Here is a 57,671-nt window from a genome sequence, read left to right on the forward strand (position 1 = left end):
CCTCGCGCTGTTGCTTGCACAGCTGCGCTGGGCTATGGCCGTAAAAATGGGTTTAGTGCTGCTGCTGTTTGTCTGGTCAGCAGGAAGTGGTATTACGCTGCTGGAAAACATTCAGCAATTAACACGTCGGCCTCTGCAGGCAGAGGTAATCATCGAGAATGTGTTGCCAGATGGCGAGCGCATTAAAATCAGAGTCTGGCGCTATCAGCAACACATGCTCTTTCCCCCGCTGTACGCCGTGGTCAAAGTCAGCCCGCAGCCTATCGCTTTTTGCGCGGGGCAGCGCTGGCAGATGCAGCTGGCGCTGAGATCGGTGCATGCGCTGTTGAACGAAGGCAGTTTTGACCGGCAGCGCTTTGCGGTTGCCAACGCGACACCGATGACCGGCAGGGTGATGGCGGCACAGGTCACTGATAAAACCTGCAGCTGGCGCGCCAGGGTAATCCGTGCCGCGCAACAGAACTATGGCGGCCTGCCCTGGCAGGCGCTGATTTCTGCATTGGCGTTTGGCGAAAGAGCAGAAGTGGATCGCGCGACGAATCAACTGCTGCGGGAGACTGGGACGGCCCACCTGATGGCGATATCGGGAATGCATATTGCTCTCGCCGCCACGTTCGGCTGGCTGCTGGCCCGTGGCGTTCAATACCTGTTGCCTGCCGGGGCTATTGGTTACCGTTTTCCGCTGCTCTGCAGTTTGCTGATTGGGCTGCTCTACTGCTGGCTTTCCGGCGGAAATCCCCCGGCGATGCGTGCGATGCTGGCACTGATAAGCTGGAACCTGCTGCGCCTGCGGGCGATCAGCTGCCATGGCTGGCAGGTATGGAGTGTGTGCATTGCCGTAATCCTGTTCGTTGATCCGCTCAGCGTGCTTTCGGACAGCCTGTGGCTGTCGGCGCTGGCCGTGGGCGGGCTCCTGCTGTGGTATCACTTTTTTCCGCTGCCGCCGAAGTTTGCACGAAAAAAACGCTGGTTTCTTCTACGGCTGCTGCATCTGCAGGTGGGCATGCTATTGCTGATGATGCCGCTGCAGGCTGTGCTGTTTCACGGGGTCAGCCTGAGTGCGCTGCTGGCGAATCTCTGGGCCGTTCCACTGATCTCGCTGGTGACCGTGCCACTGATGTTGATCGCGTTGATGGCTAATCCGTTGCCCGGTATCAATCTCTGGCTTTGGCAGGGGGTTGATCGTTCGCTGGCACTGGTATTTCTGCCGCTCGGGCGCCTCCCGCACGGCTGGCTCACTTTAGATGAGACACTGACCGCTGCCAGCCTGCTGTGCTGGCTGCTGTTTCTTAGCATAAGGTTTAGCTGGTGGCGTTCCTCTCCGCTTACGCTGTTGAGCGCCGCGTTGTTGCTGAGCAGCTGGCGCTATTTTAGTGAGAAGCCTGACTGGCGGGTGGATACGCTGGATGTCGGTCACGGGCTGGCCGTGGTGATTTCCCGCCACGGAGAGGCCACGCTGTACGATAGCGGCAACCGCTGGCCAACGGGCAATATGGCGCAGAGTCAGATCCTGCCGTGGCTAGCCTGGCAGGGGCTTACCGTGACAAATATTATTATCAGCCATGCCCATCTTGACCATATTGGCGGGCTGGAGAGCGTGCAGGCGGCCTTTCCGACAGCCCGCGTGCGCAGCGCGCTGGGGCGTCCCGGTCACTTAACCTGCCGCACGGGCGAGCGCTGGCAGTGGCAGGGGCTGCAGTTTAGTGCTCTGTGGCCGCCAGCCGGGGAAAAGGGCGAGGGCAATAATCAGTCCTGCGTCATTGCCATCACCGATGGCAAATGGCGAGTACTGCTAACGGGTGATATTGAAGCTCCTGCTGAGCTCAAACTGACGGCGACACAGCGGCAACATCTGGCTGCCGATCTCCTGCTGGTGCCGCATCACGGCAGCAGGACATCGTCGTCGCCGCCTTTTCTGCGCGCGGTCAATCCCCGCGTGGCGGTGGCGTCCGCTGCCCGATATAGCGCCTGGCGTTTACCTGCGGTACAAATTATTCAGCGCTATGGCAAAAATTACATCGAATGGCGCGATACCGCCCTTTCCGGACAGTTGAGCGCGCGTTTTTACGGTGATTACTGGCAAGTATTAGGATTAAGAGAGCAAATAATGAACCGTTGGTACCATCAGTGGTTTGGCGTACTCCGCGATTCCGGCTAGAATAAGCGGCTATTTCATCTAAAGCTGGTTAAATAATGCATCTGGATAAAGATCTCTCCACCTGGCAGACATTCCGTCGTCTCTGGCCAATGATTGTGCCATACAAAACCGGGTTGATTGTGGCAGCGATCGCGCTGGTCCTCAACGCGGCAGGCGATACGCTGATGCTGTCACTGCTGAAACCTTTACTCGATGATGGTTTTGGCAAAGCTGACAGTTCCGTACTGCTATGGATGCCGCTGGCTGTGATTGGACTGATGCTGATCCGTGGCATTACCAGCTATGCTTCCAGCTACTGTATCTCCTGGGTATCCGGTAACGTGGTTATGGGCATGCGCCGTCGCCTGTTCAGTCACATGATGGGCATGCCGGTCGCCTTTTTCGACCAGCAGTCTACCGGGACTCTGCTGTCACGCATCACCTATGATTCTGAGCAGGTTGCTTCATCCTCCTCCAGCGCGCTGGTTACCGTGGTGCGCGAAGGGGCTTCGATTATCGGCCTGTTTATCATGATGTTTTACTACAGCTGGCAGCTGTCGCTGATCCTGATTGTTCTGGCTCCGATCGTTTCGTTTGCGATTCGCATGGTCTCCAAGCGCTTCCGCAACATCAGTAAAAATATGCAGAACACCATGGGGCAGGTCACCACCAGCGCTGAGCAGATGCTGAAAGGGCATAAAGAAGTGCTGATCTTTGGCGGCCAGGAAATTGAAAGCCAGCGCTTTGATACCGTCAGCAATCGCATGCGTCAGCAGGGTATGAAGCTGGTTTCCGCTTCATCAATCTCTGACCCGATTATTCAGCTGATTGCCTCGCTGGCTCTGGCCTTTGTACTGTATGCCGCCAGCTTCCCAAGCGTAATGGAAACGCTGACCGCCGGTACCATTACCGTGGTGTTCTCCTCCATGATCGCTCTGATGCGCCCGTTGAAATCGCTGACAAACGTCAACGCACAGTTCCAGCGCGGCATGGCTGCCTGCCAGACCCTGTTCTCAATCCTCGACAGCGAGCAGGAAGTCGATACCGGTAAGCGCACCATCGAGCGTGCTAAAGGCGATATTGAATTCCGCAATGTGACCTTTAGCTATCCGGGGCGCGATATTCCCGCACTGCGCGACATTAATCTGAGCATTCCCGCAGGTAAAACTGTGGCGCTGGTTGGCCGCTCAGGCTCCGGTAAATCCACCATGGCCAGCCTGCTGACGCGTTTCTATGATATTCAGCAGGGTGAAATCCTGATGGACGGTCACGACCTGCGCGAATACACCCTGGCATCACTGCGTAACCAGGTGGCGCTGGTATCACAAAACGTCCACCTGTTTAATGACACCATTGCCAATAACATCGCCTATGCGCGTCACGAGCAGTACAGCCGTGCCGATATCGAAAAAGCGGCCACCATGGCGCACGCCATGGACTTTATCGGCAAGATGGATAAGGGACTGGATACGGTGATTGGTGAGAATGGCGTGCTGCTCTCCGGCGGCCAGCGTCAGCGTATTGCCATTGCCCGTGCGCTGCTGCGCGACTGCCCAATCCTGATCCTGGATGAAGCCACCTCCGCGCTGGATACCGAGTCCGAGCGTGCTATTCAGGCCGCACTGGATGAACTGCAGAAAAACCGTACTTCGCTGGTGATTGCTCACCGCCTGTCCACAATTGAGAAAGCCGATGAGATCGTGGTGGTCGAAGATGGCCTGATTGTCGAGCGCGGTAGCCACGAAGTGCTGCTGGCGGAACGCGGCGTGTATGCCCAGCTTCATAAGATGCAATTTGGTCAATGATCGAACGCATCTGGAGCGGACGCTCCGCGCTTTACCTGCTGCTGTTGCCTTTCAGCCTGTTATACGGGCTGATTAGCAATCTGCTGCGCCTCAGCTATCGCTGGGGATGGCGTAAGGCGTGGCGCGCCCCGGTCCCGGTGGTGGTGGTTGGCAATTTGACCGCCGGGGGGAATGGCAAGACGCCGGTGGTGATCTGGCTGGTGCAGGCGCTGCAACAGCGCGGGTTGCGCGTCGGCGTAGTGTCGCGCGGCTACGGCGGCAAAGCTGACAACTATCCGCTGGTGCTGGGGCCGCAGACGGCTACCGCCGAAGCGGGTGATGAACCGGTGCTGATTTACCAGCGCACCGGCGCGCAGGTTGCGGTGGCTCCGGTGCGTCGTCAGGCGGTTGAAGCGCTGGTGAGCGGCGGACAGGTGGATATTATCGTTACCGACGATGGCCTGCAGCACTACGCGCTGGCACGGGATATCGAAATTGTGGTGATCGACGGCCAGCGGCGTTTTGGCAATGGCTGGTGGTTGCCTGCCGGGCCAATGCGCGAGCGCAGCAGCCGCCTCAACAGCGTCAGTGCAATTATCACCAATGGCGGCACAGCGCAGCCTGGTGAGCTGGCGATGCAGCTGGTGCCGGGCATGGCGGTCAATCTGCAATCCGGTGAGCAGCGCCCGGTAGCTGAACTGAAGAACGTGGTGGCAATGGCCGGCATTGGGCATCCACCGCGCTTCTTCAACACCCTGCGCCAGCAGGGGGTAACGCTGGAGAAAGAAGTGGCTTTTGCCGACCATCAAAACTACAGCCCCGACGCGCTGAATGCGCTGATCGGCCCCGGGCAAACGCTCCTGATGACCGAGAAAGACGCGGTGAAAGCGCGCGCCTTCGCCGCCGCTGACTGGTGGTATTTGCCGGTGGATGCACGGTTACCACAGTCTGAGTCCGCGGCGTTACTGAACAAAATCAGTGCATTAATTCCTCGCTAAATTCTCCGTCATTACCGACTAAACGCTACACTGAAGCCATCTGAATTTTATGGATGGCATTATGACGGCAGTCACTCTCTCACTGGTTCAGGCTCGCCAGCTGCACCTTGCGGCACAGGGTTTACTGCGACCACCTTCTCATAAAGCGCGTTTTGACGATCTGCTGGCCGCGATAAGGCGCATGTCGCTGCTGCAAATTGACACCATCCACGTCGTGGCGCGCAGCCCTTATCTGGTGCTGTTCAGCCGCCTGGGAGACTACCCGGTTAGCTGGTTAGAACAGGCGCTGGCCCGCGGTGAACTGTTTGAATACTGGGCGCATGAAGCCTGCTTTATCCCGATTGAAGATTACCCACTGCTGCGCCACCGTATGCTCAATCCGGTGGCTTTAGGCTGGAAGTACAATCAGGCATGGATGGATCAGCATCAGCAGGAGATCGCCGATCTGCTGGCGCATATTGGTGAGAATGGCGCGGTGCGATCGGCAGATTTTGCTGCTCCGGCAGGGCAGAAACCGGGCTGGTGGGCGTGGAAGCCGCACAAGCGTCATCTGGAAAACCTGTTTAGCGCAGGCGAGCTAATGGTCAGTGAGCGCCGCAACTTCCAGCGCGTCTACGATCTGCGGCAGCGGGTACTGCCTGAATGGGATGATGCCCTGCATGCATTGACGGAAAAGGATGCCACTGAGCGCATGCTGGAGAACAGCGCGGCCAGCCTGGGTATTTTTCGTCCCTCCTGGCTGGCGGACTATTACCGCCTGAAGCGGGCGCCCGTCACTCAGGCAATCACCCGCTGGCTGGAGCAGGGCAGGGTGCGCGCAGTACAGGTCGAAAGCCTTGGAACGCTGTACGTGCACCAGACGCTGTTCGCCCAGCTTGACGCTCCACAGGCCGCCACGCACACCGCCATCCTCTCACCGTTCGATCCGCTGGTATGGGACCGTAAGCGGGCGCTGGAGCTATTCAACTTTGACTACCGCCTGGAGTGCTACACGCCGGAGGCGAAGCGGCAATACGGCTATTTTGTTCTGCCGATCCTGCATCGTGGCGCGCTGAAAGGCCGCCTGGATGCGCGCATGCTGCGCAAGGAAAAAATATTGCAGGTCAAAACGCTGTGGCTTGAGCCAGAGGTGCGCGTCACGCAGCAACTGCTGGGCGATCTGCAGCGCGCGCTGACAAAGTTTGCCCGCTGGCAGGGCGCTGAAATGATCGAGGTCAATAAACTTCCGGCATCGATGGCAACGGCCTGGCCCGCGCGCTGGAAAATAGCGTGCGGGAGCGGTTTTTTCGTGGCCGGCGGGTAACTGCTGTGGTGCAGCTATGGTATTCTTGAGGCTTGCAAAACTGGGTTCATTGCGGAGGAACCATGGATCATCGTTTACTTGAAATTGTTGCCTGCCCGGTATGTCATGGCAAACTGTATTACAACAAAGATCTGCAGGAGCTGGTGTGCAAACCAGACGGGCTGGCCTATCCGGTGCGTGATGGAATTCCTGTACTGCTGGAAGTTGAAGCCCGTACGCTGACCCTGGAAGAGAGCCATCCATGAGTTTTGTGGCGATTATTCCGGCGCGTTTTGCCTCTACCCGCCTGCCGGGTAAACCGCTGGTGGATATTCACGGCAAACCGATGGTCGTCCACGTCATGGAGCGCGCACTGGAGTCCGGTGCTGAACGTGTGATCGTTGCTACCGATAACCAGGATGTGGCGCGTGCCGTCACGGCAGCCGGGGGTGAGGTCTGCATGACCCGCCCCGATCACCAGTCAGGCACCGAGCGCCTGGCGGAAGTGATTGAGCACTATCAGTTCGCCGATGACACGGTGATTGTCAACGTGCAGGGCGATGAGCCAATGATACCCCCGGTGATTATCCGTCAGGTGGCAGATAATCTGGCTAAAAGCAGTGCCGGTATGGCGACGCTGGCGGTGCCGATCGACTCTGCGGAAGAGGCTTTCAACCCGAATGCGGTAAAAGTGGTGCGCGATGCGAACGGCTATGCGCTCTACTTCTCGCGCGCCACAATCCCCTGGGATCGCGAGCGTTTTTCAGCCTCACGCGACACCATTGGCGACCACTTTCTGCGTCATATCGGGATTTACGGCTACCGTGCCGGTTTTATCCGCCGCTATGTAGGTTGGGAAGCGAGCCCGCTGGAGCAGATAGAGCTGCTGGAGCAGCTGCGCGTGCTGTGGTACGGCGAGAAGATCCACGTTGACGTGGCGAAAGCCATTCCCAGCGTGGGGGTTGATACTCCGGAAGATCTGCTGCGCGTCCGTGCGGCCATGCGTTGAGTTTAATCGGGGGTGCATTCGCAGCCCCGATCTACTGCCTGCAAATTTGATCCCATGCTGAGCAAATCACCACTTTCAGCGCCATGATAAGCGTGCCTGCCTGAAAGGAGGGCGGATGGAACAACTGCGATCTGAACTCGAACTGGTACTTGGTGAAACTGTCAGCCGGGTTGAATGCATCAGCCAGCAACCGTATGCCAGCCTCTACACCCTCTATGATGACAGCGGCTATTCACTGCCGCTGGTCGCGAAATACTTCTCAATGAAGGGTATTGCCGCTCAGGAAGCCCACAAGCTGTCGATGCTGGCGCGTGAGGGGAAAGTGCGCGTGCCCGCCGTTTACGGGCTGGTGATCAGCCAGCAGCCCCCGCAGCACGAAGTGCTGCTGATCGAGCGGATCGGCGGCGTCTCGGTTGAAGCGCCGACCCGCACTCCCGATCGCTGGCAGCAGCTGCAGGAGCAAATCGTCGAGGGCATGCTCTCCTGGCATCGTATTGACAGCCATGGCCTGGTCGGCACGGTGGACAGCACTCAGCAAAATCGCTGGCCTGCATGGTATACGCAGCGCATTGAGGTGCTGTGGGCGACGCTAAATTATCTGCAGCCGTCAGCGCTGGATATCGACGACCGCCAGATACTGTTTCGCAGCCGTGCCTGCCTCAGTGCCCTGTTTGCCGGTTTTGACGACCCGTGTGTGCTGGTTCATGGCAACCTCGCGCTGAGCAGCATTGTGAAAGAAGCCTGGGGCGACCGGCTGCAGGCGATAATCAATCCCGGTACGGTGCTGTGGGCACCGCGTGAGTTTGACCTTTACCCGCTGTGCGAGTCAGTAGCCGGTGAGGCGATTCTTAGCGCATATCTGCAGCGCGCTCCGGTGGCGGAGGGCTTTGTTGCCCGCCGCTGGCTCTATATCCTGTGGGAGGAGGTGGCGCGACTGATCCACACCACACAATTTGACCCGCCGCGTTTCAAGCTCGCCGCACGCTCCCTGCTGCCGTGGCTCAGCTAGCGCTTTGCGGCTTCAGCCATTGCCACAAGCGGCCCAGGCTCTCATACCATGCCCGCTCGCTGTGTCCCAGCCAGAATGAGTTCGGCAGCGCCCTTTCCCACAGATTGAGTGGAGAAGTGACCGCCAGCTGATTCGCAGGCGCCGGCCAGGGGTGTAACCCCTGGCGCTGGAAAAAGATCATCGCTCTGGGCAGATGGTTAGCTGACGTCACCAGTGCAAACGGCTGCTCGCCGACAATTTTCGCCACTTCACTGGCTTCCTGCTCGGTATCATGCGGCTTATCCAGGGTGATAATCGCTTCGGCAGGCACGCCCAGCGACTGCGCCACGCGTGACGTCACCTCAGCAGAGCTCAGCGGATTATTCTGCGCTCTACCACCGGTAAAAATCAGCCTGGCTCCCGGGTTGGCACGCCAGATGCGGATGCCTTCCGTCAGGCGCGGCAGGCTGTTGTTGAGCATGTTAGAGCTGGGTGCCCACGCGTCATTCCAGGTATAACCCCCACCAAGCACCACGATATAAGCGAGCGGCTGCTGATTGTGCCAGGTGGGATAACGATCTTCGATCGGCGCCAGCAGACGATCGGCGACCGGCTGCAGGCTGAGCAGCAGCAGCAAGATCCAGCTGGCGGAGATCAAAATTTTGCCGCTCTTTTGCCAGCGACTGAACCAGATCAAGAAAATACCCAGCGCCATGATTAACAGCAGCATGGGCAGGGGCAGCAGCAGGCCGCCGAACACTTTTTTCAGCGCGAAAAGCATGAAAAAGGACTCCTTTTGTCCGAAAAAACGCCACCCGGAAACGAAGCGATGACTGAGAGGTTCATTTATTGCCAGTGTATGCCAAAATACCCGACTGAATCACGCCTGAACGCTGGAGCTGCCTGTATGCAGGATCGCAACTTTGATGATATCGCAGAAAAGTTTTCACAAAATATATACGGTACCACCAAAGGCCGCATTCGCCAGGCGATCCTCTGGCAGGATCTCGACGCGCTGCTGAGTACCTTTCCTGCCCGGCCGCTTGCGGTGCTTGATGCGGGCGGCGGGGAAGGGCAGACCGGCTGCGGCATGGCAGAGCGTGGTCATCAGGTGCTGCTGTGCGACGTATCGGAGGAGATGATCGGCCGCGCCAGCCGCTTAGCGCTGGAAAAAGGTGTGAGCGGCAACATGCAATTTAAACAAATTAGCGCTCAGCAGGTCGTGCAACATTTGGATAAGCCGGTTGATCTGGTATTGTTTCACGCTGTACTGGAATGGGTAGCCGAACCGCAACAGGTGCTGGCCGCTTTGTATGATGCGCTGAAGCCCGGAGGCGTGCTGTCGCTGATGTTTTATAACGTCAACGGCCTGCTGATGCAGACCATGGTGCTGGGCAATTTCGGCTATCTGCAGGCAGGCTTAAGCAAACGCAAAAAGAAAACCCTGTCCCCGGACTACCCGCGCGATCCGCAGCAGGTTTATGCCTGGCTTGAGGCGTGCGGCTTTACTATTGAAACGAAAACCGGCATCCGGGTTTTCCACGACTATCTGCGGGATAAAACCAAGCAGAGTGAGCGGTTTGATGAAGTTCTGGCGCTGGAAAAGCAGTATTGCCGCCAGGAGCCGTTTTTGAGTTTAGGGCGTTACATCCACGTCACAGCGCGGAAACCCATTCAGAAGGACGAACTATGAGTGATTTTTCCCAGACTGTACCGGAACTGGTGGCCTGGGCGCGAAAAAATGATTTTTCCGTCACGTTGCCGACCGAACGTCTGGCTTTTTTGCTGGCGATTGCCACCCTCAACGGGGAGCGCATGGATGGCGAAATGAGTGAAGGCGAGCTGATTGACGCCTTCCGCCACGTCAGCGATGGCTTTGAGCAGACCAGCGAAACGGTGCTGGTTCGCGCCAACAATGCCATCAACGATATGGTACGCCAGCGCCTGATCAACCGCTTTACCAGCGAACACTCCGAAGGTAATGCTATCTATCGCCTGACGCCGTTGGGGATCGGCATTACCGATTACTACATCCGCCAGCGCGAGTTCTCCACGCTGCGCCTGTCGATGCAGCTGTCGATCGTCGCCGGTGAGCTGAAGCGCGCCGCCGACGCCGCCGATGAAGATGGCGATGAGTTCCACTGGCACCGCAACGTATTCGCGCCGCTGAAATACTCCGTGGCGGAAATTTTCGACAGTATCGATATTACGCAGCGCATCATGGATGAGCAGCAGCAGGCGGTAAAAGACGATATCGCGCAGCTGCTGAACAAAGACTGGCGCGCGGCGATCTCCAGCTGTGAGCTGCTGCTGAACGAAACTTCCGGCACGCTGCGCGAATTGCAGGATACGCTCGAGGCCGCGGGCGATAAGCTGCAGGCCAATCTGCTGCGCATCCAGGATGCGACGATGAACAGCCCGGATCTGGGGTTTGTCGACAAGCTGGTTTTTGACCTGCAAAACAAGCTCGACCGTATTATCAGCTGGGGCCAGCAGGCTATCGATCTGTGGATTGGCTACGATCGCCACGTCCATAAATTTATCCGTACCGCCATCGATATGGATAAAAACCGCGTCTTCGCCCAGCGGCTGCGCGTCTCGGTGCAGAACTATTTTGAGATGCCGTGGGCGCTCACCTATGCCAATGCCGAGCGCCTGTACGATATGCGCGATGAAGAGCTGGCACTGCGTAATGAAGAAGTCACCGGTGAACTGCCGTCAGAGCTGGAGTACGAAGAGTTTAATGAGATCCGCGAACAGCTGGCGGCAATGATTGAAGAGGCGCTGGCGATCTACAAAGCGCAGCAGAAGCCGCTGGATCTCGGCGCCGTGATGCGCGAATACCTGACACAATACCCGCGCGTGCGTCACTTCGACGTGGCGAGAATTGTCGTCGATCAGGCCGTGCGCTTAGGCGTGGCCGAAGCAGATTTCTCCGGTTTGTCCGCTGAGTGGCAGACCATTAATGATTACGGAGCCAAGGTGCAGGCACATGTCATCGACAAATATTGAACAAGTGATGCCGGTTAAGCTGGCCCAGGCCCTGGCTAACCCGATTTTTCCGGCGCTGGACAGCCAGTTACGTGCAGGCCGTCATATCGGCATCGATGAGTTAGATCAGCACGCCTTCCTGATGGATTATCAGGAATTTCTCGAAGAGTTTTACGCGCGCTACAACGTGGAGCTAATCCGCGCCCCGGAAGGTTTCTTCTACCTGCGCCCGCGCTCCACCACCCTTATCCCGCGTTCGGTGCTGTCCGAGCTGGATATGATGGTCGGTAAAATTCTCTGCTATCTCTACCTCAGCCCGGAACGTCTGGCCAATGAAGGGATCTTCAGCCAGCAGGAGCTGCATGATGAGCTGATGTCGCTGGCCGATGAAGGCAGGCTGCTGAAGCTGGTTAACCAGCGCTCGACCGGCTCTGACCTTGACCGCCAGAAGCTGCAGGAAAAAATGCGCGCCTCATTAAACCGCCTGCGCCGCCTCGGTATGGTGTGGTTTATGGGCAACGACAGCAGCAAATTCCGCATCACTGAATCCGTGTTTCGCTTCGGTGCCGACGTGCGCAGCGGTGATGATGCCCGTGAAGCGCAGCTGCGCCTGATCCGTGACGGTGAAGCGATGCAGCTTGACGGCGGGCTGGCGCTGGCAGATGAAACCGACGACGGCGAAAGTACGGCAGAACGTAACCAGCCGGACGGCGGAGAGGAAGAATAAATGATTGAACGTGGAAAGTTTCGCTCACTGACGCTGATTAACTGGAACGGTTTCTTTGCCCGTACCTTTGACCTCGACGAGCTGGTGACTACGCTGTCGGGTGGTAACGGAGCCGGGAAGTCGACCACCATGGCGGCCTTTATCACCGCGCTGATCCCCGACCTGACGCTGCTGCACTTCCGTAACACCACCGAAGCGGGCGCCACATCGGGTTCTCGTGATAAAGGCCTGCACGGTAAGCTGCGCCCCGGCGTGTGCTACGCCGCGCTGGACGTGATGAACTCACGTCACGAGCGCGTGATTGTCGGCGTGCGCCTGCAGCAGGTTGCCGGCCGCGACCGCAAAGTGGACATTAAACCTTTCAGCATCCACGGCCTGCCGACGTCGATTAACCCGACTGAAATTCTCACCGAAACGGTGAATGCGCGCCAGGCACGGGTGCTGCCGCTCAGCGAGCTGAAGGAGAAATTCGAAAGTAGCGAGAGCGTACAGTTCAAACAGTACAACTCGATTACCGATTACCACTCGGTGATGTTCGATCTCGGTATCGTGGCGCGCCGCCTGCGCTCTGCCGCCGACCGCAGCAAATATTACCGCCTGATTGAGGCCTCGCTGTACGGCGGGATCTCCAGCGCAATTACCCGCTCGCTGCGTGACTACCTGCTGCCGGAAAACAGCGGGGTGCGTAAAGCCTTCCAGGATATGGAAGCGGCGCTGCGTGAAAACCGCATGACGCTGGAAGCGATCCGCGTCACCCAGTCCGACCGCGACCTGTTTAAGCACCTGATTTCCGAAGCGACCAGCTACGTGGCCGCAGACTATATGCGCCATGCTAACGAGCGCCGCATTCACCTCGATGCTGCGATGGTGGTGCGTAACGACCTGTTCACCAGCCGTAAGCAGCTGGCCGCGGAGCAGTATCGTTCGGTCGAGATGGCGCGTGAGCTGGCCGAACATAACGGCGCAGAGAGCGATCTGGAAACCGATTATCAGGCCGCCAGCGATCACCTCAACCTGGTGCAAACCGCGCTGCGTCAGCAGGAAAAAATTGACCGCTATGATGCCGATCTCGAAGAGCTGACCTTCCGCCTGGAAGAGCAGAACGAAGTGGTGGCTGAAGCGCGTGAGCTGCAGGAAGAACATGAAGCGCGCAGCGAAGCGGCTGAGCTGGAAGTCGACGAGCTGAAAAGCCAGCTGGCTGACTATCAGCAGGCGCTGGACGTGCAGCAGACCCGCGCTATCCAGTACCAGCAGGCATTGACCGCGTTGCAGCGGGCGAAAGAGATCTGCCAGCTGAGCGACCTTAGCGTTGATAACGCTGAAGAGTGGCAGGAAACTTTCCAGGCGAAAGAGCAGGAAGTGACCAGTAAGCTACTGATGCTGGAGCAGAAAATGAGCGTGGCGCAGGCCGCGCACAGCCAGTTTGAACAGGCTTTCGAGCTGGTAACCAAAATTGCCGGGCCGGTCAGCCGCAGCGAAGCCTGGCAGGTCGGTCGCGATCTGCTGCGCGATGCGGGCAACCAGCGCTATCACGCTGAACAGCTGCAGCCGCTGCGTAGCCGCATTAACGAACTTGAGCAGCGCCTGCGCGAACAGCAGGATGCCGAGCGCCTGCTGAGCGAGTTCTGCAAGCGCCACGGTAAGCAGGTCGATGCTGAAGAGCTGGAAGCCCTGCAGTATGAGCTGGAAGCGCAGATTGAGCAGCTGAGCGACAGCGTATCCGACGCCGGTGAGCGCCGCATGAACATGCGCCAGGAGCTGGAACAGCTGCGCGAGCGTATTGCCCGCCTGACTAAACAGGCGCCGCAGTGGCTGGCCGCACAGGAGATCCTTTCCCAACTCAGCGAGCAGACTGGGCAGGCGCTGGAAAACAGCCAGCAGGTTACCGAATTTATGCAGCAGCTGCTGGAGCGCGAGCGCGAAACCACGGTTGAGCGTGATGAAGTCTCTGCCCGCAAGCGTGAAATTGAGCAGCAGATCGAGCGTCTCAGCCAGCCTGGCGGTGCCGAAGATCCCCGTCTTAACAACCTCGCTGAGCGCTTTGGCGGCGTGCTGCTGTCCGAAATTTATGACGATGTCACCATCGACGATGCGCCGTACTTCTCCGCGCTTTACGGCCCGGCGCGCCATGGAATTGTCGTCCCGGACCTGTCACGGGTACGTGAGTTGCTCGACGGCATGGATGACTGCCCGGAAGATCTCTATCTGATTGAAGGGGACCCGCAGTCGTTTGATGACAGCGTGTTCAACGTTGAAGAGCTGGAAAAAGCGGTGGTGGTCAAGGCCAGCGATCGCCAGTGGCGCTATTCACGCTTCCCGAAAGTGCCGCTGTTTGGCCGTGCGGCGCGTGAGAATCAGCTGGAGCTGCTGCAAACCGAGCGGGAAGGCCTGGCCGAGCGCTACGCCACGCTGTCGTTTGACGTGCAGAAAACCCAGCGTCTGCACCAGTCCTTCAGCCGCTTTATCGGCAGCCACCTCGCCGTGGCCTTTGAGTCCGATCCGGAAGCGGAAATGCGCCTGCTGAACAATCGCCGCACGGAAGTTGAGCGCGCGCTGAGCAGCCATGAAAGCGAAAACCAGCAGCAGCGCCAGCAGTTTGACCAGGCGAAAGAGGGCGTAGCTCAGCTTAACCGCCTGATGCCGCGCGTCAGCCTGCTGCTGGATGATTCCCTGCGCGACCGTTACGAAGAGATTCTGGAAAAGCTGGATGAAGCGCAGGAAGCCGCACGCTTTATCCAGCAGCACGGCGCTCAGCTGGCGAAGCTGGAGCCGATCCTTTCCGTGTTGCAAAGCGACCCGGAACAGCATGAACAGCTGAAGTTGGATTATCAGCAGGCGCAGCAGCAGCAGCGCGATGCCCGTCAGCAGGCGTTTGCCCTGACGGAAGTGGTACAGCGCCGCGCGCACTTTGGCTATACCGACTCCGCAGGCATGCTCGACGGTAACAGCGATCTCAACGAGAAGCTGCGTCAGCGCCTGGAGCATGCCGAGGCTGAACGTGCGCGTGCCCGCGACCAGCTGCGCCAGCATCAGGCCCAGCTGACGCAGTATTCTCAGCTGCTGGCCACGCTGAAAAGCTCCTATGACGCCAAGCGCGACATTCTGAAAGAGCTGCAGCAGGAGATGCAGGACATTGGCGTACAGGCTGACTCCAGTGCCGAAGAGCGTGCGCGTATGCGCCGTGATGAACTGTATAGCGCCCTGAGCAATAATCGTGCCCGCCGTAATCAGCTGGAAAAACAGCTGACCTTCTGTGAAGCCGAAATGGATGCGCTGCAGAAAAAACTGCGCCGCCTGGAACGTGAATACCAGGTGGGCCGCGAGCAGGTCGTCAGTGCTAAAGCGGGCTGGGTGGCGGTACTGCGCCTGGTGAAAGACAACGGAGTCGAGCGTCGACTGCATCGCCGTGAGCTGGCGTATCTTGGCGGGGACGAGCTGCGTTCAATGTCGGATAAGGCGCTGGGTGCGCTGCGTCTGGCGGTAGCGGATAACGAACATCTGCGCGATGTATTGCGTCTGTCGGAAGATCCTAAACGTCCTGAGCGTAAAATTCAGTTCTTTATCGCCGTATATCAGCACCTGCGCGAGCGTATCCGTCAGGATATCATCCGCACGGATGACCCGGTCGAAGCCATCGAGCAGATGGAGATCGAACTGAATCGTCTGACCGAAGAGTTAACCGCACGTGAGCAGATGCTGGCGATCAGCTCGCGCAGCGTAGCGAACATTATTCGTAAAACCATTCAGCGCGAGCAGAATCGTATCCGCCAGCTGAACCAGGGCTTGCAGGCCGTCAGCTTTGGCCAGGTGAAAAGTGTGCGTCTGAACGTCAACGTGCGCGAGGCCCACTCCACCCTGCTTGACGTTCTGTCAGAACAGCATGAGCAGCATCAGGATCTGTTTAAAAGCAATCGCCTGACCTTCTCGGAAGCGCTGGCGAAACTCTATCAGCGCCTGAACCCGCAGATCGATATGGGGCAGCGCACGCCGCAAACTATCGGTGAGGAGCTGCTCGATTACCGTAACTATCTGGAAATGGAAGTTGAAGTTAACCGTGGTTCCGACGGCTGGCTGCGCGCTGAGAGTGGTGCACTGTCGACCGGTGAAGCTATCGGTACCGGGATGTCCATTCTGGTCATGGTGGTGCAGAGCTGGGAAGAGGAGTCACGCCGCCTGCGCGGAAAAGATATCTCGCCTTGCCGACTGCTGTTCCTCGACGAAGCGGCGCGTCTGGATGCCAAATCCATCGCTACGCTGTTCGAACTGTGTGACCGTCTGGAAATGCAGCTGATCATCGCGGCGCCTGAAAACATCAGCCCGGAAAAGGGGACGACCTATAAGCTGGTGCGTAAGGTGTTTAATAATACTGAGCATGTTCATGTGGTGGGGCTGCGCGGCTTCGCTGCCGAGCCGACGGTGACCAGCAATGGCGCCGAAGCTGAGGCATAATCCTGGACTAAAAATATAAAAAATGATGGCGTGCAGTGGTAAAATCTCTGCTGCCAGATTACTCTGGATAACGGCATTTGCAACGGAAGAGGCAGATGCCGTTTTCTGTTTCTATACTTATAACAATGACTAACTGCTGCTGTTCTTCGATTCAGCTGGCTTACACAGGGGGCAAGGGATGTTGCTGAAGAAATCGTTATCCGCTCAGGCCGTTGCGCTTGGCTACTGTTTGATGTTCGGACTGACATACATGTCCCCCGCAGCGGCAGGTATTCCACCTGTTTCCGCACCTGCGTCATCGACCGTTAGCGTGGTTCAAAGCCAGGCACAAATCAGTGCGGCTTTCCCTCATGGGAGCACGCCGTTTTATTTGAAGAATCTCACCCCACTGTATGCCGCAAACGGTATGCGTCCGATGTGGCAGGATCAACAGGCCGTGCAGCAGTTCCAGCAGCAGCTGGCTGAGGTTGCGCTTTCCGGCGTGCAGCCGCAATTTACCCGCTGGGTCAAACAGCTGACCGATCCGCAAATTAGCGGGCTGGCGCGTGATGTGGTGCTGTCTGACGCCATGTTGGGCTATCTGCAATTCACCTCCAATGTGCCGAGCAAGGGTGAAGTCTGGCTGTATAGCAATGCCCCTTACAAGATGGAAGCGCCGTCAATGGCGGCGATCAATCAGTGGCAGCGCGCATTGGCGCAGGGCAATCTTAGCGGCTTTGTGCAGTCCCTGGCCCCGCAGCACCCGCAATATGCCCTGATGCATCAGGCGCTGAAAACCCTGCTGGCGGACGCGCGCCCGTGGCCGCAGCTGCGGGATAAACAAACGTTAAAACCGGGGCAGGTGAGTGATGATGTTCCGGCGCTGCGCGACATTTTACAGCGCACCGGCATGATGTCTGCCGCCAATGAACCGCCGAAACCGACTGCCGAAGTGGTCGGAGCCGTGGATGCCCCGCTGGTGCATGACGATGATAACGCACAGCCGGATGCTGTCGTGCCGCAGCAGCGAGATACCAACGCGGTTGTCAGCCCGTCTGCCACTGCCACCACGGATATTCCCCCACCAGCAGTGCCGAATAACGTCGGTAACGTGCAGGGCGAGGCTATCCCGGTCAATGCTGACAATATCTACACGCCACAGCTGGTTGAGGCGCTGAAACGCTTCCAGCGCTGGCAGGGGTTGGAAGCGGATGGCGCAATTGGCACGCGCACCCGCGAGTGGTTAAACGTCTCGCCGCAGCAGCGTGCTTCGCTGCTGGCGCTGAACATTCAGCGTTTGCGTCTGCTACCCGATGATATGCACAACGGCATCATGGTGAATATCCCGAACTACTCGCTGGCTTACTACGTTAACGGCAGCGAGATTTTATCCTCGCGGGTGATTGTTGGCCGCCCGGACCGTAAAACGCCGTTGATGCGCAGCGCGCTAAACAATGTGGTACTCAACCCGCCGTGGAATGTGCCGACCACGCTGGTGCGCAAAGATATTGTGCCGAAGGTGAAGCAGGATCCGATGTACCTGTATAAACACGGTTATACGCTGCTGTCAGGCTGGAGCAGCGATGCGCAGGTGATCGACCCATCAATGATTGACTGGAGTATGGTTTCGGCCGCCTCGTTCCCGTATCGCATCCGCCAGGCTCCGGGGGCCACCAACTCGTTAGGGCGCTACAAGTTTAATATGCCAAGCTCGGACGCCATCTATCTGCACGACACGCCTAATCACGGCCTGTTTCAGAAAGATATTCGCGCGCTCAGCTCAGGCTGCGTGCGCGTGAACCGCGCCTCGGACCTCGCTAACCTGCTGTTGCAGGATGTGGGCTGGGATGGCTCGCGCATCAGCAGCACCCTGAAACAGGGCGAAACGCGCTTTGTTTCGATCCGCCACCGCATTCCGGTCAATCTCTATTACCTGACCGCCTGGGTAGCAGATGACGGTCAGCCGCAGTTTCGTACAGATATTTACAATTATGATATGACGGCGCGCTCAGGCACTCAGGTGCTGACGCAGGCTGGTCAATTATTGCTCTAATTGTTGATTATCCAGCAGTTCCGCCCGCGGGGAGTTCTCCGCTCAGTTGGCAGGCGCAGCGGCGTTGAGTGCGATCTCTGCGTCACACTCCACTGCGCCGGGTTGACGGATGTTTTCTCCCCCGGTAAGGTTCGGACGGTGCAGTAAATGCATCGTTCCGAATACTTCAGCCAGGTAATACAGATTCATGGATAAATTTGACTCAAATCGTCGTAAGTGGTTAGCACTGGGCGGCGCTGCACTCGGTGTGGCACTTCTTCCCGGACAGGCTTTTGCCTCGCTCTCTACTGCTCGTCCTCGTGTGCTGACCCTCAGCAACCTCAACACCGGTGAAAGCCTCAAAACTGAGTTTTTCAATGGAAAAAGTTACGACAAGGATGAATTAGCGCGCCTGAATCACTTTTTCCGTGACTACCGGGCCAACAAAAGTAAGAACATCGATCCCCACCTGTTCGATCAGCTTTACCGCCTGCAGACCATGCTTGATACGCGCAAACCCGTGCAGTTAATCTCCGGTTACCGTTCGCTGGCGACCAACAACTCGCTGCGTTCGCACAGCAAAGGCGTGGCAAAGCACAGCTACCACACCCTGGGTCAGGCAATGGATTTCCACATTGAAGGAATTTCGTTAAGCAATATTCGCAAAGCTGCGCTTTCGCTACGTGCAGGCGGTGTAGGATACTACCCGAGCAGTAACTTTGTGCATATTGATACCGGTCCGGTACGGAACTGGTAAAAACGAAATTCCGGGCACCTGTGGTGGCCGGTAACGGAGAGTTATGGACTATCACATTATCCCGGTCACCGCGTTCGCTCAGAACTGTTCGGTGATTTGGTGTGCGGAAACTCGCGAAGCCGCGCTGGTGGACCCGGGCGGTGACGCGGAGAAAATCAAACGAGAAGTCGCTGATTTGGGCGTTAAGCTCACCCAGATCCTGTTGACGCACGGCCATCTTGACCATGTTGGTGCCGCCGCCGAGCTGGCAGAGCATTATCAGCTGCCCATTATTGGCCCACATATCGCCGATAAATTCTGGCTGGACGCGCTGCCAACGCAGAGTGAAATGTTTGGCTTTGCCACTTGCCCACCGCTGACGCCGGATCGCTGGCTGGAAGAGGGGGAGACGATAACCGTGGGCAATACCCCGCTTGAAATCCTGCTGTGCCCTGGCCATACGCCGGGGCATATCGTCTTCTTTGACCGCGCAGGCCGCCTGCTGGTTTCTGGCGATGTGATTTTCAACGGCGGGGTCGGGCGTTCAGACTTCCCTCAGGGCAGCCACAGCGACCTGATTGCCTCCATTCACCACAAACTCCTGCCGCTGGGTGACGATGTGACCTTTATCGCAGGTCACGGCCCGATGTCGACGCTCGGGCGTGAACGTATCAGCAACCCGTTCCTGCAATAGCCGCATTGAAAAAAGGGGGCGACCGCAAAAACGGTCGCCCCCTTCAATGTAAAGGCTGACCCTTAGTGCCGGTCAGCCCTCTCTCATTTACAGTACCGCGACAATCGCCTCACACAGCGGTGCCATATTGTCCGGGGTCATGCCCGCAACGTTAACGCGCCCGGAGTTCACTGCATACACGCCAAACTCATCGCGCAGGCGAACCACCTGATCTTTGGTCAGGCCGCTGAACGAGAACATGCCGTTCTGATCGATGATAAAGCTAAAGTCGCCTTTCGCCCCTTTCTCCTGCAGCGTATTGACAAACAGCTGACGCATACGCTGAATGCGCTCGCGCATCGCGCTCAGTTCCTGCTCCCACAGCACGCGCAGGGCGCTGTTGCTGAGGATAGTCGCAACCACAGCCGCACCGTGTGCCGGTGGGTTAGAGTAGTTGGCGCGAATGGTGGCTTTCACCTGACTGAAGGCGGTATCTACCACCGCCGCATTAGCGGCGACCAGCGTGAAGGCACCCACGCGTTCGTTATACAGGCCAAAGTTTTTTGAGTAAGAGCTGCAAACGATCAGTTCCTGGTGGGTGGCAGCAAAGGCGCGCAGGCCTTCTGCATCCTCTTCCAGACCGCGAGCGAAGCCCTGATAGGCGAAGTCGAACAGCGGCAGCCAGCCTTTCGCCAGCGACAGCTCAGCCAGCTGTGACCACTGTTCAGCCGTTGGGTCAATCCCGGTTGGGTTGTGGCAGCAGCCGTGGAACAGCACTACGTCACCGGCTTCAGCGGCATTCAGGCTGTTTAGCAGGCCATCGAAGTCCAGCGAGTGATTCGCCGCATCGTAATATTTGTATTCACACACTTCCAGACCGGCGGCTTCAAACACATTTTTGTGGTTCGGCCAGCTTGGGTTACTCACCCAGATGCGTTTGGCTGGGGTCTGCGTGGCGATAAAGTCCGCCGCCACGCGCAAAGCACCGGTACCGCCAGGGGTTTGGGCGGTGCGGGCACGATGATGGCCAATCAGGGCGCTGTCAGCACCGAACAGCAGTTCCTGGGTGCAGCGACCAAAATCAGCAATACCATCAATGCTCAGATAGTTTTTGGTGGTTTCGTTTTCCAGCAGATACTGCTCAGCTTTCTTCACGCTGGTCAGTACCGGCGTGTTGCCGGTTTCATCTTTATACACGCCAATACCGAGGTTGATTTTATTCTGGCGATCGTCGGCGCGGAACAGATCGGCTAAACCAAGAATAGGGTCGGCGGGTGCAGCTGCAATACGTTCAAACATAGTCGAAGTCCGTTAGCTTAATCTAAAGCGAAGTGAGGACTCAGGGTACCGCCTGGAAGGGTAAATTGCCAACCGTTTGCGTGAAAATTGCAGCAGAAAGAGAAAGGGGAAGGGCAGAAAACAAAAACGGGGCCGAAGCCCCGTTTTGATGCTCTGATAACTGCGACCGCAGCCGCAGTTAAATGGCAATTAGAACTGGTACTGCAGGCCAACACCAACAACGTCGTCGGTATTAGTACCGGAAGCGCGGGTGTAGTCTGTGTCATCCAGCAGGTTGATTTTGTAATCAACGTAGGTAGACATGTTTTTGTTGAAGTAGTAGTAAGTACCCACTTCGATGTATTTAACCAGGTCAGCGTCGCCGCCGCCGTAGGTAGTACCATTACCAACAACACCGTTCAGGTCCTTACCTTTAGACTGCAGGTAAGCGATGGATGGGCGCAGGCCGAAGTCGAACTGGTACTGTGCAACCACTTCGAAGTTCTGAGTTTTGTTAGCAGTCTGGGTGTTGCCATAGGTGCTGGTGTTACGTGCTTCACCGTAGAATGCTGCCAGGTAAACGTTGTTGGCATCATATTTCAGACCCAGAGCGTACTGGTCAGCTTTATCGCCGTTACCGTCAGCGATCTGGCGGTTAGTACGGTCAGAAGAGGCGTATGCACCCACAGCGCTGATACCCATACCGGTGTCATAGGCTACAGAAGTACCCCAGCCGTCACCGTTTTCATCAACGATACGACGATCGTTGCTTTCGTTTTTGCCCTGATACTGTACAGCGAAGCTCAGGCCGTCAACCAGACCAAAGAAGTTGCTGTTACGGTAGGTAGCCAGACCGTTTGAACGACCAACCATGAAGTTGTCGTTGTTGGTGTACATGGTGTCATCACCGAAGATTGGCAGCTGGTCGGTGTAAGACATTGCGTCGTAGATCACGCCGTAGTTACGACCGTAGTCGAATGAGCCTGCATCACCGAATTTCAGACCGGCGAAGCCCAGACGAGTTTTAGAACCGTCGGTGCCCTGTGATTCTGCAGTATTAGCCTGAACGTTGTATTCCCACTGGCCGTAGCCGGTGATTTGATCGTTGATCTGGGTTTCACCTTTGAAACCAAAACGAACATAAGTCTGGTCGCCGTCTTCACCAGCGTTGTCAGAGAAGTTGTGGCGCGCATCAACTTTACCGTACAGGTCCAGTTTGTTGCCATCTTTGTTATAGATTTCTGCAGCGTTCGCGGCACCAGCAGCCAACAGAGCTGGGATCACTACTGCAAGAATGTTGCGCTTCATCATTTTTTATTACCCTCATTGGAGTTATTTGGACACCTGCCACTGCCGTCAATAATTCTTTACAGAACTACGATGAGAGTTTGGTGTCTTCCTGTGTCTGCACGCATCTTTCCATTCACAGCCTGGTTAATCTAGCGCGAAAATGCTACCAATCTCCTATTCTGGTTACAATAGGAAAATATGTATGACAAAATGTAAAAAATACGGAACTTTGTGAGGGAACTCTAAATTTACAAAAATAAAAAAAGGCCAGCGAGGCTGGCCTTAGTATATATATGAATTTCTTATATTTAATGCAGAAATCAGAAGGTCGCGTTGCGCGGAGTACGCGGGAAGGCGATAACATCTCTTACATTTTGTACGCCGGTGACATAGGCGATTAATCGTTCGAAACCTAAACCGAAACCTGAATGTGGCACGGTGCCGTAGCGACGCAGATCGCGATACCACCAGTAATCTTCTTTATTCAGACCCATCTCGGCGAGGCGAGCATCCAGCACGTCCAGACGCTCTTCACGCTGTGAACCGCCGATGATTTCACCGATGCCAGGAGCCAGAACATCCATCGCGGCCACGGTTTTGCCGTCGTCGTTGAGACGCATATAGAAAGCTTTGATGTCTTTCGGGTAGTTCTTCACCACTACCGGCGCCTTAAAGTGTTTCTCGGCCAGATAGCGTTCATGCTCGGAAGAGAGGTCAATACCCCAGGAAACGGCATTTTCGAAGGTCTGGCCAGATGCCAGCAGGATCTCGACGGCCTCGGTGTAATCTACCTGCGCAAAATCGGTAGTCACAAATTTCTCCAGGCGCGAAATCGCTTCTTTGTCTACACGCTCAGCGAAGAAGGCCATATCGTCGGCGCGTTCTTCCAGTACCGCTTTGAAGACATACTTGAGCATCGCTTCCGCCAGCGCGGCGTTATCTTCCAGATCGGCAAACGCCACTTCCGGTTCCAGCATCCAGAATTCCGCCAGGTGGCGGCTGGTGTTGGAGTTTTCCGCACGGAAGGTTGGACCGAAGGTGTAGATCTTAGAAATCGCACTGGCGTAGGTTTCGCCGTTCAGCTGGCCGGAAACGGTCAGGAACGCTTCTTTACCAAAGAAGTCTTCGTCGTAATTGACTTTGCCTTCCGGCGTGCGCGGCAGGTTTTCCATATCCAGCGTCGAAACGCGGAACATTTCACCGGCACCTTCCGTATCGGAAGCGGTGATCAGCGGGGTGGAGACCCAGAAGAAACCCTGCTCGTCGAAGAAGCGGTGTAATGCCTGGGCCAGCGTATGACGCACGCGGGCGACGGCACCAATCAGGTTGGTACGCGGGCGCAGGTGTGCAACCTCACGCAGATATTCAATGCTGTGGCGTTTTGCCGCCATCGGGTAGGTATCAGGGTCATCAACCCAGCCAACCACTTCGACCGCCGTGGCCTGAATTTCAAAACTCTGGCCTTCACCCGGGGATTCCACCACTTTGCCGGTAATCACAACCGAGCAGCCGGTGGTCAGGCGCAATACTTCATCCTGATAATTATTCAGAGAATTATTGACCACAGCCTGAACGGGATTAAAGCAGGAACCGTCGTAAACGGCGATAAAGGAAATACCGGCTTTTGAATCTCTTCGTGTACGCACCCAGCCACGTACGGTGACTTCGCTGTCAACCGCGACCCGGCCGTGCAGTACATCCGCTACAGGCACAACGCTCATATAAGTCTCTCACTATTAATCTGAATAACCCCGAAATTAGGGTCTTGCTATGTTACTTGCCAGACGAGGAGAAACAAGAGAAATTCCCGGAAGCGTGAGAGATTTATTAACAGGAGGGGGCCATCAGGGGCCAGCACGGGTCTGGCCCCTGGAAACTGTTAGCTGGCTTTCTTGACCAGCGGAAGATCGAAAGCTTTGCGCAGGGCGCGGACAAAGGCTTTATCCTGACAGATAGTTTTACCCGGGCTGTCGGAAAGTTTAGCGACCGGCTTACCGTTGCACTCCACCAGCTTGATGACAATATTAAGCGGTTTCACCTCGGGAATATCGCAGGTCAGGCGCGTACCGATGCCGAAAATGACATTAATACGCTGACCAAACTGGCGATATAACGCCACGGCTTTATCCAGGTCAAGATTATCGGAGAACACCAGCGTTTTGCTCTGCGGGTCTAATTCCAGCTGCTGATAGTGGGCAATGGCTTTCTCGCCCCATTCAAACGGGTCCCCAGAATCATGGCGCAGCCCCTGGTAAGCGGTGGCAAACCCACGACCGAAGTCGCGCAGGAAAGCATCCATAGTGATGCAGTCGGTCAGCGCAATGCCCAGCTGGTCCGGATACTCCTCCAGCCAGGCCTGCAGTGCAGCGCGCTGGCTGTTAGCCAGCACCGGGCTGATCTGCTGATGCGCCTGGAACCATTCGTGCGCCTGAGTGCCGACCGGGGCAATACCCAGCTGACGCGCAACTTCATAGTTACTCGACCCGACCAGCCACGGAAAATCCTGCTTGAGCGTGCTGACAATCGCCAGCTGCACATCATGAGAGAAGCGGCGGCGGGTGCCGAAGTCCATCAGACGGAAGCGCGACATATCGAGATCCGCGGTCAGGCCGGCAAACTGCACCAGCTTGCTCTTCAGCTTGTCGACCGCCATCTGTGGCGTCACCAAAGGTGAGCGGTGACGATGCACCACTTCACTGATCAGCGCCAGCAGCGGCACTTCCCACATGATAACTTCACGCCACGGCCCGCTGATACGGATATCCAGCTTGCCGTGATGGTTGCGCACGCTCACCTGGCGCGGATCGTAGCGGAAGGTACGCAGCCAGCTCAGGTAGTCCGCCTTGAAGAAGGGCAGGCCGGAGAGATACGCAAACTCGTCGTCGCTCAGTACCAGCGAAGCCATCGACGCGATTTGCTCGTTAATCTCATCAGCATAGATGCCGAGCATGTCGTCACCACGGCAACGAAACTCGGCGGCGACGGTGACATCGTAATAGCGATGAAACACAGCCTGCTGCATGTGGAGTTTATAAGCATCGGTATCTAAAAGCGTGGTCAAAATCGGGGAAGCGTGTCGTGTCATGGTGCGTTTCAGCATCCTCTGGCGAAGAGCGTTATCCCTGGTTCAAATAAAAGAAAAGTCGCAGGAGTATAACCCGAATACTCATTTAGTGAAGCCGATCACAGCACAATTCGGCTAGTCGGGATGAGGAAAAGCGCGGCGTTTGTTAATGAGATGTACCATTTTCAGGCAATGGCGCCAATTGTCGTCGATTCTACGTGGCAACCAGGGCATAACAGGAATAGACTTGAAAAGGTTAACTAATTACGACGTGAGAAGGACTTATGACGCAACTGCCGCAAGCCAAAAATCGCCATGATTATCGTGCCCCGGATTACACCATTACCGATATCGATCTGACTTTTAACCTTGATGCCAGCACCACGCAGGTCACCGCTATCAGCCAGATTAAACGTCTGGGTGCCAGCACGGCGGAGCTGCGTCTTGACGGCGGTGAAGACCTGAAGCTGGTGTCGCTGCATGTCGACGAGCAGCCGTGGCAGCACTACCGTCTGGAAGAGGGCGCGCTGGTGTTAACCCAGCTGCCTGATGCTTTCACTCTGAAAATCGTCAATGAGATCCACCCGGATAAAAACACCGCGCTGGAAGGGCTGTACAAGTCCGGCGAAGCGCTGTGTACCCAGTGTGAAGCCGAAGGCTTCCGCCACATCACCTGGTATCTGGACCGCCCGGACGTGCTGGCGCGCTTTACCACCACGATTATTGCCGATCAGGCGCGCTACCCTTATCTGCTCTCCAACGGCAACCGCGTGGACGGTGGTCAGATGGAAGATGGCCGTCACTGGATGAAGTGGCACGACCCGTTCCCGAAACCCTGCTATCTGTTTGCGGTGGTGGCAGGTGATTTTGACGTGCTGCGCGACAGCTTCAAAACCCGTTCCGGCCGCGATGTGGCGCTGGAGATCTTCGTCGATCGCGGCAATCTCGACCGCGCTGACTGGGCGATGACCTCGCTGAAAAACAGCATGAAGTGGGATGAAGAGCGCTTCGGACTGGAGTACGACCTCGACATCTTTATGATCGTTGCCGTCGACTTCTTTAATATGGGCGCGATGGAGAACAAAGGCCTGAACGTCTTTAACTCCAAATACGTGCTGGCTAAGGCTGAAACCGCGACCGACAAAGATTACCTCGGCATTGAGGCGGTGATCGGCCATGAATACTTCCATAACTGGACCGGCAACCGCGTCACCTGCCGTGACTGGTTCCAGCTCAGCCTGAAAGAGGGGCTGACGGTGTTCCGCGATCAGGAGTTCAGCTCTGACCTGGGTTCGCGCGCGGTCAACCGCATTGATAATGTGCGCGTAATGCGCGGTTCACAGTTTGCCGAAGATGCCAGCCCGATGGCGCACCCGATCCGCCCGGAACAGGTGATCGAGATGAACAACTTCTACACACTAACAGTGTATGAGAAGGGTTCAGAAGTTATCCGCATGATGCATACCTTGCTGGGCGAGGAAAACTTCCAGAAAGGTATTCAGCTCTACTTTGAACGCCATGATGGCAGCGCCGCCACCTGTGATGACTTCGTGCAGGCGATGGAAGATGCCTCCAACGTTGATCTCTCGCAGTTCCGCCGCTGGTACAGTCAGTCCGGTACGCCGGTGCTGTCGATTCGTGACGACTACAACCCGGAGCTGGAACAGTACAGCCTGCACGTCACTCAGATGACCCCGCCGACCGCTGACCAGAAAGAGAAGCTGCCGCTGCATATTCCGCTGGATATCGAACTGTACGATGGTGAAGGCAAGGTGATCCCGCTACAGCACAATGGCCACCCGGTCCATCATGTGCTGAACGTCACCGAATCGTTCCAGACCTTTGTGTTTGATAACGTCCATTTCCAGCCGGTGCCATCACTGCTGCGTGAATTCTCAGCGCCGGTAAAACTCGATTACAACTGGAGCGATGCGCAGCTGACCTTCCTGATGCGCCATGCACGTAATGACTTCGCTCGTTGGGATGCGGCACAGAGCCTGATGGCTAACCACATCAAAATCAACGTTGCCCGCCAGCAGCAGGGACAGCCGCTGTCACTGCCGCTGCACGTGGCGGATGCCTTCCGTGCCGTGCTGCTGGAGGAGAATACCGATCCTGCCCTGATGGCGTTAATCCTGTCGTTGCCATCAGAAAATGAGATTGCCGAGCTGTTTGAGGTGATCGACCCGGCTGCCAATGCGGTCGTACGTGAATCGCTGGTGCGCACGCTGGCAACCGAGCTGGCCGATGAGCTGCTGGCGGTCTACTACGCCAACCAGACGGCGGAATATCGCGTTGAGCACGCAGATATGGGCAAGCGCGCGCTGAAAAATGTCTGCCTGAGCTACCTGGCGTTTAGTGATGCGGAGCTGGCCAATAAGCTGGTGAAAGCCCAGTTCGAAAAAGCCAATAATATGACCGACAGCGTGGCCGCAATGGCTGCGGCCGTGAGTGCGCAGCTACCGTGCCGTGCGGATCTGCTGGCGGCCTTTGACGAGCGCTGGCATCAGGATGGCCTGGTGATGGACAAATGGTTTGCGCTGCAGGCTACCAGCCCGGCGGCCGATGTGCTGACGCAGGTACGTGCGCTGCTGAACCACCGTTCGTTCACCCTCAGCAACCCGAACCGTATTCGCTCACTGGTCGGGGCATTTGCCCAGCTTAACCCGTCCGCTTTCCATGCCATTGACGGCAGCGGCTATCAGTTCCTGGTGGAGATCCTCACCGATCTTAATACCCGCAACCCGCAGGTTGCGGCACGCATGATCGAACCGTTGATCCGCCTGAAGCGTTACGACAGCACCCGCCAGCAGCTGATGCGCAACGCGCTGGAGCAGTTAAAAGGGCTGGATAAACTCTCCGGCGATCTGTTCGAGAAGATCACCAAGGCGCTCAACGCCTGAACTTAGGTTTCATCCTAAGCGAAAACCAAACCGGGCAGTTGCCCGGTTTTTTTTTACTATTTTCTGGATGTTATTGCCTCAAATGCAACATTTGCCAACGGTAGCAAAGACCAACATAATCGTAACATGCTGACGAATGTTGCTCGCGCACTCAACAACGAGGATGACAGATGAAAATTGGATTGGTCGGATATGGTACGGGCGGTCAGTACTTCCATGCCCCCTATATTTGCGCCGCGCAGGGGGTTGAGCTGGCGGGCATTGTGGCGCGCGCACCGGCAACTGTCGCGCGCGTCAAAGCGGACTTCCCCGAGGTGCCGGTTTACCCCAGCCTGACGGCGATGCTCGCCGCCGGAGTCGACATTGTCACCATTACCACCCCGCCTGAAACCCGTCGTGAACTGGTTCTGCAAGCTATCGACGCGGGGGTGGCGGTGATTGCCGATAAGCCCTTTGCACCTGATGCGCAAACCGGGCGCGAACTGGCCGCCGCCGCGCAAGCAAAAGGCGTGGTGCTGGGCATCTACCACAATCGTCGCTTCGATGCGGATATCGTGACCCTGCGCAAGGTGATAGAGCAGCAACGCGTCGGCAAGCCGTGGCGGCTGCACAACCGTATGGATCTTGACGACCCGTTAACGCTGGACGGCGGTGAAATGGGCGGCCTGCTGCGCGACATGGGGAGCCACCTGGTCGATCAGGCGGTGTGGCTGCTTGGGCCGGTAAAGTCGGTATTCGCCCAGACCGACATCACCCAGCGCCCGGAGGGGCCAACGGATGCCAGCTTTGTGATTACCCTGATGCACACCAGCGGCGTGCATTCCCATATCTCCTCCAGCAAGCTGAACCACCTCGCCAGCCGCGAACTGCGGTTATATGGTGACAAGGGCAGCTATCTGGCGAACAGTTCTGACGTGCAGGCAACGGCAATTTTCGCCGGCAAGAAACCAGCAGATGACCTGGCCGGCTGGGGCTATGAGCCTGAAGCACTGTGGGGGACATTGCGCACCGATAAAGGTGAGGAGCGGGTACCGTCAGAGCAGGGGCGCTATCACGCTTACTACGAAGCTTTTGCCGCCGCAGTGCGCGATGGCACCGAGCCGCCGGTGACCAGTGAACAGGCGATCCGCACCCTGGAAGTGCTGGATGCGGCGCTGTTAAGCGCGAAGGAAGGCAGGCTGGTAACGCTGACCAAGCCCTGAACAAAAACGGGTTCTCAAGATGAGAACCCGTTTTCACTCTGCCAGCGCGTTATCAGCGCTGGGCATACTGCTTTTCGGCTTCCGCCAGCGGCTTGCGCTTCATCACCCGGTCCAGCACTTCCGCTTCCAGCTCTGCCAGCCTGACCGAACCTTTACGGCGCGGGCGCGGCAGGTCAACCAGCAGGTCCAGCCCGATATTGCCTTCTTCAATCAGCAGCACGCGGTCGGCCATCGCTACCGCTTCACTGACGTCATGCGTCACCAGCAGCACGGTAAAGTGATGCTGCTGCCACAGTGACTCAATCAGATCCTGCATTTCAATACGGGTTAAGGCATCCAGCGCGCCGAGAGGTTCATCCAGCAGCAGCAGGCCGGGGCGGTGGATCAGCGCCCGCGCCAGCGCCACGCGCTGTTTCTGGCCGCCGGATAACGCCGCAGGCCACTCTTTCGCCCGGTCAGCCAGGCCAACCGCATCCAGTGCGGCCAGCGCCTGCTCCTTCCAGGCTTTGCCTTTCAAACCCAGGCCAACGTTATCAATCACGCTTTTCCACGGCAGCAGGCGGTCATCCTGGAACATCAGGCGGATATCTTCGCGCGCTTCATTAAGCGGTGCGCTGCCCGCCAGCAGTTCGCCGCTGCTGCTTTTTTCCAGCCCGGCCAGCAGCCGCAGCAGGGTGCTTTTGCCGCAGCCGCTGCGGCCCACCACCGCCACAAACTGGCCGGACGGGATGTGCAGATCGATATTATTCAGCACCGTGCGATTGTTGTACTGCTTGCTGACGCCGTTGATCACCAGCGGCGTACCGGCATTGAGACGCGCCGGAGACGGAGTTAACTCGCTCATGCGTTTTCCTCTTTCAGTTGATACGCCGGGTGCCAGCGCAGCCAGATACGTTCCAGCAGCTGCGCGCTGACGTCCGCCAGTTTACCCAACAGGGCGTAAAGAATAATCGCTACCACCACCACATCCGTTTGCAGGAACTCGCGAGCGTTCATCGCCAGGTAGCCAATGCCAGAGTTGGCCGAAATGGTTTCTGCCACGATCAGCGTCAGCCACATCAGACCCAGCGCAAAGCGCACGCCGACCATAATGGAGGGCAGGGCACCGGGCAGCACCACCTGAATAAACAGGCTCCAGCCGGAAAGGCCGTAGCTGCGCGCCATTTCCACCAGCCCGCGGTCAATATTACGAATGCCGTGATAGGTGTTGAGGTAGATGGGGAACAGAGTCCCTAATGCCACCAGGAAGATTTTGGCGGACTCATCAATGCCGAACCACAAAATCACCAGTGGGATCAGTGCCAGGTGCGGCACGTTTCGCAGCATCTGCACCGAGGTATCCAGCAGGCGCTCACCCAGCTTCGACATGCCGGTGATCAATCCCAGCACCAGGCCGATTGAGCCGCCGATGCTGAAGCCAATCGCCGCACGCCAGCTGCTTATCGCCAGATGCTGCCACAGCTCACCGCTGGCGGATAAATTCCAGAAAGTGACCACGATCGATTCCGGCGACGGCAGGATACGCGTCGACAGCCAGCCGACCGTCGATGCAATCTGCCACACCACCACCAGCAGGATCGGCAGCGCCCAGGGCAGCAGGCCATTGCCAATACGTTTTACCGCTCTACTCATACACCACCTCTAACTCTGTGAGACTTTTTGCGGGGCGAAATCATGGGCAACGGCTTCACCGTGCGCCTTAATCACGCGCGGCTGCGGTACCTCTGGCACCTCAAGATCGAGGTGCGGGAACAGCAGTTCGCCAACGCGATACGCTTCTTCCAGATGCGGATAGCCGGAAAGTATAAAGGTTTCTATGCCGAGGTCGGCATACTCCTGCATCCTGGCCGCAACGGTCGGGCCGTCCCCGACCAGCGCCGTACCTGCACCGCCGCGCACCAGGCCAACGCCTGCCCACAGGTTGGGGCTGATTTCCAGCCGATCGCGCTTACCGCCGTGCAGGGCCGCCATGCGCTGCTGGCCGACCGAATCCGTTTTCGCCAGCGCCGCCTGGGCTTTGGCAATGGTGGCATCATCCAGATGATAGATCAGACGGTCCGCTGCCTGCCACGCCTCTTCGTTACTTTCACGCACAATCACATGCAGACGGATGCCGAAGCGCACTTTGCGCCCCTGCGCCGCAGCTTTGGTGCGCACCTGCTCAATTTTTTCTTTGACCTGCGCAGGGGGTTCACCCCAGGTGAGGTAGACATCAACCTGCTCGGCGGCCAGATCCTGCGCCACCTCTGACGAACCGCCAAACCACAGCGGCGGTCGCGGCTGCTGAACCGGCTTAAACATTAGCCGCGCCCCGCGCACGTGTATATGTTTTCCTTCGTAATCGACCGTTTCACCTTCCAGTACCCGGCGCCAGACGCGGGTAAACTCGGCGGACTCTTCATAGCGCGCGCGGTGGTCAAGAAACACGCCGTCGCCCGCCAGCTCTTCGGCATCGCCGCCGGTGACCAGATTAAACAGCGCACGGCCGTTGGAGAGACGATCCAGCGTAGCGGCCTGGCGGGCGGCCTGAGTGGGTGAGATGACGCCAGGGCGCAGCGCCACGAGGAAACGCAGACGCTGCGTCACCGGGATCAGCGAAGCGGCAACCAGCCAGGCATCTTCACAGCTGCGGCCGGTCGGGATCAGCACCCCGCCAAAACCCAGTCGGTCGGCAGCCTGAGCGATCTGCTGCAGATAGGCGTGATCCACCGGGCGCGCACCTTCGTCGGTGCCTAAATATTTCCCATCACCATGAGTGGGAAGAAACCAGAAAACGGAAAGGCTCATTGCGTTGCTCCTCAATCAGTGGGCTGTCGGGCCATGCCAGATACGGCTGGAAATATCGACTTTTACCGGCATTAAATGGCTGCTGTAAAACAGGTCGGCGGTCGCCTGCTGGGCAGCGGCGGTTTTGTCACTCACCAGACCGATCGCGGTAGGTGGGCGATGGTCAAAATAGGTGGCGATAACCGCCTTTGGCAGGCCCATCGCCGTTGCCAGCAGCGCCACGCTCTGCTCGCGCTGGCTGCGGGTCAGCGCATCGGCTTGGCTAAAGGTATCGAGCACCTGTTGCAGAAATGCGCCGTTTTTCTCGGTAAACGGGCGGGTGGCTAAATAGAACGAACCGGTAAGATTCAGCGTGCTGCCATCTTTTAGCACGCGCACGCCGCCCTGCTGGATCGCTGCTGAATAGTAAGGATCCCAGATAGCCCAGGCATCAACATCCCCCTGCTGGAACGCGGCACGTGCATCGGCAGGCGTCAGAAAGGCAGGCTGGATATCGTTAAATCCAAGCCCTGCTTCTTTCAGTGCGCGCAGCAGCAAATTGTGTGAGCTGGAACCTTTCTGGAAGGCAACTTTATGCCCCTTCAGGTCGGCAACGGTTTTTAGCGGGCTGTTTTCGCGTACCAGAATCACTTCAGATTTCGGCTTTGGCGGTTCGGAACCGACGTACAGCAGATCCGCCCCGGCAGCCTGGGCAAAAATTGGCGGAATATCACCGGTGCTACCGAGGTCGATGCTGTTGACGTTTAATGCTTCCAGCATCTGCGGCCCGGCAGGGAACTCAACCCACTTTATTTGCGTATGTGGAAAACGCTTTTCCAGCAGCTGGTGGGACTTTGCCAGCACCATACTGACTGACCCTTTCTGATAGCCGATGCGCACCTGTGCAGGGGCATCCTTGCTTTCCGCCGCCAGCGCGCTGGATGAGATCAGCCCGGCGGCGATAACGGTGGCGAGTATCCGTGAAAACAGCGTCATCTTTCTCTCCCTGATTAAACCGCAGCGGCCAGCGGCTGATGGCGTCGGGCCAGCGCATGCCAGAAGGTATCCACCGCTTCGGCAAGGCGCTCCGCCAGCAGCGGCGACAGCTCAGGCTGGCGGTCATAATGGGTAATCTGGGTGTCATCCGCGAACACGCCGTGCAGCACTTCCTGCGCTTTTAGCGCGTTCAGCACCGGTTTCAGCGCGTAGTCGACCGCCAGCAGATGGGCGACGGTACCGCCAGTTGCCAGTGGCAGCACAACTTTATGTTCCAGCGCGCGCTCCGGTAACAGGTCGAGCAGCGTTTTCAGCGCGCCGGAGAATGACGCCTTATACACCGGCGTGGCGACAATAAATCCATCCGCAGACTCCAGGTCTTCCTTTAATGCCAGCAGTGCAGGGGAGTCAAAGCGTGCGTAAAGCAGATCTTCAGGATGGAAATTATGCAGATTCCACGGAATAACCTCGACGCCGCGTTTTTCCAATGCCTGCTGGCAGAGGGTCAGCAGTGCGGTGGAGCGTGAAGGAAAACGGGGACTACCAGCCAGAGTAATAACGCGCATAACCTCTCCTTATAACCAAAAGTTATTGATTAACCAAATTCAAGAACCGATAGGCTCATCCTGACAGAGCGCGCTATGTGGCTTAAATGATTTATCCGGCAAATTTATGCTGTTTTTGACATATAGCGGTGGCAGGGATGAGCACGCGCTAAAATAATCGTCATTTATTTAGCGGCTTTTGCGCCAGGTCATTTCCCTTTACGCCGTTAAACCCGGATAATACGACCCCGATTTTCCATCGGGACCTCAGGAGTGACCATGTATTACCCTTTCGTTCGTAAGGCGCTGTTTCAGCTCGATCCTGAGCGTGCGCATGACCTGACCTTGCAGCAGCTGACCCGCCTTTCCGGCACCCCTTTTACCGGCCTGATCCGCCAGTCTCTTCCCTTTAAGCCCGTTACCTGTATGGGGCTGACATTTAAGAACCCGCTGGGCTTGGCCGCAGGTCTGGATAAGAACGGCGAATGCATTGATGCCTTTGGTGCCATGGGATTTGGCTTCATTGAGATCGGTACGGTAACGCCGCGCCCGCAGCCGGGTAATGACAAGCCGCGTATGTTCCGCGTGGTTGAAGCGGAGGGGATCATTAACCGCATGGGCTTCAATAATCTGGGCGTTGATAACCTGGTGGAAAATGTCAAAAAGGCCCACTTTGACGGCATCCTCGGCATTAATATTGGCAAAAATAAAGACACCCCGGTCGAGCAGGGCAAAGAGGATTATTTAATCTGCATGGATAAAATCTATCCATACGCCGGTTATATCGCCATCAATATTTCCTCCCCTAACACCCCGGGACTGCGATCTTTACAATATGGCGAAGCGCTGGATGATTTGCTGGCGGCGATTAAAACCCGTCAGAATGATCTTCAGCAGATCCACCATAAATATGTTCCCGTGGCGGTAAAGATCGCCCCGGATCTTTCTGAAGAGGAATTGATCCAGGTGGCGGAGAGTTTACTGCGTCACAATATTGACGGCGTGATTGCCACCAATACCACGCTCGATCGCGAGCTGGTAAAAGGGCTGAAGCACGCGGATGAAGCTGGGGGCTTAAGCGGCCGTCCGGTACAGTCGCGCAGCACGGAAATTATCCGCCGCCTTGCCAGTGAGCTGCAGGGGCGCATCCCGATTATTGGCGTGGGAGGTATTGATTCACTGGTCTCGGCGCGGGAAAAAATGGCGGCAGGCGCCTCACTGGTGCAAATATATTCCGGCTTTATTTACAAAGGTCCGCCTTTGATAAAGGAAATTGTGAGCAATATCTAAGACATTTCTGCCCATTAATAAGCCTGGGGCTTTATTTTCGCCGCAGGCTCGTTTATATTTTGTTCTGTTCACTGATTATTCAGTTTTTAGCAGAGTGCGCCGGGTGCTTAAAAGCGCGTTCTGATTTCCGGAAGTGTTATTAAACGCCCCGGCCGTATGTTACTAAGTATTAATACAGGAACCATCATGAGGATAAAACCAGACGATAACTGGCGTTGGTTTTTTGACGCAGAACATGACCGGATGATGCTCGATCTGGCTGATGGTATGCTGTTCCGTTCGCGTTTCCCACGCAAGATGTTAACGCCTGATGCCTTTGATGTTTCTGGTTTTTGTGTTGACGATGCCGCGCTGTTTTTCACCTTTGATGAACGCTGCCGTCACTGTGGGCTGAATGCCGATCAGCGTGCTGAGCTGGTGCTAAACGCGCTGGTCGCCACGCGTTTCCTTAAGCCTCTGATGCCGAAAAGCTGGCATTTTGATACCCATCCTCAGGGAAGCTGGCGCCCGGCAGAGGGTGAGCTGGTGTGCGTGAAGGTGTCTGAAAGCGGTGAGCAGGGCAGTTTGCTGGTGGTCGAGTCGGGTGACAGTGCCGCACTATGCCTGGTGGCACAGCCGCAGCTGACGGTAGCCGGTCGTGGTATGGTGCTGGGTGATGCGATTAAAATTATGCATGACCGCTTGCTGCCTCAGGTTAACAACGACGATATCAATTTCGCCCGCGCGGTATAACTTCCCGCGCAGGTTAATCTCATCTAACGCAAGACCAGATCGCCGGATGGGATGCAGCTACAGCTCAGCACCGTCCCGTCCTCTTTGCGCTCCGCGCCCTTCTTCATTGCCTGAACTTCTCCACTGACCAGCGTGACCCGGCAGCTGCCGCAGATCCCGGCACGACAGGAATAAGGCACTTTGATCCCCTGCATTTCCAGCTGTTCCAGTAACACCTGCTGATTATTGCCGGTAAAATGCTGACCCTGCCAGCTGATCGCCACCGGCTGCGCAGCCTTGCGGGCAACATCCAGGGTTTCGGTGACGTCACCCGCACCGTAGGCTCGCGGGGCATGCGTGCTCAAAATTTCTACGGCATCGCCCACGCGCATGACGCCGCTGTTGCGGGCAATCAGGTTGAGGCCAAAATCGATGTCACCGCTACCGTCCAGCGCGCTGCGGAAGGTTTGCAGGGTGGCCAGTGGCTGTCCGGTTGGATGTTTACGCCCGTGCTGTGGGCTGACGGTGGTGAACACGCAGCGGCTGCACGGCTTGGGCACATCAAAGATAATCTCGCCGATTTTTAGCGATGCCCAGCCGTCTTCCGCCCATGCGCTGGCGCCGCTGACCACCAGATTTGGGCGAAACTGCTCCATTCTTACCCCTGCCGGGCAGCGCTGCTGCAGATCGTGCAGCGAGGCTTCATTCACCAGCAAAAAAGGAAAACCGTCGGCAAAACCGAGCGGAACCCGCTCAAAGCGTTTCACCCGGCGCGTCATCTCCGGACCGACCCAGCGCAGCTGCACCGGGCGCGGAAAAAAGCCGCTCAGCCACTGATTAATGCTGTCCGGAGCAATTAACGCGGTAAACTGATTGCCCCAGACTTCGGTAGCTTGCGGATCCTTATGGAAATCAGCAAAACGCACGCTGGCGCTGCTGCCATCCGCGGCGCTGAGATGCAGGCCGTCAACGATAAGTGCCGGAGTAAACAGCACCATCTCCGGATACTGGCGGGCAGTAATAAAGGTGCCATCCGCATCGGTGATCATAAAAATACGGTCAAATGCCAGCCCGGAGGCCAGTGCCTGAGCGTGGGAAACCTGCATGCCGCGCATTGATTTAACCGGATGAACAAACAGACGTGACAAACTGATCATGGCGATTCTCCCTCGCGCCGGGCCGACCCTCCCTGCTATTTGCAGGGTTTCTGCCGCAAAAGAAGCTAACTTTATGACATGCCGCCATGATTAGCTATAATGCGCAGCAATTTTCTGATGACGATAAGTGACGCTATGAATTCTCTGTTTGCCAGTACGGCGCGTGGGCTCGAAGAGCTGTTAAAAAGTGAACTGGAAGCCCTGGGAGCGCAAAGCTGCCAGGTAGTCCAGGGCGGCGTACATTACCAGGGCGACGATCGTCTGATGTACCAGAGTCTGATGTGGAGCCGTCTGGCTTCGCGTATTCTGCTGCCATTAACCGAATGCGGCGTTTACAGCGACCTGGATCTCTACCTCGGCGTGCAGGCCATTGACTGGCCGGCAATGTTCGGCAGCGATAAAACCTTCGCCGTGCACTTCAGCGGCCTGAACGAGGTGATCCGCAACAGCCAGTACGGCGCGCTAAAAGTAAAAGACGCCATCGTCGACAGCTTTACGCGTAAAAATCTGCCGCGCCCGAATGTCGATCGCGAGCAGCCGGACATCCGCGTCAACGTCTGGCTGAATAAAGACACCGCCAGCATTGCGCTGGATCTTAGCGGTGAGGGCCTGCATCAGCGCGGCTATCGCCAGCAGACCGGCCAGGCACCGCTGAAAGAGAGCCTGGCAGCGGCTATCGTGGTGCGTTCCGGCTGGCAGGCGGGTACGGCGATGGTTGACCCGATGTGCGGTTCCGGCACGTTGCTGATTGAAGCGGCGATGATCGCCTGCGATCGTGCGCCGGGATTACAGCGTAAGCACTGGGGCTTTACCGGCTGGAGTCAGTTTAACCAGCCGCTGTGGAGCGATGTGACGCGCGATGCCCACGAGCGCGCAGCCAAAGGCGTGCAGGCCACCACTTCACGCTTTTACGGTTACGACAACGATTCCCGCGTGATCGAACGTGCGCGTGCCAATGCCCGTAACGCCGGGCTTTCGGAGCTGATCGAGTTTACTACCCAGGATGTGCTGAAGCTGACCAATCCGCTGGGACAGGGCAGCACCGGCACCGTGCTGAGTAACCCCCCTTACGGTGAACGACTGGACAGCGAACCGGCGCTGATTGCCCTGCACGGCCAGCTCGGGCGCCTGATGAAGACGCACTTTGGCGGCTGGAACCTGTCGCTGTTCAGCGCCTCGCCGGAACTGCTGAGCTGCCTGCAGCTGCGTGCCGATCGCCAGTTCAAAGCGAAAAACGGTCCGCTGGAATGCGTGCAGAAAAACTACCAGCTGGCAGAGAACCCGACGGGTGCTGCGGCCGGGCAGCTGGCGGATGATTACGCCAACCGCCTGCGCAAAAACCTCAAGAAGCTCGATAAGTGGGCGCGCCAGGAAGGGATCGAGTGCTACCGCGTTTATGATGCCGATCTGCCAGACTATAATGTCGCTGTCGACCGCTACGGCGACTGGGTGGTGGTGCAGGAGTACGCACCGCCAAAAACCATCGATCCGGGCAAAGCGCGTCAGCGTCTGTTCGATGTGATTTCTGCCACGCTCAGCGTGATGGAACTGCCGGCCAACCGGCTGGTGCTGAAAACCCGTGAGAAGCAGAAAGGGAAAAGCCAGTACCAGAAGCTGGGCGAAAAGGGCGATTTCTTCGAAGTGGGTGAATTTAACGCCAAACTTTGGGTTAACCTGACGGATTATCTCGATACCGGCCTGTTCCTCGATCACCGTATTGCGCGTAAAATGCTGGGCCAGATGAGCAAGGGCAAAGACTTCCTGAACCTCTTCGCCTACACCGGCAGCGCCAGCGTGCACGCCGGTCTGGGCGGCGCACGCAGCACCACGACCATTGATATGTCCCGCACTTATCTGGAGTGGGCGGAGCGCAACATGCGCCTGAACGGGCTTTCCGGCCGTCAGCATCGCCTGATGCAGGCAGACTGCCTGAGCTGGCTGCGCGATGCCGATGAACAGTTCGACCTGATCTTTATCGATCCACCCACGTTCTCCAACTCCAAACGTATGGAAGAGAGCTTCGATGTGCAGCGCGATCACCTCGATCTGATGAAAGATCTGAAGCGTATCCTGCGCAAAGGTGGCACCGTGATGTTCTCGAACAATAAGCGCGGTTTCAAAATGGATCTCGCCGGACTCGAAGCACTGGGTCTGGCTGCAACCGAAATCACTGCGAAAACCCAGTCTCAGGATTTCGCCCGTAACCGTCAAATTCACAACTGCTGGCTGATCGCTCACGCCGGTAAGGAATAAGTTTTTATGTCACTAATCAGTATTCATGGCGCTTACCTCTCATTCAGCGACGCGCCGTTGTTGGATAACACTGAACTGCACATCGAAGAAAACGAGCGTGTCTGTCTGGTTGGCCGTAACGGGGCGGGTAAATCGACCCTGATGAAGATCATCAACCGCGAACAGCCGCTGGATGACGGGCGTATTATCTATGAGCAGGACCTGGTGGTGGCGCGCCTGCAGCAGGATCCGCCGCGCAACGTGCAGGGTTCTGTGTATGACTTCGTCGCCGAAGGCGTGGAAGAGCAGGCAGAACATCTGAAGGCCTATCACGCGATCTCGCACAAAGTGATGGAAGATCCGAGCGATAAAAATCTCAATGAGATGGCGCGCCTGCAGGGGATTCTGGATCACCAGAACCTGTGGCAGCTGGAAAGCCGCATTCACGATGTGCTGCAGCAGATCGGTCTGGACGGCGAAGCGCAGCTCTCTTCACTCTCCGGCGGCTGGCTGCGTAAAGCCGCGCTGGGCCGTGCGCTGGTCAGCAATCCGAAAGTGCTGATGCTCGATGAGCCAACCAACCACCTTGATATTGAGACCATTGACTGGCTGGAAGGCTTCCTGAAAACCTTCCAGGGCAGCATTATCTTTATCTCGCACGACCGCTCCTTTATCCGCAACATGGCAACGCGCATTGTCGACCTTGACCGTGGCAAGCTGGTCTCCTGGCCGGGCGACTACGACCTCTATCTCACCAGCAAAGAGGAAGCGCTGCGCGTCGAAGAGATGCAGAACGCCGAATTCGACCGCAAGCTTGCACAGGAAGAGGTGTGGATCCGTCAGGGCATCAAAGCCCGCCGCACGCGCAATGAAGGGCGCGTTCGTGCGCTAAAAGCCCTGCGCCGCGAGCGTTCCGACCGCCGTGAAGTGATGGGCAAAGCCAACATGCAGGTGGAAGAGGCTTCGCGCTCCGGCAAGATTGTCTTTGAGCTGGAAAACGTCAACTATTCCGTTGCCGGCAAACAGCTGGTGCGTGACTTCTCCCGCCAGGTTCAGCGCGGCGATAAAATCGCGCTGATCGGCTCTAACGGCTGCGGTAAAACCACGCTGCTGAAACTGATGCTCGACCAGCTGAAAGCGGACAGCGGCCGCGTTCATATCGGGACTAAGCTGGAAGTCGCCTACTTCGACCAGCACCGCGCCGAGCTGGACCCGGACCGCACGGTGATGGACAACCTCGCGGAAGGTAAGCAGGAAGTGATGGTTAACGGTAAGCCACGCCACGTGCTGGGCTACCTGCAGGAGTTCCTGTTCCATCCAAAACGTGCGATGACCCCGGTGCGTGCGCTGTCCGGCGGTGAGCGTAACCGCCTGCTGCTGGCGCGCCTGTTCCTTAAGCCAAGCAACCTGCTGATCCTCGATGAACCGACCAACGACCTTGATGTGGAAACGCTTGAGCTGCTGGAAGAGCTGGTTGACGGTTATCAGGGCACGGTTCTGCTGGTCAGCCACGATCGTCAGTTCGTCGACAACACCGTGACCGAGTGCTGGATCTTTGAAGGCAACGGCGAAATCGGCGCCTTTGTGGGCGGCTATCACGATGCGCAACTGCAGCGCAAAGCGTTTAAGCAGAATCGCGCCAGCGCCAAACCTGCCAGCGCGCAGCCGCGTCAGGAAAGCGCAAAAAGTGAAGCAGCAAAAAAACCTGCCGCTAAGCTGAGCTACAATTTGCAACGAGAGCTGGAACAGCTGCCGAAACAAATGGAAGCGCTGGAAGCCCGTCTCGAGTCGTACCAGGCGCAGGTTGCCGACGGCGACTTCTTTACCCAGCCGCGTGAGGTGACTCAGCCGGTTCTGGACGCGCTGGCTCAGGCGGAGCAGGAGCTGGAAGTGGCGTTCGAACGCTGGGAATATCTGGAATCGTTACAGAACGGCGGCTGATACGGCCGTTTTTCCCCACCACAGAGGGTGAAGTATGTGTTCGTCGCACCACGCGCATCACTGGATGCTTTGTCCGCAGTGTGACCTGATGACGCAGTTGCCCGCTATCGGGCCGGGCAGCAAGGCAAGCTGCCCACGTTGTCACACCACGCTTCAGTCTAACTGGGATGAGCCGCGCAAGCGGCCCACCGCCTATGCGCTGGCGGCGCTGCTGATGCTGCTGCTGGCAAATTTGTTTCCCTTTATCAATATGCAGGTTGCCGGGCTGAGCAGCGAGATTACGCTACCGCAAATACCCAGCGTGATGGTTTCTGACGACTACAGCAGTCTTGCGACGCTGTTTCTGCTGTTTGTGCAGGGCGTACCTGCCATTTGTATGGTGGTGATCCTGCTGCTGGTCAACCGGGTGCGCATGCCGTCGCCGCTTAAGCAGCTGATGGCACGCGTGCTGTTCCAGTTAAAAACCTGGGGCATGGCGGAGATTTTCCTCGCGGGCGTATTGGTCAGTTTCGTCAAGCTGATGGCCTATGGCGATATTGGCATCGGCACCAGCTTTGTGCCGTGGTGCCTGTTCTGTCTGCTGCAGCTGCGCGCTTTCCAGTGTACCGATCGCCGCACGCTGTGGGCGCGCGTGGCTCCGCTTCCTGCACTGCCAGCTAAGCCGCTGGCGGGCGTCAGCGGCCTGCGTCAGGGGCTGCGCTCCTGCCGCTGCTGCACCGCGGTGCTGAGCAGCGATACGCTGATCTGCCCGCGCTGCGGCAGTAAGGGGCACGCCCGCCGCAAGGACAGCCTGCAGTGGACGCTGGCGCTGCTGTTTACCTCCATCCTGCTCTATATTCCCGCTAATCTGATGCCGATTATGGTGACCGAGGCGCTCGGCAGCAAAATGACCTCAACGATCATGGCCGGGGTGGTGCTGTTGTGGAGTGATGGCTCCTGGCCGATTGCGCTGGTGATTTTTATTGCCAGTATTATGGTGCCTTCGCTGAAGATGATCGCTATCGGCTGGCTGTGCTGGGATGCCAACGGGCGCGGCAGCAACCGGCAGGACAGCGAAAGAATGCACAAGATTTATGAAGTGGTGGAGTTTGTCGGGCGCTGGTCGATGATTGACGTATTTGTTATCGCCGTGCTGTCAGCGCTGGTGCGCATGGGAAGGTTGATGAGTATCTACCCCGCGATTGGCGCACTGCTGTTCGCGCTGGTGGTGATCCTGACGATGTTTGCCGCCTTGACGTTTGATCCCCGTCTCACCTGGGATCGGGTAAGAGAAAAGAGTACTGAGGAGCCTGCAAGTGACGGACAATAATTACAATACCGCCAAGGTGGAGCAGATTAAGCGCTGGTCACCGGTGTGGATCATCCCCATTGTTACCGTGCTGATTGGGGCGTGGATCCTGTTTTATCACTTTAGTCATCAGGGACCGGAGGTGACGCTGATTACCACCAATGCCGAGGGGATTGAGGGCGGTAAAACCACCATCAAAAGCCGCAGCGTTAACGTCGGGATCGTCGAAAGCGCCGTGCTGACTGACGATCTTCACCACGTGGAGATCAAAGCACGCCTCAATTCCGGTATGGAAAAACTGCTGCGCGAAGACAGCGCATTTTGGGTGGTAAAGCCAGCCATTGGCCGTGAAGGCGTAACAGGACTAGGTACGCTGTTGTCCGGAGCCTATATCGAGCTGCAACCCGGTTCAAAAGGGGAAAAAACGGAGCAATATAAGCTGCTGGACGCACCGCCGCTGGCGCCGCTGGATGCCAAAGGCATTCGTATTACGCTCGACAGTGAAAAAGCCGGGCAGCTCAATGCGGGCGATCCGGTGCTGTTTCGTGGCTACCAGGTGGGCACGGTGGAAACCAGCGCCTTTGACGCGGATAAGCGCATGATGACCTATCAGCTGTTTATCTCCGCGCCTTACGATCGTCTGGTGACCAGCAATGTGCGCTTCTGGAAAGACAGTGGCATTGCGGTGGACATGTCGGCTTCCGGCATGCGCGTTGAAATGGGCTCGCTGACCACGCTATTTAGCGGCGGCGTCAGCTTTGACGTCCCGGACGGCTGGGAGCTGGGTAAACCGGCCGAGAATAAGGCGGAATATCGCCTGTTTAACGACCAGCGCAGCATTCAGGATTCCCTGTATACCGCGCACAAAGACTTCCTGCTGTTCTTCAGCGATTCCATCCGCGGTCTGCAGCCGGGTGCGCCTGTTGAGTTCCGCGGCATTCGTCTCGGTACCGTGGCAGAAGTTCCGTTTACTATGCCTGGTATTGCACAGCGTCTGAACAATGATTATCGCATTCCGGTGCTGATCCGCATTGAACCCGATCGCTTCCAGAAACAGCTGGGCAACGATTTCAACTTTGAGCAGCATCTGAAAGATGGCATTGGGCGTGGTCTGCGTGCTTCCCTGAAATCAGCCAACCTGCTGACCGGCTCGCTGTATATCGACCTCGACTTCTACAGCAACGCAAAACCTTATGCCGGACCGAAAAGCTTTGCTGATTATGAGCTGATCCCAACGGTGAGCGGTGGCCTGGCGCAGATCCAGCAGAAGCTGATGGAGTCACTGGATAAGATCAATAATCTGCCGCTGAACCCGATGCTGAATGAAGCGACCGGTACGCTGAAAGAGAGCCAGCGCACGCTGAAAGAGCTGCAGAAAACCCTGGATAATCTGAACAAGATTACCGCCAGCCAGTCCATGCAGGAGCTGCCGGCAGACATGCAGAAAACGCTGCGTGAGCTGAATCGTAGTATGAAAGGCTTCCAGCCGGGTTCACCAGCCTACAGCAAGATGGTCGGCGATATGCAGCGTCTCGACCAGGTGCTGCGCGAGCTGCAGCCGGTACTGAAAACCTTAAACAGCAAGAGTAATGCACTGGTCTTTGAAGCAAAACCCGGCCAGGACCCACAGCCGAAGAGGGCGAAATAATGATGAAATGGATCCCCGTAGCCCTGGCGCTGGCATTGAGCGCCTGTAGCGGCACGCCGAAGACCGTCTACTACCAGCTGCCCGCAGCGGGCAGTTCCGTGGCGGCCAGCAGTCAGAATGTGTCCCGCCCGGTGTGGGTGGAGCATGTTTCGGTGCCCGATTATCTGGCGGGCAACGGTGTGGTATATCAAAGCAACGATGTGCAGTTCGTTATTGCCGCCAACAATCAGTGGGCCAGCCCGCTGGATCAGCAGCTGCAGCAAACGCTGGTCAGTAACTTGAGTGCCACCCTGCCTGGCGCGCTGGTGTCATCCACGCCGATGGGGGAGCAGCACGATACGTTGAATGTCAGCGTGACGGGTTTCCACGGACGCTATGATGGGCACGTGGTGGTGAGCGGTGCATGGACGCTGGAGCACGACGGCAAACTGACCAGGCAGCCTTTTGCCTTCGACCTCGCGCAGAACGAAGATGGTTACGATGCGTTAGTAAGAACATTAGCTAAAGGATGGCAGCAGGTGGCGGGGCAGGTGGCTAATGCAGTAATTCGCCAACCTTAAGCAAAAATTTACTAACCGCCTAAGCCTTTGATTGTTGCAGATTCAGAATTTTGCACAATCAAGGGCTTTTTTATTGTTAATCAAAAGGCTGGAGGCGCTCGGAGCGGCAGATTAACCGAGACAGCACCCACAGTCTGATTCAAAATGATGACACTGGCGTGAAATTTGCGCGTTGATCTTTATTTAAAGTCGCGGTAGAACTTATGTGTGGTTGCGCAAACTGTGACCACTGTTTTCTTTCCACCAGAATCCATCAGACTAGAATGAGGGAAACGCGGCATGAAGAGACAGAAACGAGATCGCCTTGAACGAGCAGAATCACGAGGTTACCACGCAGGCATCACAGGACGCTCTAAAGAGATGTGTCCGTATCAGATGCTGGATGCTCGATCTCACTGGTTGGGAGGCTGGCGACAAGCCATGGAGGACAGGACGGTTACCGCGTAACGCCTGTTATCGATAGGGAAAAGACCTCCGCTGCTGCGGAGGTCTTCGTTTTAACCGTCATCATTCGCGCCATTGCTGCGCTAGCTGCTTTCAGAGACCCGAATCGCTTACTGGCGTAAGCTCATCGGGACCCCTTCATTTGCTGCCTTGATACACCACCAATTATGCGGTCAAAAATATTTTAGAAAGCCGTGGTGTCTTTAAACAGGCCCACTTTCAGGTCGGTCGCGGTATAGATTACGTGACCATCAACCAGCACTTCACCATCTGCCACGCCCATCACCAGTTTACGGTTGATGACGCGCTTGAAATGAATACGGTAGGAAACTTTCTTCGCGCTCGGCAGTACCTGGCCGGTGAATTTCACTTCGCCTACACCCAACGCACGGCCCTTACCTTCAGCGCCCAACCAGCCGAGATAGAAGCCAACCAGCTGCCACATCGCATCCAGGCCGAGGCAGCCAGGCATTACCGGGTCGCCGATAAAATGACAGCTGAAGAACCACAGGTCCGGATTGATATCCAGTTCAGCTTCAACGAAACCTTTACCGTAGTTACCGCCGTCTTCGCTCATCTTAACGACGCGGTCCATCATCAGCATGTTGCCAGAAGGCAATGGCGGGCCTTCTGCGCCAAACAGTTCACCGCGACCGGAGGCAATCAAATCTTCTTTTGTATAGGAATCGCGTTTATCTACCATATTCTCAATAAGCCTTATTTTAGTGAATCACGGAGTCTAGCTTACACGTGTACGCCGAACAAGTCCGATCAGCTACGGTTAAACAAGTTTAGCCAGCGCAGCGGCCATGGACGATGGCGCATATCCTGCTGGTTAAATTGGGCAATACGTTCCTGAATGGTGCCAAGCAGGCAGGGGCCTTGCTCTTTATCCCATTCAACGCCGGTGAGTAACGGCAGCGCTTCTTCCACGCTGGAGACAGCCCACAGGTGGAATTTGCCGTCACGCACGGCATCGACCACTTCCTGCTGTAACGTCAGATGACGGACGTTAGCGGCCGGGATGATCACCCCCTGAGTGCCGCTCAGCGTGCGCTGGTTACAGATGTGGAAGAAGCCCTCAATTTTTTCGTTCAGTCCACCCACCGGCTGCACGCGACCAAACTGATCGACAGATCCGGTCACCGCCAGCTGCTGGTTAATCGGCTGAGAAGCCAGGGAGCTAATCAGCGCGCACAGCTCCGCCAGCGAGGCGCTGTCACCATCCACTTCAGAGTAAGACTGCTCAAAGACCAGCGAGGCGGAGAAGGGCAGCTGCTGTTCCAGCTCCAGCTCAGCAATGAGCCAGGCCTGCATGATCATCATGCCCTTAGCATGAATATTGCCGCCCAGTTCGGCTTTGCGCTCAACGTCATTGAACTCACCGTCACCAATGTGCACCACGCAGCTAATACGCGACGGCTCACCAAAGGCGCGTGGATGCCCCGGGAATTCAATCACCGACAGGGCGTTAATCTGGCCAATCATTTCGCCTTCGGTCTCGATCAGGATCTGATCGAGCAGGATTTCGTCACGAATACGTTCAGCCAGGAAGCCTTCACGCCATTCGCGCGTGCTGATCGCATCCTGCATATTTTCGGCGCTGACGCTGAGGTTATCACTGTACTGAACGGCATCCTGCAGCTGACGGCTCAGCCACATTGGGTCAAGAGGCAGCGTGTCCTGATCGCCGGTATAGCGGGCCGCTTCACGGATCAGCACTGGCCAGAAATCAGCTGCCGGTGCGTCATAACCCAGATTCTGAGCAATATTCAGCACCCACTGCATCCAGTGGCTGAAGTCTTCATCATCAACCAGCTGGATATTGTCCTCAAACTCGCTGTAGAGCGATAGGGAAGCCAGGTCGGGTTCCATCTCCTGGAAGTCAGCCAGCGCATCACGCTCACCAATCAGTACCAGACGGAACTGCATTGGCATCGCAGGGATATCGAGCGGCAGAGGGCGGGTTTCATCCTGGGAGTACCAGTCAAAGCGCTGATTCACCATAATTTGCTTGAGGCGCAGCCACATCAGCGGCTGAGCCAGCAAGGTTCGCAAGGAGAGGATCAGTACGCCACCGTTGGCACGATGTACCAGGCCTGGGGTCAGAGTGATGGCAGATTGATGCAGGCGTACGCAGCCAAAAAGCTGTTCCGTTTCAATCCACTCAGCCTGATGTACGCCGCCCACGCTGGCGAAGTTATCCTCTGCCCTTTCGGCCGGGCGCCAGCTGACGGAGTTCCCACTCAGCGTATAGTGGCCACCGTAGAGGGCAGATTCATCGCCATCGTCAGCCGCCATTGAGGTAAGGATATCCTGCAACAGCGTGAGGTATTCAGCGCTTTCAGGACTTTTGACCAGCATCAGCGGCACTTTTGCCGGGGTTTGCAGCAATAAGCTGAGGCCATTAAACAGGCGAGCCTGTACGGTAGCAAAGCACTCTGCGTCGGCAGCAACTGCCTGCGAGAGGAGATGCTGGAAGCGTTCGGTATCGGGCTGTAGGGCGCGCCACTCTAATCGATTGTTGGTCAAAGTTATCGTATTTTTCTGAAATGAATAAAAGCGGCATTATACAAGATTTCAGCCTGTTAAGCACCGTAGACATGCGCCTGAAACCAGGGCGATCTCACATTCCCCCCGCTGGTCCTGTTTTCTTTACAGCCTGATCAAAAAAAGCTGTTATTCTTAACCCGTTATGTGGTCAGCATGAGATTCCGATGAAATATCAACAACTGGAAAATCTGGAAAGCGGTTGGAAGTGGAAGTATCTGGTCAAAAAACACCGCGAAGGTGAATCGATCACGCGCTATATCGAATTAAGCGCCGCGCAGGCAGCCGTGGATGAACTGCTGGTCATGGAAAACCGGCCGGTTGAAGTATTGCAGTGGATTAGCCTGCATATTAATCCGACGCTCGAAAACCGCATGAAACAGACGATTCGCGCCCGACGCAAACGTCATTTCAACGCCGAGCATCAACACACGCGTAAAAAATCTATCGATCTGGAGTATCTGGTGTGGCAGCGCCTGGCGGGTCTGGCACAGCGCCGTAATAGCACACTATCGGAAACGATTGTGCAGCTGATTGAAGATGCGGAAAGAAAAGAGCAGTACGCCAGCCAGATGTCGTCGCTCAAGCAGGATCTGAAAGCCATTCTGGGCAAGCCGGAATAAGCGCGATTCTGTTAGCTCTGCCGGAAAAGAGACCGGCAATAAAAAACCCCGCCGAGGCGGGGTTTTTTTATGACTGATGGACTTAAGCCTGTGGCTGAGTCACAACGTCTTTGATGCCTTTAACTTCGATTTCTACGCGACGGTCTGGCGCCAGGCAGTCGATCAGGGCATTACGGCCTTTCACGCTGTCACAGGTGCTGCCGGTGACTGGGTTAGATTTACCCTCGCCACGTGCAGAGATCTTGTTAGCAGGGATGCCTTTAGAAACGAGGTAGTCAACAACAGACTGTGCACGCTTCTCAGACAGCTTCTGGTTGTACTGCTCTGAACCGATACGGTCAGTGTAGCCCAGAACAACAACAGAACCATCTTTAGGATCCAGATTGCTCAGCTGGGTGTACAGCTGATCCAGAGCCTGCTGGCCTTCTGGCTTCAGGGTGTTTTTGTTGAAGTTGAACAGCACGTCAGACTTCAGAGTGAAACGCTTGGTTTCAACAACTGGAGCTGGAGCTGGTGCTGGAGCAACAACTGGAGCAGCTGCTTCATCCTGACCGAAGCGGTAAGAAACGCCAACGCTCAGCATGGAGTTATCAGGACGCGCACCAACGGTACCTGCGTCACCGATGTTGTTAACCCACTGGTAGTCCAGACGGGTTGCCCAGTTTTTGGTCACTGCGTATTCAACACCAACCGCGGCCAGTGGAGAAACACCGGTGTCGTGGTCGCTGATGCGATCGCCGCCAACAACCTGCTGAGTGGAGTCAGCACGCCATACCATGCCACCCAGACGGGTGTACACGTCCAGATCGTCCATTACTGGGTAGCTTAATTTAGCTGCCAGCTGAACGCCCTGTGCTTTGAATGCGCCGTTAACCTGGTCGCCTTTGTTAGGCATACGGCCTAACCAGTCATAACCCAGCTCGAAGCCCAGGTATGGGTTCGCCTGATAACCCATGAATGCACCAGCACCAAGCTGGCTTTCATGAGATGGGCCGTCGTTATCTTGGTAACCGTTACCGTAGTAACCTTTGTCATGGTACTGAGACCAGCCCAGTTTAGCACCGGTGTACCAGGTGTCATCTTTAGGGGCGGCCTGCGCTACGGTAGCGAAGCCAGCCAGTGCCACTGCAATTGCGATAGCTGTCTTTTTCATTTTTGCGCCTCGTTATCATCCAAATAGGCAATGAGCTTTAAGTTAGCTCTTTGGTTTAATCCTTCGCCGGGTTGTGTAGCTCGATTATGACTCTTCCAAAAAAAGGAGGTTATTGAGCACCCTGGCGAGCTAAAGTCTACAACGTACCAGCAAACTTACAAGTATGATGTGACGGTGCTCAGCAAAAAAACAGGGTTTCATACACATTTTTTAACATTTGAGGGTGAATTCTTTGCTGAAAAAAGGGTCTGTGAACGCAGCTAAACCATTGTCTAGCCGCGTCATAACATAATCAGCGGGTTAAAGCGGGGCAGGGAAAGAAAAAACCTGAGAAAAATCTCAATTTTACTTAATGATACAAACTAGAGTGAATTTTTATTCCATTTAACGGTCTGGATGGAAGATAAGAGGTCTCTTCCGGGCGCATAATCAGTCCGAGAGCTTGTCCAGAATCCGCTGCTTGCTGCAAACGTAGACGATCCGTTTCTGATACTTCCTCTTCCAGCCATCCCAAAACCACGCTGTAATTTCCCGTGCTCAACGCTTTGATCATCGCTTCAACGGTGGTGATGGTGGTGGAGTGAGGGGACTGCATCACTTTATCCAGCGGTAACCCGGAGCGCTGAAGCCAGTCGCGGCTCAGTTTTTGCTGCGGCGTGAGCCACAGCTGCCAGCGCGACTGCGTACCTAACTGTTGCAACAACGGCAGCAGCAGTCGCTGAGTCATACCAGATTGATTCTCACTGTAAGTCAGTTCGCTGATCAGACCATTACCGCAGGCAGCTGCGGATGAAGGAACGTGCAGGGCACGAGTAACAGATTGAGATTTCAGGGAATGAGTACGCATGGTGTCTTCGCTCACAGGTGACTGTATGGATATACAGTATATCCACAGTGAGCAAAGATCAACCTTAATCTTGCTTGTGCAATAGCGCTTGTAATGATGGAACCAGCCATCACCCGCATGGGCAAACGCCGTAACCCGCACGAACTGTTTACCCGCGCCAATCCCGCAGAGAGAAGATCTTACCCGCCCGCCTCACTCTGCGCCTGAACATACACAGGCTGCAGAATACTACTGCGCTAATTTATCTGCTGACATGTTATTAAATTCATCTGCAAGCTGCGGGGTTTAATAAAGCGAAATTATTATTCTGCCTGTTAACGCCTGGCTTGGCCGGTTAGGTAAAAATAAATTTTATTGACACTCTATTCCTGGATATCAAACGTTAGTGGGATTGAGTCAATTGATAATAATTAAATGTTATTGTGCTGCGATCAATAACTGACATGGTGATTTTTATGGAAAGGCTCCTCGCGGCGTTCATCCGGCATCTCCGCCGTGTCTGCAATAGAAACATGGGTATTCAGCAGCTTGTGATGCATAACATCGGCACTGGCCGTTTTGAAATCCCCTCCCTGTGCGATGGCAGTAGCGGAAACCAGCAGGAAAAAACCGGCTACTAAAGGCGCGCTTATTTTCATCTGTTATTCTCCAAAATTTCTCGGAACTTATTCTGGCGCTACTTTGCCTGCTCTTTTGTCATGATTTGTCATAGTAGATTAAATCTTATCCTTGAGCTGTGTGGAATCTATTCTGCTGTCACGGGTGCAGGGCGGCGCAGGCGTGTTTCTACTGCAATACTCCACCACGGGAAACAGCAGGAAATAGTTATGCGAAAATTAAGAGGGTAATTTCTGCTGCCACGCCTTGAACCGGTTTTTTTCACCATCGGCTAATCCCTAAAGCCGGGGGCGATTCTGAAAGCGCGTTGCCCAGCACGGCCATCCCTGGCCGCGTGCCGAGGCCCGCAGGGAGCGTCTTTTGCTGTTCCGGCGTGCTCAGGCCGAGCTCAGATCGGTTTGCGGACGTTTAGCGATGGAAGTCATTTGTGGGGATACCTCAGGGATTGCCTCCCCGCAGCAAATCGACCTCTCCTGGTTTTTTTATTTTTTCGTTACGTCTCGCAAATCCTTTAGGTAAAACGTGGGAACTGAATTTATTCATTGAACACCTAATTGAGATTGAATACTTTCTAATGCGTTGATTTAAGGACGATAGTTAGAAAAATCTTAAATGTACAGGGAGAGATCATGACTAGCTCAAAACGTAAAATTGAAGAGGCAAAACAGCGTCTGCAGCTGCTGGGGGAAGTTGAATCGCGCACTCAGTTTGGCGGATATTGCCTGACGGTGGAGAAAACCGTTTTTGCGGTCGTCGCTGACGGCGAGCTTTATCTGCGAGCCTGTGAGCAAGTGCGGCCCTATATTGTCGAACGCAAAATGGAGCCGCTAAACCTGAAAAAGCGCGGCGTGCCGGTGGCCCTTCACTACTATCGCGTTGACAGTGATTTATGGTCAGACAGCGATCAGCTGGTGGCGCTTTCCCGCCTTTGCCTGCTGGGGGCCAGGACGCAGCAGTTAGAAAAACAGAAAAAGCGGCGGCTTAAGGACCTGCCCAATTTGGGGGTTCGAATGGAGATGCTGCTACACCAGGTGGGAATTAACAACATCGAGACGCTAAAACAGAAGGGCGCGAAGCGGAGCTGGCTGCTGCTACGCACCTGCAACAGCAACCTCGGTTTAACCGTGCTCTACGCGCTGCAGGGGGCGATTGTTGGTCGCCATTACGAAGCTCTGCCGCAGGAGATGAAAGAAGAGCTGCGCATGTGGTTCCATCGCAATGCGCAGCGGGAAGCGAAAAGAGCGCGCGAACGTAACCAGGGGTTACGCTAGCCGCGCTGCGCGATCTGTTTTTTCAGCCGGGCAATTTCTGGTAAAAGAGCCACCAGCAGGCCAACCTGCTGAAGAACCAGTGGCTCTTTCGTTGTCGTATCGGCTTCACTATGCTGAATGCGCTGCGCCAGACTATCCATCATCCGCTGAGCCTTATCCTCTTCCACAACCTCAATGTGCAGCACATCATCGACGTAACAGACGGCGTCATCCATCAGCTGCAGCATCTCGTCACTCTCCAGCTTTTCACGGTGCGCACCGAGCGCTGATATGTAGCTGAGGAAAGAGTGATTCAGGCAGAGCAGGCGAAAAGCCGCTTCACGCAGCGTGCGGTCGGCTTTGTTTTCTACCGAAAGATTAGACACCACTGAAGCCAGCTCCGCATCACCATTGTGAGCATCACGACGGGCAACGCGATACTCCAGCCGATTGTCCTTACCCTGATGGTACTGCACGAGAATCGCATCCAGATATCGGCAGTTGGCGTTCAGGGTGCGCTCTGCCACGGCAGGAAGCCGGCGGAAGCGCCAGTCAGGCCAGATAAATGCCACGGCCAGCCAGGCAATGCCACAGCCAATCAGGGTATCGACAATACGCGGGATCGCCACTTCAAACCCTTCACCCAGCAGATTGAAACAGAGCAGAACCAGCAGGGTGATAAACATCGTGGCGTGGGCGTACTGCACGTTGCGGAAGGCAAAGAACAGCACGCCGGTGACCACCATCAGAATCAGCTGCCCCTCAACTGACGGTACCAGCCACAGCAGCGGCAGCCCCAGAACAATGCCCGCAAGGGTGCCGATAATGCGCAGCGCGAGGCGGCGGCGGGTAGCGTTGTAATTGGGCTGGCAGACAAACAGGCTGGTCAGCAAAATCCAGTAGCCGTGTTGTAAACCGGTCAGCTGGATAAAGGCATACCCGGTACACAGCAGCAGGGAAAGGCGCACCGCGTGACGAAAAAGCGGAGACTCCGGGCTCATATGGCGGCTAAGCCGCAGGCGGATATCGCTCCAGCCGGTCAGCCCCTCACTGGAGAGCGTCTGGTCATGCTGTGGCCCGCTCTCTGCCAGCGCCTGTTCCGATTCAATGGTCGCCAGCTGCGCATCAATTGCCTTCAGGTTGTTCAGCAGATAGTGCATTGCTTTCACCTCTGCGCTGGCGGGCTGCTGTATCTCCAGGCGCTGCAGCGCGCTGTTGAGATTGGTAAACACTCGCTCGAAATGGGCAGCGTGCAGATACTTTTCCCGCAGCAGAATCGCACTGGAAAGTGTCTGACAGGCCTGCGCCTGCAGCGTCAGCAGGCGCTGGAAGCGAAACAGAATATCGCTGGAGCCCCAGGCTTTGCGCAGAGCGTGATACTGCACGTGTGACGAACTGGCCCGCTCGTGAATATCCTGAGCGACAAAATAGTAGTGCAGGGTGCGCCGGGTGCCGCGCTGGCCACGGTCGCCGCGCAGACGTGACTGTATAGAGGCTTTTGCCTGATTCAGCAGCGTCACCAGCTGGCTGTTGGCCATGGCAACGCCGACCAGCGTCTGGTGATCGTCGTCTTCAATATCCGGGTCGAACAGGTTCGCTTTGGCTTCAAGATAGCGCGCCAGCTGGGCATAGCAGCGCGATATACTCTCCTGCAGCGGGCGGATGGGGAACAGCAGATGCCCGGCCAGCGTCAGCAGGTTATACCAAACAGCCCCCAGCAGCAGCAGGGCAGGCTGCAGATACCACTGGGCAAACAGGTTGATCCCCAGCATGGTATAGATGGCGATCAGCAGTGCACCGAAGGCGATGGTGGCATAGCGTGGCCCCAGCGCGCCCAGCAGGATAAAGCCCCAGCTAGATACTGCCAGCCCGACGATAAACAGCCATGGATGAGGAAACAGCAGCTCAACGGAAACCGAGGCGATACAGAAACAGACCAGCGTGATCAGCAGGTTGCGCAGGCGTCCGCTCAGGCGATCGTCGAGGTCAGCGAGTGCGGCGGCGACCACGCCCAGCGTAAGCGGAATCGTCCAGGCGATCTGATGCAGCCACCAGGGAACGGCCGCCGTTCCCGCCAGTGCCAGCGTGATGCGGATATTGTAGAGCCAGCTGCTGTTAAAAGCCTGACGCCGCAGGCTGCTGAACAGGGATCTCTTCATCGAAACGGTTATTTAAAGCGTGCGCGCGCATTGGCTTCACGCGCGGCCTGAGCGACTTCCACTGAGACCACCCGGCGCCCGACCGGCCACAGGGCAATGGCGGCAATTTTGAAGTTAGCAATACCGACCGGAATGCCGATCAGCGTAATGCACTGGGCAATACCGATGCAGATATGTGAGATACACAGCCACCAGCCGAAAAAGACCAACCAGACCACGTTCAGCAGCGTTCCACCGGTATTCAGCAGCGCATTCTTACCGCCCGGGTTTAACTCATCAACGTGCATCGCCTCGTTGCCAAAAGGCACCAGCGACAGTTTGGTGATCTCCCAACATGAGCGGGTCAACGGCAGCGTGAAGATGAAAATAATGCTGACCAGCGTCGCGACCAGCCAGGCGAGGGTAGTAAAGAAACCTCCCAGCACAAAATTCAGGATATTTAATACGGTGCGCATAAACGGGTTTCCCTCTTGCGATAGCAATCATCAACGGACAATTCCTTGATTGTAACGCGTTTTAGCGCTGGAGCGGTACAGCACGGACAGTTAAACTGTCAGATGTAGAAAATAACCGCAGCCAGGGTCACCGGAATGGAATTGAAAGCAACATCGCTGGGCAAACATCTGGCACAACATCCTTATAATCGCGTGCGGCTGCTGAGCGCAGGCGTTGAGGTCAGCGGTGAAAAGCATGAATACCTGATCCCGTTTAACCAGCTACTGTCGATCAAATGCAAACGCGGCCTGGTATGGGGCGAGCTGGAATTCACGCTGCCGGATAACAAAGTGGTGCGCCTGCACGGCACGGAATGGAGTGAAACCCAGCGCTTTTATCACTATCTCAATCTGGCCTGGCAGCAGTGGAGCAGCGAGATGAGCGAGGTCTGCGCCGAGGTGCTTAGCGCGCAGGAACAGCAGATCCGTCAGGCAGAACAGCAGGATAAATGGCTGAAGCGCAGCGATATCGCCGCGTGGCAGCAGGCGATTCACAAAGCTTTTGCGGCGGTGCCTCTGCCCGTTGAGCGGCTTGACGAGTTTGATAACTGCCGGGCAGCGTATCGCTACTGTCGCCAGTGGCTGAGCGATAACGATGGGCAGCGCGTGCAGCGTAATAATCAGTGGACCGAGCGTATGCTGGTGCAGCATGCTGATTTTTTCAACCAGGTGGAAACCTCTCCGCTCAACCCTTCGCAGGCCCGCTCCGTGGTTAATGGCGAAGATGCAGTGCTGGTACTGGCGGGGGCCGGCAGCGGTAAAACCTCCGTGCTGGTGGCTCGGGCCGGCTGGCTGATGATGCGTAAGCAGGCCAGCGCGGGTCAAATCCTGCTGCTGGCGTTTGGCCGCAAGGCCGCCGAGGAGATGAACGACCGCATTCGCGCCCGTCTGCACAGCGAAGAGATTCAGGCGCGCACCTTCCACTCGCTGGCGCTGAATATTATCCAGCAGGGCAGCAACAAAGCGCCGACCATCAGCAAACTGGAAACCGATAATGCCACGCGGCAGTCGCTGTTAATTGACATCTGGCGTCAGCAGTGCAGCGAAAAAAAAGCCTATGCCAACGGCTGGCGGCAGTGGCTGACCGAAGAGCTGGAGTGGGAGCTGGAAGAGGGCAGTTTTTGGCAGGATGACCGCCTGGCGAAACGGCTGGCAAGCCGCCTTGAACGCTGGCTGGGGCTGATGCGCATGCACGGCGGGGCGCAGGCGGCGATGATCGACAGTGCCCCGGAAGAGGTGCGGGAACTGTTCAGCAAGCGGGTGAAATTAATGGCGCCGCTGATGAAGGCGTGGAAAAGCGCGTTAAAAGAGGAAGGGGCGGTCGATTTCGCCGGGCTGATCCATCAGGCGGTCAATATTCTCGATAAAGGGCGTTTTATCAGCCCGTGGAAGCATATTCTGGTCGACGAATTCCAGGATATCTCCCCCCAGCGAGCGGCACTGCTGGCAGCCCTGCGCCGGCAGAATAAGCAGACCACGCTATTTGCCGTCGGGGATGACTGGCAGGCAATTTATCGTTTCAGCGGGGCGGAGATGACCCTGACCACCGCCTTCCACCACCACTTCGGCGAAGGTGACCGCTGCGTGCTGGATACCACCTACCGCTTTAATGAGCGCATCGGTGAAATCGCCAATGGCTTTATCCAGAGCAACCCGCATCAGCTGAAGAAACCGCTCAACAGCCTGAGCAAAGGCAATAAAAAAGCCGTCTCGCTGCTGCCGCAAACGCAGCTGGAAGCGCTGCTGAACAAAATGAGCGGCTATGCCAAAGCGGATGAGCGCATTCTGGTGCTGGCGCGTTATCACTATTTGCGCCCGGAAGAGCTGGAAAAAGCGCGCACCCGCTGGCCGAAACTCAACATCGATTTTATGACTATTCACGCCAGCAAAGGTCAGCAGGCAGATTATGTCATTCTGCTGGGGCTGGAAGAAGGTAAAGAGGGCTTCCCGGCCGCGGCCAGAGAATCAGTCATGGAAGACGCGCTTCTGCCCGCTGAGGAAGACTTTCCCGATGCGGAGGAGCGCAGGCTGGCCTATGTGGCGATGACGCGGGCGAAACAGCAGGTCTGGCTGCTGTACGATCGGGAAAATCCGTCGGTGTTTGTGGCTGAGCTGAGCCGTCAGGGCGTGCCGTTACTGCGCAAGCCCTGACCAAATAGCCGCGCCGGAGCTATTTCAGGCGCTGCTGCAGATAACGTTCGTAATCCGGGATCAGGATCTCCACCGGCTGGGCGAAAAGCGGCGAGTGGATAATAAAATCAGCAGTAGCACGGTTAGTGGCGACCGGGATATTCCACACGGTTGCCAGGCGCAGCAGCGCTTTCACATCAGGATCGTGCGGCACCGCATTGAGCGGGTCCCAGAAGAAGATCAATACATCAATCTTCCCTTCAGAAATCAGCGCCCCGACCTGCTGGTCGCCGCCCATCGGGCCGCTCAGCATCGCCGTGACCGGCAGGCCGGTCGCGCGCTGCACCAGATTGCCGGTCGTTCCGGTGGCATACAGCGTGTGGTGCTGCAGCTGCTCTTTATGGGTATCCACCCACTGCATCAGGGCATTTTTACAGTGGTCATGAGCCACCAGCGCAATATGTTTTTGCGGCTGGAGAGTACGGGTTGTCTGATCCATTCAGGTATCCTGGTCGGGTGGGACGGGCAAAATCGGGTCAACAGAGGGCTGAGTGTAGCGCTGAGATTAATCTGCGATCAACTGGTATGCAGGGCTTTCATCAGCAGCACAAAGCGCTGGCGGGTGGCGGAGTCAACCTGGTGATACCACAGGCGTAGCATGCGCTCGGCCGGATGATGGCTGAAGGCGATATCCGGCATTTGCCCGGATGCCATGGCAGTCCGGCGCAGCGGCTGGGCAAAGCGCGG

At 56.5% G+C, this 57,671-nt stretch carries 47 protein-coding genes (2 of these 47 running past the window's edge); 27 read left to right on the top strand and 20 right to left on the bottom strand.

All coding sequences use genetic code 11. The annotated features are described in order from the left end of the window. The 7 genes from ID864_RS00515 to ID864_RS00545 form a co-directional block, all read left to right on the top strand. On the top strand, positions 1-2,158 hold the 3' portion of the coding sequence (locus tag ID864_RS00515; RefSeq protein WP_191149251.1) for a ComEC family protein. The gene continues 107 nt to the left of window position 1, outside the view; the window shows 2,158 of its 2,265 coding nt (coding positions 108-2,265); the start codon falls outside the window, past its left edge; it ends in the stop codon at positions 2,156-2,158. A gap of 35 nt (positions 2,159-2,193) precedes the next feature. After that, positions 2,194-3,942, top strand: a complete 1,749-nt coding sequence (msbA, locus tag ID864_RS00520) for a lipid A ABC transporter ATP-binding protein/permease MsbA (RefSeq protein WP_133624064.1) — start codon at positions 2,194-2,196, stop codon at positions 3,940-3,942. Next, positions 3,939-4,919 carry a tetraacyldisaccharide 4'-kinase gene (gene lpxK / locus ID864_RS00525; protein WP_191149252.1) on the top strand — a complete coding sequence of 327 codons (981 nt, stop codon included), beginning with the start codon at positions 3,939-3,941 and terminating at the stop codon, positions 4,917-4,919. Before msbA ends, lpxK begins: the two co-directional genes overlap by 4 nt. A gap of 61 nt (positions 4,920-4,980) precedes the next feature. After that, complete coding sequence (locus ID864_RS00530) at positions 4,981-6,222, top strand: winged helix-turn-helix domain-containing protein (RefSeq protein ID WP_191149253.1); 1,242 nt, start codon at positions 4,981-4,983, stop codon at positions 6,220-6,222. A gap of 62 nt (positions 6,223-6,284) precedes the next feature. Next, positions 6,285-6,467, top strand: coding sequence for a Trm112 family protein (locus ID864_RS00535; RefSeq protein ID WP_048916529.1), 183 nt, complete (start codon positions 6,285-6,287; stop codon positions 6,465-6,467). Then, positions 6,464-7,210, top strand: a complete 747-nt coding sequence (kdsB, locus tag ID864_RS00540; protein ID WP_048916528.1) for a 3-deoxy-manno-octulosonate cytidylyltransferase — start codon at positions 6,464-6,466, stop codon at positions 7,208-7,210. The genes ID864_RS00535 and kdsB overlap by 4 nt, the downstream gene beginning before the upstream one ends. 115 nt (positions 7,211-7,325) lie before the next feature. Further along, on the top strand, positions 7,326-8,219 hold the full coding sequence (locus ID864_RS00545; protein ID WP_048916527.1) for a YcbJ family phosphotransferase: 894 nt from the start codon (positions 7,326-7,328) through the stop codon (positions 8,217-8,219). Here ID864_RS00545 and elyC read toward each other — a convergent pair. After that, positions 8,212-8,979: an envelope biogenesis factor ElyC gene (gene elyC / locus ID864_RS00550; protein WP_048916526.1), complete on the bottom strand. Its 768-nt coding sequence runs from the start codon at positions 8,977-8,979 to the stop codon at positions 8,212-8,214. The genes ID864_RS00545 and elyC overlap by 8 nt on opposite strands. A gap of 126 nt (positions 8,980-9,105) precedes the next feature. Between elyC and cmoM the strand changes: the two genes are divergently transcribed. The 7 genes from cmoM (at position 9,106) to ID864_RS00585 (ending at position 19,806) form a co-directional block, all read left to right on the top strand. Continuing rightward, positions 9,106-9,891: a tRNA uridine 5-oxyacetic acid(34) methyltransferase CmoM gene (cmoM, locus tag ID864_RS00555; protein ID WP_048916525.1), complete on the top strand. Its 786-nt coding sequence runs from the start codon at positions 9,106-9,108 to the stop codon at positions 9,889-9,891. Further along, positions 9,888-11,210, top strand: coding sequence for a chromosome partition protein MukF (mukF, locus tag ID864_RS00560; protein WP_048916524.1), 1,323 nt, complete (start codon positions 9,888-9,890; stop codon positions 11,208-11,210). Before cmoM ends, mukF begins: the two co-directional genes overlap by 4 nt. Next, complete coding sequence (gene mukE, locus ID864_RS00565) at positions 11,191-11,916, top strand: chromosome partition protein MukE (protein WP_133624059.1); 726 nt, start codon at positions 11,191-11,193, stop codon at positions 11,914-11,916. Before mukF ends, mukE begins: the two co-directional genes overlap by 20 nt. Beyond that, positions 11,917-16,365 (top strand): chromosome partition protein MukB, encoded by a 4,449-nt coding sequence (gene mukB, locus ID864_RS00570; protein ID WP_191149255.1) that lies wholly within the window; start codon positions 11,917-11,919, stop codon positions 16,363-16,365. Positions 16,366-16,543: 178 nt separating this feature from the next. Continuing rightward, complete coding sequence (gene ldtD / locus ID864_RS00575; RefSeq protein ID WP_191149256.1) at positions 16,544-18,397, top strand: L,D-transpeptidase; 1,854 nt, start codon at positions 16,544-16,546, stop codon at positions 18,395-18,397. A 187-nt stretch (positions 18,398-18,584) separates the two neighbouring features. Then, positions 18,585-19,133, top strand: a complete 549-nt coding sequence (locus tag ID864_RS00580; RefSeq protein WP_048916520.1) for a YcbK family protein — start codon at positions 18,585-18,587, stop codon at positions 19,131-19,133. A gap of 43 nt (positions 19,134-19,176) precedes the next feature. Then, on the top strand, positions 19,177-19,806 hold the full coding sequence (locus ID864_RS00585) for an MBL fold metallo-hydrolase (protein WP_191149257.1): 630 nt from the start codon (positions 19,177-19,179) through the stop codon (positions 19,804-19,806). An 87-nt stretch (positions 19,807-19,893) separates the two neighbouring features. On the opposite strand, the gene ID864_RS00590 is transcribed toward ID864_RS00585, so the two are convergent. From ID864_RS00590 to pncB, 4 genes are all read right to left on the bottom strand, one after another. Beyond that, entirely contained in the window at positions 19,894-21,084 is a 1,191-nt protein-coding gene (locus tag ID864_RS00590) for an amino acid aminotransferase (RefSeq protein ID WP_133624055.1), read from the bottom strand. Between the two features lie 189 nt (positions 21,085-21,273). Then, positions 21,274-22,374 (bottom strand): porin OmpC, encoded by a 1,101-nt coding sequence (gene ompC, locus ID864_RS00595; RefSeq protein ID WP_062818328.1) that lies wholly within the window; start codon positions 22,372-22,374, stop codon positions 21,274-21,276. Positions 22,375-22,673: 299 nt separating this feature from the next. Continuing rightward, complete coding sequence (gene asnS / locus ID864_RS00600) at positions 22,674-24,074, bottom strand: asparagine--tRNA ligase (protein WP_048916513.1); 1,401 nt, start codon at positions 24,072-24,074, stop codon at positions 22,674-22,676. A 158-nt stretch (positions 24,075-24,232) separates the two neighbouring features. After that, positions 24,233-25,438: a nicotinate phosphoribosyltransferase gene (gene pncB / locus ID864_RS00605; RefSeq protein WP_099754054.1), complete on the bottom strand. Its 1,206-nt coding sequence runs from the start codon at positions 25,436-25,438 to the stop codon at positions 24,233-24,235. Positions 25,439-25,701: 263 nt separating this feature from the next. Between pncB and pepN the strand changes: the two genes are divergently transcribed. After that, positions 25,702-28,320, top strand: a complete 2,619-nt coding sequence (gene pepN / locus ID864_RS00610) for an aminopeptidase N (RefSeq protein WP_191149258.1) — start codon at positions 25,702-25,704, stop codon at positions 28,318-28,320. 170 nt (positions 28,321-28,490) lie between these two features. Continuing rightward, positions 28,491-29,522, top strand: a complete 1,032-nt coding sequence (locus tag ID864_RS00615) for a Gfo/Idh/MocA family protein (protein WP_191149259.1) — start codon at positions 28,491-28,493, stop codon at positions 29,520-29,522. A gap of 52 nt (positions 29,523-29,574) precedes the next feature. On the opposite strand, the gene ssuB is transcribed toward ID864_RS00615, so the two are convergent. Genes ssuB through ssuE form a run of 5 tightly spaced genes read right to left on the bottom strand, consistent with a single transcriptional unit; the run spans position 29,575 to position 33,850 of the window. After that, on the bottom strand, positions 29,575-30,366 hold the full coding sequence (ssuB, locus tag ID864_RS00620; RefSeq protein WP_048916510.1) for an aliphatic sulfonates ABC transporter ATP-binding protein: 792 nt from the start codon (positions 30,364-30,366) through the stop codon (positions 29,575-29,577). Continuing rightward, a complete protein-coding gene (ssuC, locus tag ID864_RS00625; RefSeq protein ID WP_048916509.1) occupies positions 30,363-31,154 on the bottom strand; it encodes an aliphatic sulfonate ABC transporter permease SsuC in 792 nt (263 codons plus the stop codon). Before ssuC ends, ssuB begins: the two co-directional genes overlap by 4 nt. Positions 31,155-31,163: 9 nt before the next feature. Further along, entirely contained in the window at positions 31,164-32,309 is a 1,146-nt protein-coding gene (ssuD, locus tag ID864_RS00630; RefSeq protein ID WP_191149260.1) for an FMNH2-dependent alkanesulfonate monooxygenase, read from the bottom strand. Positions 32,310-32,324: 15 nt separating this feature from the next. Continuing rightward, on the bottom strand, positions 32,325-33,284 hold the full coding sequence (locus ID864_RS00635; RefSeq protein ID WP_048916507.1) for a sulfonate ABC transporter substrate-binding protein: 960 nt from the start codon (positions 33,282-33,284) through the stop codon (positions 32,325-32,327). Positions 33,285-33,298: 14 nt separating this feature from the next. Continuing rightward, positions 33,299-33,850, bottom strand: coding sequence for an NADPH-dependent FMN reductase (gene ssuE, locus ID864_RS00640; RefSeq protein WP_048916506.1), 552 nt, complete (start codon positions 33,848-33,850; stop codon positions 33,299-33,301). Between the two features lie 258 nt (positions 33,851-34,108). Between ssuE and pyrD the strand changes: the two genes are divergently transcribed. Continuing rightward, entirely contained in the window at positions 34,109-35,119 is a 1,011-nt protein-coding gene (pyrD, locus tag ID864_RS00645; protein WP_187497731.1) for a quinone-dependent dihydroorotate dehydrogenase, read from the top strand. Positions 35,120-35,305: 186 nt separating this feature from the next. Then, the gene (locus tag ID864_RS00650) at positions 35,306-35,851 is read left to right on the top strand and encodes a cell division protein ZapC (protein WP_048916504.1); all 546 of its coding nucleotides are present in this window, start codon (positions 35,306-35,308) and stop codon (positions 35,849-35,851) included. Positions 35,852-35,874: 23 nt separating this feature from the next. Here the strand turns inward: ID864_RS00650 and ID864_RS00655 are convergent, their stop codons facing one another. Then, positions 35,875-36,987 carry a YcbX family protein gene (locus ID864_RS00655; RefSeq protein WP_191149261.1) on the bottom strand — a complete coding sequence of 371 codons (1,113 nt, stop codon included), beginning with the start codon at positions 36,985-36,987 and terminating at the stop codon, positions 35,875-35,877. 135 nt (positions 36,988-37,122) lie between these two features. On the opposite strand from ID864_RS00655, the gene rlmKL reads away from it, so the two are divergent. From rlmKL to rmf, 6 genes are all read left to right on the top strand, one after another. Further along, positions 37,123-39,240, top strand: coding sequence for a bifunctional 23S rRNA (guanine(2069)-N(7))-methyltransferase RlmK/23S rRNA (guanine(2445)-N(2))-methyltransferase RlmL (gene rlmKL / locus ID864_RS00660; protein WP_191149262.1), 2,118 nt, complete (start codon positions 37,123-37,125; stop codon positions 39,238-39,240). 6 nt (positions 39,241-39,246) lie between these two features. After that, on the top strand, positions 39,247-41,160 hold the full coding sequence (locus ID864_RS00665) for an ABC transporter ATP-binding protein (RefSeq protein ID WP_048916502.1): 1,914 nt from the start codon (positions 39,247-39,249) through the stop codon (positions 41,158-41,160). A gap of 34 nt (positions 41,161-41,194) precedes the next feature. After that, complete coding sequence (gene pqiA / locus ID864_RS00670) at positions 41,195-42,469, top strand: membrane integrity-associated transporter subunit PqiA (protein ID WP_048916501.1); 1,275 nt, start codon at positions 41,195-41,197, stop codon at positions 42,467-42,469. Further along, positions 42,456-44,096, top strand: coding sequence for an intermembrane transport protein PqiB (gene pqiB / locus ID864_RS00675; RefSeq protein WP_048916500.1), 1,641 nt, complete (start codon positions 42,456-42,458; stop codon positions 44,094-44,096). The genes pqiA and pqiB overlap by 14 nt, the downstream gene beginning before the upstream one ends. Next, complete coding sequence (gene pqiC / locus ID864_RS00680) at positions 44,096-44,656, top strand: membrane integrity-associated transporter subunit PqiC (protein WP_191149263.1); 561 nt, start codon at positions 44,096-44,098, stop codon at positions 44,654-44,656. The genes pqiB and pqiC overlap by 1 nt, the downstream gene beginning before the upstream one ends. 279 nt (positions 44,657-44,935) lie before the next feature. Then, a complete protein-coding gene (gene rmf, locus ID864_RS00685) occupies positions 44,936-45,103 on the top strand; it encodes a ribosome modulation factor (protein WP_099754048.1) in 168 nt (55 codons plus the stop codon). 181 nt (positions 45,104-45,284) lie between these two features. Here rmf and fabA read toward each other — a convergent pair whose 3' ends face one another. Then, complete coding sequence (gene fabA, locus ID864_RS00690) at positions 45,285-45,803, bottom strand: bifunctional 3-hydroxydecanoyl-ACP dehydratase/trans-2-decenoyl-ACP isomerase (RefSeq protein WP_048916498.1); 519 nt, start codon at positions 45,801-45,803, stop codon at positions 45,285-45,287. 68 nt (positions 45,804-45,871) lie between these two features. Further along, on the bottom strand, positions 45,872-47,632 hold the full coding sequence (locus ID864_RS00695; protein ID WP_191149264.1) for an AAA family ATPase: 1,761 nt from the start codon (positions 47,630-47,632) through the stop codon (positions 45,872-45,874). Positions 47,633-47,817: 185 nt separating this feature from the next. Between ID864_RS00695 and matP the strand changes: the two genes are divergently transcribed. Next, positions 47,818-48,273 (top strand): macrodomain Ter protein MatP, encoded by a 456-nt coding sequence (gene matP / locus ID864_RS00700; protein WP_048916496.1) that lies wholly within the window; start codon positions 47,818-47,820, stop codon positions 48,271-48,273. A gap of 82 nt (positions 48,274-48,355) precedes the next feature. Here matP and ompA read toward each other — a convergent pair whose 3' ends face one another. The 3 genes from ompA to ID864_RS00715 form a co-directional block, all read right to left on the bottom strand. Beyond that, entirely contained in the window at positions 48,356-49,426 is a 1,071-nt protein-coding gene (gene ompA, locus ID864_RS00705) for a porin OmpA (RefSeq protein WP_048916495.1), read from the bottom strand. A gap of 349 nt (positions 49,427-49,775) precedes the next feature. Beyond that, positions 49,776-50,273, bottom strand: a complete 498-nt coding sequence (sulA, locus tag ID864_RS00710) for an SOS-induced cell division inhibitor SulA (RefSeq protein WP_048916494.1) — start codon at positions 50,271-50,273, stop codon at positions 49,776-49,778. A 431-nt stretch (positions 50,274-50,704) separates the two neighbouring features. Beyond that, the gene (locus tag ID864_RS00715; RefSeq protein ID WP_224750355.1) at positions 50,705-50,911 is read right to left on the bottom strand and encodes a hypothetical protein; all 207 of its coding nucleotides are present in this window, start codon (positions 50,909-50,911) and stop codon (positions 50,705-50,707) included. A 609-nt stretch (positions 50,912-51,520) separates the two neighbouring features. Between ID864_RS00715 and ID864_RS00720 the strand changes: the two genes are divergently transcribed. After that, on the top strand, positions 51,521-52,162 hold the full coding sequence (locus ID864_RS00720) for a TfoX/Sxy family DNA transformation protein (RefSeq protein ID WP_048916490.1): 642 nt from the start codon (positions 51,521-51,523) through the stop codon (positions 52,160-52,162). Here ID864_RS00720 and yccS read toward each other — a convergent pair. Next, complete coding sequence (gene yccS / locus ID864_RS00725; RefSeq protein ID WP_048916489.1) at positions 52,159-54,300, bottom strand: YccS family putative transporter; 2,142 nt, start codon at positions 54,298-54,300, stop codon at positions 52,159-52,161. The genes ID864_RS00720 and yccS overlap by 4 nt on opposite strands. Positions 54,301-54,308: 8 nt before the next feature. Continuing rightward, positions 54,309-54,755 carry a YccF domain-containing protein gene (locus ID864_RS00730; RefSeq protein ID WP_099754046.1) on the bottom strand — a complete coding sequence of 149 codons (447 nt, stop codon included), beginning with the start codon at positions 54,753-54,755 and terminating at the stop codon, positions 54,309-54,311. Positions 54,756-54,890: 135 nt separating this feature from the next. Between ID864_RS00730 and helD the strand changes: the two genes are divergently transcribed. Continuing rightward, complete coding sequence (gene helD / locus ID864_RS00735; protein WP_191149265.1) at positions 54,891-56,945, top strand: DNA helicase IV; 2,055 nt, start codon at positions 54,891-54,893, stop codon at positions 56,943-56,945. 19 nt (positions 56,946-56,964) lie between these two features. On the opposite strand, the gene ID864_RS00740 is transcribed toward helD, so the two are convergent. Together ID864_RS00740 and ID864_RS00745 are read right to left on the bottom strand one after the other, a co-directional pair. Further along, a complete protein-coding gene (locus tag ID864_RS00740; protein WP_048916486.1) occupies positions 56,965-57,423 on the bottom strand; it encodes a methylglyoxal synthase in 459 nt (152 codons plus the stop codon). A 77-nt stretch (positions 57,424-57,500) separates the two neighbouring features. Continuing rightward, positions 57,501-57,671, bottom strand: partial view of a YccT family protein gene (locus tag ID864_RS00745; protein WP_048916485.1) — the 3' portion only. The gene runs 471 nt beyond the window's last position; 171 of the gene's 642 nt are visible here — the last part of the coding sequence; its start codon lies off the right edge, out of view; its stop codon occupies positions 57,501-57,503.

Origin of the sequence: Erwinia aphidicola (assembly GCF_014773485.1) — a bacterium.
GTDB lineage: Bacteria > Pseudomonadota > Gammaproteobacteria > Enterobacterales > Enterobacteriaceae > Erwinia > Erwinia aphidicola.

Coding starts and splice junctions, on each gene's coding strand:
- kdsB (WP_048916528.1), top strand. CDS start 6,464: ATGAGTTTTGTGGCGATTATTCCGGCGCGTTTTGCCTCTACCCGCCTG.
- helD (WP_191149265.1), top strand. CDS start 54,891: ATGGAATTGAAAGCAACATCGCTGGGCAAACATCTGGCACAACATCCT.
- sulA (WP_048916494.1), bottom strand. CDS start 50,273: ATGCGTACTCATTCCCTGAAATCTCAATCTGTTACTCGTGCCCTGCAC.
- rmf (WP_099754048.1), top strand. CDS start 44,936: ATGAAGAGACAGAAACGAGATCGCCTTGAACGAGCAGAATCACGAGGT.
- ID864_RS00615 (WP_191149259.1), top strand. CDS start 28,491: ATGAAAATTGGATTGGTCGGATATGGTACGGGCGGTCAGTACTTCCAT.
- ID864_RS00585 (WP_191149257.1), top strand. CDS start 19,177: ATGGACTATCACATTATCCCGGTCACCGCGTTCGCTCAGAACTGTTCG.
- ID864_RS00590 (WP_133624055.1), bottom strand. CDS start 21,084: ATGTTTGAACGTATTGCAGCTGCACCCGCCGACCCTATTCTTGGTTTA.
- ID864_RS00535 (WP_048916529.1), top strand. CDS start 6,285: ATGGATCATCGTTTACTTGAAATTGTTGCCTGCCCGGTATGTCATGGC.
- ID864_RS00530 (WP_191149253.1), top strand. CDS start 4,981: ATGACGGCAGTCACTCTCTCACTGGTTCAGGCTCGCCAGCTGCACCTT.
- mukF (WP_048916524.1), top strand. CDS start 9,888: ATGAGTGATTTTTCCCAGACTGTACCGGAACTGGTGGCCTGGGCGCGA.
- matP (WP_048916496.1), top strand. CDS start 47,818: ATGAAATATCAACAACTGGAAAATCTGGAAAGCGGTTGGAAGTGGAAG.
- pyrD (WP_187497731.1), top strand. CDS start 34,109: ATGTATTACCCTTTCGTTCGTAAGGCGCTGTTTCAGCTCGATCCTGAG.
- pncB (WP_099754054.1), bottom strand. CDS start 25,438: ATGACACGACACGCTTCCCCGATTTTGACCACGCTTTTAGATACCGAT.
- ompC (WP_062818328.1), bottom strand. CDS start 22,374: ATGATGAAGCGCAACATTCTTGCAGTAGTGATCCCAGCTCTGTTGGCT.
- ID864_RS00545 (WP_048916527.1), top strand. CDS start 7,326: ATGGAACAACTGCGATCTGAACTCGAACTGGTACTTGGTGAAACTGTC.
- ID864_RS00655 (WP_191149261.1), bottom strand. CDS start 36,987: ATGATCAGTTTGTCACGTCTGTTTGTTCATCCGGTTAAATCAATGCGC.
- ID864_RS00740 (WP_048916486.1), bottom strand. CDS start 57,423: ATGGATCAGACAACCCGTACTCTCCAGCCGCAAAAACATATTGCGCTG.
- ID864_RS00730 (WP_099754046.1), bottom strand. CDS start 54,755: ATGCGCACCGTATTAAATATCCTGAATTTTGTGCTGGGAGGTTTCTTT.
- asnS (WP_048916513.1), bottom strand. CDS start 24,074: ATGAGCGTTGTGCCTGTAGCGGATGTACTGCACGGCCGGGTCGCGGTT.
- yccS (WP_048916489.1), bottom strand. CDS start 54,300: ATGAAGAGATCCCTGTTCAGCAGCCTGCGGCGTCAGGCTTTTAACAGC.
- ID864_RS00665 (WP_048916502.1), top strand. CDS start 39,247: ATGTCACTAATCAGTATTCATGGCGCTTACCTCTCATTCAGCGACGCG.
- pqiC (WP_191149263.1), top strand. CDS start 44,096: ATGATGAAATGGATCCCCGTAGCCCTGGCGCTGGCATTGAGCGCCTGT.
- cmoM (WP_048916525.1), top strand. CDS start 9,106: ATGCAGGATCGCAACTTTGATGATATCGCAGAAAAGTTTTCACAAAAT.
- pepN (WP_191149258.1), top strand. CDS start 25,702: ATGACGCAACTGCCGCAAGCCAAAAATCGCCATGATTATCGTGCCCCG.
- ompA (WP_048916495.1), bottom strand. CDS start 49,426: ATGAAAAAGACAGCTATCGCAATTGCAGTGGCACTGGCTGGCTTCGCT.
- rlmKL (WP_191149262.1), top strand. CDS start 37,123: ATGAATTCTCTGTTTGCCAGTACGGCGCGTGGGCTCGAAGAGCTGTTA.
- mukE (WP_133624059.1), top strand. CDS start 11,191: ATGTCATCGACAAATATTGAACAAGTGATGCCGGTTAAGCTGGCCCAG.
- elyC (WP_048916526.1), bottom strand. CDS start 8,979: ATGCTTTTCGCGCTGAAAAAAGTGTTCGGCGGCCTGCTGCTGCCCCTG.
- ID864_RS00650 (WP_048916504.1), top strand. CDS start 35,306: ATGAGGATAAAACCAGACGATAACTGGCGTTGGTTTTTTGACGCAGAA.
- ID864_RS00715 (WP_224750355.1), bottom strand. CDS start 50,911: ATGAAAATAAGCGCGCCTTTAGTAGCCGGTTTTTTCCTGCTGGTTTCC.
- msbA (WP_133624064.1), top strand. CDS start 2,194: ATGCATCTGGATAAAGATCTCTCCACCTGGCAGACATTCCGTCGTCTC.
- ssuE (WP_048916506.1), bottom strand. CDS start 33,850: ATGCGCGTTATTACTCTGGCTGGTAGTCCCCGTTTTCCTTCACGCTCC.
- fabA (WP_048916498.1), bottom strand. CDS start 45,803: ATGGTAGATAAACGCGATTCCTATACAAAAGAAGATTTGATTGCCTCC.
- ldtD (WP_191149256.1), top strand. CDS start 16,544: ATGTTGCTGAAGAAATCGTTATCCGCTCAGGCCGTTGCGCTTGGCTAC.
- mukB (WP_191149255.1), top strand. CDS start 11,917: ATGATTGAACGTGGAAAGTTTCGCTCACTGACGCTGATTAACTGGAAC.
- pqiA (WP_048916501.1), top strand. CDS start 41,195: ATGTGTTCGTCGCACCACGCGCATCACTGGATGCTTTGTCCGCAGTGT.
- ssuB (WP_048916510.1), bottom strand. CDS start 30,366: ATGAGCGAGTTAACTCCGTCTCCGGCGCGTCTCAATGCCGGTACGCCG.
- ssuC (WP_048916509.1), bottom strand. CDS start 31,154: ATGAGTAGAGCGGTAAAACGTATTGGCAATGGCCTGCTGCCCTGGGCG.
- ID864_RS00580 (WP_048916520.1), top strand. CDS start 18,585: ATGGATAAATTTGACTCAAATCGTCGTAAGTGGTTAGCACTGGGCGGC.
- ssuD (WP_191149260.1), bottom strand. CDS start 32,309: ATGAGCCTTTCCGTTTTCTGGTTTCTTCCCACTCATGGTGATGGGAAA.
- ID864_RS00635 (WP_048916507.1), bottom strand. CDS start 33,284: ATGACGCTGTTTTCACGGATACTCGCCACCGTTATCGCCGCCGGGCTG.
- lpxK (WP_191149252.1), top strand. CDS start 3,939: ATGATCGAACGCATCTGGAGCGGACGCTCCGCGCTTTACCTGCTGCTG.
- ID864_RS00720 (WP_048916490.1), top strand. CDS start 51,521: ATGACTAGCTCAAAACGTAAAATTGAAGAGGCAAAACAGCGTCTGCAG.